Below are 57,671 nucleotides of genomic sequence, written 5' to 3'. Positions count from 1 at the left end.
CTCGTTAAGGCTTTGGAAGAGTACGATATTGGGCGGCCTTCCACCTATGCCACGATCATTCATACTTTACAACAACGTGAATACGTCATTGTGGATAAAAAACGCTTCATTCCAACCGATGTGGGACGAATCGTTAATCGTTTTCTCACCGGTCATTTCACGCGCTATGTTGATTATAAATTCACCGCTGAACTTGAAGATACTTTGGATGCTATCTCGCGAGGGGAAAGGGAATGGGTTCCCGTATTAGACGAGTTTTGGCAACCTTTTATCAAACAAATTCATGTCACTGATGAACAGGTTCAACGTAAAGATGTCACCACTGAAACGCTAGATGAACAATGTCCCAAATGCGGAAAACCTCTAGCAATCCGCTTAGGAAAGCGAGGTCGTTTTATTGGCTGCACAGGTTATCCAGAATGTGATTACACCCAAGATCTCAATAGCAACGAGGGTGAAAAAGCTGAACCCGAAATTGTTGAGGGGCGTACTTGCCCAGATTGCGGAGGTTCATTGCATATTAAGACCGGACGTTACGGGCGTTTTATCGGTTGTAGTAATTACCCACAATGCAAGCACATCGAGCCGATTGAAAAACCAACTGACACAGGCGTAGAATGTCCCAAATGCCATAGTGCTAAAATCCTCAAGCGTAAATCCCGTAAAGGGAAAATATTCTATTCTTGTGGCAATTATCCCAAATGCGACTATGCTTTATGGAATGAACCCATTGATAAGCCTTGCCCTCAATGTGCTTGGCCTATATTAACTGTAAAAGAAACTAAGCGATCTGGCCGACAAATTATTTGCCCAAATGAGAGTTGTAACTATACTTCAAAGGAAGAAGAGTAGATCCTGGAGATATCAGTTAGCCATTAAGCTAAATGATTCTCACCCATACTAGTCTCAGTCTGTTCATGAGGAGCAGTGAGCCATGGGATAGTTAAGGAACTTCAGGCTAATAAAAGGAAATTTTAGCAATGCATTTACTATTCGATTTTGATGGCACTTTAGTTGATAGTTTTTATTGTGTAGTTGACAAAATAAATCAATTAGCTGAAGTGTTTCATTTTAAAAAAATTGAAGAGCATGAAGTAGAATATATCCGCGAGATGTCCACCAAAGAACTTCTTAATTTTTTAAGGATTCCTTTTTATAAAACGCCAATACTGATTCGACAAATAAGAAAACTTTTGCATAATGAAATGCCTACAATAAATCCGGTTGCTGATATTCATCCCACTCTTGAAAAGCTTCATTATGCTGAATTTTGTCTTGGGATTTTAACATCCAATTCTATTGAAAATGTCATTACGTGGCTTGAGAGCCACGACATGCGCCATTTATTCAAATTTATTCATAATGAATCAAATTTTGTTTCTAAAAGATATTTGCTAAAAAGAACATTAAAAAAATACGATATTGACAAAAAAGAAGTATTTTACATTTGCGATGAAACTCGAGATATTGAAGCTGCTATGAAAAACAACATACAGTCAGTCGCTGTTACATGGGGCTATAACTCAGAAAAAATTCTTTCCCAATATCAACCCACCTTTCTTGCTCAAAAGCCTGAAGATCTATTAATGATATGCGGTTTATAACGGCTCATTTTCCTTCTGTAAAATCATTCCCAAAATAACGACCTTTTATTTTAAAAAGTATATGGTAAATACATCTTTTCTTAGTTGGAATACAAATAGAAATAATTTAATTTTACAAACGAAAAATTTCGTTTTTTTTCAATTGGTACACATTTGCACCCAAGAGTATTTTTTTATGTGCCTTCCTTAAATGATCAATAAAAACCTGCATCGACTCTTGGTTCAAGTATAGGACTCGATCCTCTCCTTCCAGATAGCAATTAAATGTGGAGTAGCCGTTATTAGGTATACCGATCTTTTTTAAGAAATTAACAATTAGGTTAAGATTTCCGTAGCATGAACAAATTACATTTGAATCATGCCGCCTCTCATCACTCCAAATTGCATAAAATTGATTAGTTACAAAGAGATCCACTAAAGTATCCGGATTTTCAAACTTATAAATAGTTTTATCATCGATGTTTAAATCAGCATCTTCAAAATTCTCGAAGACAAAAAATTTATGACCAAATAATTCAAATAGCGTCCTCTCAATTTGAATTTTTCTCATGATCTAACTCTCAAATTTTTAAATCATAACCAGTTTATAAAATCGGCATTGAAAATGAAAGAAATTAAATATGGTAAAATTGTAAATAAATATTACTTAAATTTTCTTAAATTTATTTAAGATATTTTTGTGAAAAACTGTTGAGCACTAAGATTTATTACAGCCAAATAAAATTTGATTTTTAAATAAATAAGGTAAATTTGCTTGTAAAAAATACTTATTATTAGAAAATAAAACAATGAATTTTAGCAAGCTTCCTACAAGAATTTTGGCTTCCTTTAAGATGGCGTGATAGTGAATCACCTTACTATTCGATTAATCTCATCTATCACTTTATGTGATGCAGGAGAATAGCAAGAGAACACTACTTATCTGCTCATATAAAACGATTTAATTTGCCTGATGACTTGAGCTAAGTCTTCTCGAGATACATCAAGATGCGTTACACATCGTACCTTCCCTGCCTTATTAGGTTGCTTAGCAAACAATATGCCTTGTTCGCGCAGATAGGTAGTGTTTAAATAACTGTGTCATCTCTTTTAACTTGTTATAATTTCAACACTTAAAAGAGGTGCCCATGAGTAAGAATAAAAAGATAGATTTATCCAATTTTGATTTCAATGATTTTAAGTCTGAAGCCTTAACGCAATTAAAGTCTGGCCAGTCCCTTACTGGTAAAGACGGTATCTTAACTCCTCTGATCAAAGAGCTTCTTGAAGCAGCCTTAGAAGGTGAAATGGAGGCTCACATTTCTGATTGTCATGATTCAGGCCTAACCAATCGTCGCAATGGCAAAACATCCAAGTTAATGAAATCTACAACTGGTATTTTTGAATTAGACACTCCACGGGACAGAGAAGGACTTTTTGAGCCTGAAATTGTTAAGAAGCGCCAAACAGTATTGAATGAGTCATTAGATAATAAAGTGCTGGCCTTATATGCCCTAGGTATGAGCTATGAAGCCATTAGTGAGCACCTGGCTGAAATGTATGGTCTAGACGTATCCTCAGCTAAAATAAGCCTCATCACGGATAAATTGTTGCCTATGATTACCGAATGGCGCAATAGGTCTTTAGAGTCTATATATCCTATTGCCTTTTTAGACGCGATGCATTTTAAAGTACGTGTTGAGGGCAAAGTCACAAGTAAGGCATTTTACACGGTCCTTGCCGTTACTCCTGAGGGCAAGAAAGATATTTTAGGGCTTTATTTGTCAGAAACTGAAGGCGCGCGGTTTTGGCTTGGTGTCTTAAATGACCTTAAAGCACGAGGGGTAGAAGATATTCTTATTGCGAGTATCGATGGACTTAAGGGTTTTCCCGAAGCTATTGCTGAAGTCTTTCCTAAAACAGAAATCCAACTATGTGTAGTTCACCAAATACGAAACTCCCTGAAGTATGTTGTTAGTAAAGACCAAAAGGCATTCATGGCTGATTTAAAGCTTGTGTATAAGGCCTCTAGCAAAGATTTAGCTGAGCATCATTTGCTTGAACTAGAGGAGAAATGGGGCAAGAAATACCCAGCAGTTATGAAGTCATGGAATAATAACTGGGAGGCTTTGTCTCAATACTTCAAATACCCCGAAGAGCTAAGACGTATCATTTACACCACGAACATCGTAGAGGGGTTCCATCGCCAAATTCGCAAGTACACCAAAAACAAAGGCGCTTTCACTAGTGAAAACGCACTGATAAAGCTTATTTATTGTGCCTGCCAAAAAGTACTGGAAAAATGGAGTCAGCCCATGCACAATTGGGCGCTTATCGCGTCTCAGCTTCATATTTATTTTGAAGACCGTATGAACCTGAGACTTAGATAATCAATGAGGTGACACAGTTAGATGAACACTCTCCGCAGATAAGCCCGTAACTCAAAATAATCTTTCTTAACTTGGATGAATAAGATATTAGTTTGTAAAGCGGTAAGATCGACTTCTATTTCATCAAGCTCAGCTAGCGCTTTGGCAAAAAAATCTGCGTTCTCATGATCTTCGCGCAACCGTTCAACATTATGTTGTAAAGCGTAAATCCCTGCAGCAGCTAAAATACCTGCTTGACGCATTCCACCACCAAGTACCTTGCGCCAACGCCTGGCTTTCTGAATGAGCTCCTCTGAACCACATAACACAGAGCCAATTGGAGCCCCCAATCCTTTGGATAAACAAATTGAAATCGAATCAAAGTGGCTGCTGATGTCTTTCAGGCCGACACCCAGTTTAACAGCCGCATTGAAAACCCTTGCTCCATCTACATGGCTATTAAGCTTATTCGCTCGACAAAAGTTTTGCATTTCTCTTAAGTAATTAAGCGGCAAAACCTTACCTGCCGTGGTATTTTCTAAGCAAAGCAATTTTGTTCTCGGATGATGGTTGTCGATCGCTTTAATGGCCATGGCGACCTTCTCCAGCGGCAAACTTCCATCTGGCGCAAAATCTAAGGGCTGAGGCTGGATGCTACCTAAAACTGCCGCGCCTCCGCCTTCCCACATGTAGGTATGCGCAGTTTGACCGACAATGTATTCGTCACCACGCTCACAATGTGCCATCAAAGCCATTAAATTGGATTGTGTGCCGGATGGTGCAAATACCGCGGCTTCTACTCCCGCTTTATCTGCGATCATTTTCTCTAGCTCGATAACAGTCAAATCTTCTCCATAAACATCATCACCAACTTCAGCGTTCATCATTACAGTGAGCATTTCTTTACTTGGTCTAGTTACCGTATCACTGCGTAAATCAATCCATTTCATAATCTATTCTCACTTCTCACATAGGGTCTGTTGACATTTCAACAGACCCTAGTATTTCCAAAAAAAGAGTAACAATCGGAATACAATTTATTCATTTCTGACAATTTTTTCTTTATGTCCACAATTACTTCCAGCGTTTGACAAGCCTCTTCCAGCCAATTTTGGCGCAGGCAGTAACTATACCAGAGAAGCCAACTATGAAAGCTGAGGCGCCATAATTTGGCGTCTACTTTTGGCAGTTTTCTAGCAAATTCCCCATAACCCATTAGGGTAGCAATAAAATTTTTCTCCTGAAAATCGCAATGTGCTAGCCCTGCACAATTTTCTGCTAGCCCTATTAATTCAATAGTCGGATGAATAAGTCCGGTGCTCTCCCAATCAAGCAAATGGGGCTTTTCTTTGCTACGCCAAATGATGTTTCCAGTATGGATATCGCGATGGCTGAGTACCCATTGATCCGCTTGATAACATGAATTTCCATTGCATTCTTGAGTTAACTCTTTTAACCATTCTGGAAGATCACATTTATCGTATAAAGTAACTGGTGGAAATGGTTTGCCATTGTCAGTAGGTAATTTGAGACAGTGTAATCGAGCTAAAACACCGCCTAATATAAACGCTTGTTGCTCAGTAAACGACGTTAAGAGTTGCCCTTCACAATAAGGAATAATAATCGCTCTTTTGTTTCGCACAGAAAATACTGATTTATCACCTTCTCGATAAGCAGCAAAGGTAATTCCAATTCGCTTAGCAACTGTTGCTGCTATCGATTCGGTGAATTGAAGTGTAGAATCCTCTATCTCCCCTAGCCAAGTTTGTGTGAAAAATTGTTTACATACCCATTTACTGTGGTTAGCGAGTTCAACTAATTCAAGCTGATGTTGGCTACCTTCGCCAAGAGAAGATACTGACAGGATTTCTTGCTTAAGAAATTTTTTAGACCAATGTTGGTTAAATCTCTCACGAATTTCTACGGCTGTCGGAATATGTCCCTGCGAAATGCTGCTGAAATCTTCATCTAGCCGTTTATTCTCTTCTGTTGTGCGCCTTGGTTCTTCATGCGCTTTCATCCTAGAAAATTTTGTAAATAGTTTACTATTCATGCATTAACTGTTCGATATAGCGTCTGCAAGTCAGTGGCTTGTCAAGGAAACCAATCATATGGCGAGTTCCGCCTGTCCCAGTTATCACTAGAGTACCGTAGCGTAAAATGCTACCTAAGACGGATTGCCTAATATCAATGGTTTCTATTTTCGATAGAGGAATGTCAATGGTATTTCTAACAAGCATCCCGGTGCGCAAAATAACCTGTTTTTTCTTAATTGTCAGCGAAGAAAAATGGTAATTAACCCATGTCAAACCACCCCAAACTAAAGCGAATAATAAAAACAAGAGCGCAACCTCTTTTAGTTGATGTATTTTTATGCCAACTAACATTGCAACACAGGCAAGTACAACTGGCCCTAAAAACAGAATCCAATGAAGTTTTGCTGTATATACCACATTGTTATCTGTCATAATTATCCTCTTGTTTAAAAGCCACTTCATTTTGGTTATGATATTGCAGATATCGGAAATTTGCTATGCTATGTTTTTTAAGCTTACAAATCGCTTACCATGATTCGTTCTATTAATCGCTGTCTTAATGATCAACTTCTCGGAATTTGTCAGCGTGTGATACAGCTAGACGAATTAAACCATAAAGTGAAGGCTATTCTCGACCAGCCTTTGCGCGATAACTGCCAAGTGGGTTCATTTAATAAAGGTTGCCTGCTTCTCGCGACATCAAATACTTGGGCTACGGAACTCCGCTACTGCCTTCCTGATTTGCGGGATAAGTTAAGAAAAGCAGGTTTGCCCCAACTGACTACCATTAAAATTGCCGTTATCGAAGATAATCAGAACATCACTTATAAAAAACAAAACAAGACCCTGCTTTCTCCTTCTGCTAGAGAGAGCATCCAAACTACCAGCGAAATTTGCTCTTATCCACCGCTCAAAGCAGCGCTTCGTCGTTTAGCAGAGGAAGGTTAGTACACACGAGCAGATACTGTCTTTAAAGCAAACAAAACAGCCTTTAAATGTTTGTTGCTTTTTAAGACAGTTTCTATAGGGAGCGTTATTCTTTACAAGAATGGATTAGGGCTAAGCCTCAGCAGGAAGAAGCTCGGTCGCGAGCGTAGGTTGATAAGTCTCAGCATCAAAATAAGTATATTCCCAGGCATCTTCGCGAACCATTAATGCGCGTAATAATCGATTATTGAGTTCATGACCTGATTTATATCCTTCGAAGGCGCCGATTAGCCCGCAACCCAAGAGATAAATATCACCAATTGCATCGAGTACTTTGTGAGTGACGAATTCACTCTCAAAGCGCAAACCATCTTCGTTCAGCACACGATAATTATCGACTACTATAGCATTATCTAGACTACCTCCTTTGGCGAGATCACATTCGCGCAATTTTTCGTAATCAGATAAGAAGCCAAACGTTCGAGCACGACAAACTTCTTTCACGTAGGAAGTCGTAGAAAAATCAAAGGTAGCCGTCTGAGGTTTATCGTTAAAGACTGGGTGATCGAAATCGATTGTAAATGAAACCCTGCAGCCATTGTAGGGTAGAAACTGCACGTATTTCTCGTTATCTTCAATACGAATAGGTTTTAAGATACGAAGGAATCGTTTCGCAGCACTTTGCTCTCGTATTCCTGCTGATTGAATAAGAAATACAAAAGGGGCAGCACTCCCATCCATAATCGGAAGCTCAGGACCATTAACATCGACATAGGCGTTATCAATTCCGAGTCCTGCAAACGCAGAAAGCAAATGCTCAACAGTAGCTACTTTCACACCATCCCGCTGAAGGGAAGTGCAAAGCATCGTATCGCCAACCTGATCATATAGAGCGGGAATCTCAACCACTGGGTTTAAATCAGTACGTCTAAAAACGATACCTGTATTAATGGGAGCAGGATGTAAAGTAAGAAGAACCTTTTCTCCAGAGTGCAACCCTACCCCTGTTGCTTGAATGACTTTCTTAGGAGTTCTTTGTTTTATCATTCAGTGATCACCTTTTCAGATATCCCATATTTTGAGCGCAATAAACCGCCGAATCATAACAGCAATTTATTGATCTGTCTAATTTTTTCATGCTGCTTAAGAACAGATTTTATACCGTTCTATAAGTTACTCTACTTGTTCTTCTTGTCGCCGCAAGAAAGCTGGGATATCCAGATAATCAACATCAGGAACTGAAAATTCATTTGTTGATTTTACTGGTGCAGCAGCTTGTTTACGCATCACAGCCGGTCTATCAAGCTGCTGATAATCAAGAGAACCATCGCTGCGTGTTGAATCCACTAGGCGAGCTTTAGCTATTCCCGCTTGCTGTTGACCACGGGCACGTGTGTCACCTAAACCGGTAACAATAACAGTAACCCGCATTTCATCAGTCATCTCTGGATCAATAACTGTACCAACAACGACAGTTGCATCATCAGAAATAAACTCTTTTACCACATCACCAACTTCTTCAAATTCACCAATTGACATATCCATGCCTGCAGTAATATTGACTAAAATACCGCGGGCACCAGAAAAATTGACATCTTCTAATAAAGGCGAAGCAATTGCAGCCTCTGCGGCTTGGCGCGCCCTCTGTTCACCAGTGGCACTCCCTGTTCCCATCATGGCCATACCCATTTCGGACATCACTGTACGAACGTCGGCAAAGTCCACATTAATTAAACCAGGACGTGTTATCAGGTCAGCAATCCCTTTCACCGCACCTAAGAGGACATTATTTGCTGCTTTAAACGCATTAATCAAACTTATATTTTTTCCTAGCACACTCAGCAACTTATTATTAGGAATGGTAATCAGGGAGTCCACATGTTCTGCCAAACGACGAATTCCTTCCTCTGCAGCCAAAGCGCGTTGCCGGCCTTCAAATGAGAAGGGTTTAGTGACCACAGCTACAGTAAGAATACCTAGTTCTTTTGCAACTTCTGCAAAGACAGGAGCTGCTCCTGTACCAGTACCCCCCCCCATACCTGCAGTGATAAACACCATATCTGCGCCAACCAGGACATCCCTTATTCTTTCTCGATCTTCTTCTGCGGCTTCACGGCCAATTTTAGGATTTGCCCCAGCACCTAAACCTTTTGTTAATTCTTCCCCGAGTTGAATGTGGATTTTCGCATTCGAATTTTTCAGTGCTTGAGCGTCTGTATTGGCGCAAATAAATTCGACAAAGTCGATTTTTTCCGCCACCATATGTTCAACAGCATTTCCACCGCCGCCACCAACACCAACGACCTTAATCACGGCATTGTCTTGCTGGCTTTCCGTTAATTCAAACATTTAGACCTCTCCCCACTAAAATTCTGCGATTAGGATAAACCCTTTACGAATAGTTTTTAAGTTCTATACTAGTGCTTTTTTGGTTAAAACTCATCCCGTAAAAGGTATACAACTAAAAATTACCGTGAAACCATTCTTTCATACGCTTCCACATCCCTTTGCCGCTATCGCTCAAGCTTGGGACATTATAACCACCTTCATACTGTTGTTGAAAGCCATGTAGCAATAAACCTACTCCAGTAGCTAATGAAGGGTTCGCTGTTGCTTCGACTAACCCCGAAACATGGTGTGCACAACCATGGCGTACAGGCATTTCAAAACACAGCTCGGCTAATTCGATAGCACCTTTGATGCATGAACCACCCCCCGTCATGACCATCCCCGCGGCAACCCTTTGCTCAAATCCACTGCGTCTTAATTCGTTGCGTACTAAAGAAAATAACTCCTCATAACGCGCGGAAACGACTTCAGAAAGCACTTTCGCCGAAATTTTGCGTCCGGGTCTTTCGCTGACACTTAAAACCTCAAGCATGTCATTTGAGCTGGCCAATTCTGGCATAGCAAAAGCATGGCTAATTTTTATAGCCTCTGCTGCATTGGTCGGGGTGCGAAGCGCCATAGCAATGTCGTTAGTCACTTGATCCCCGGCGATGGGAATTATTGCTGTATGTTGAATAGCCCCCTCAGAGAAAACAGCAATATCCGTGGTTCCACCACCGATATCAATTAAACAAACGCCGAGTTCTTTTTCATCTTCCGTAAGCACCGCATGGCTTGAAGCGAGAGGCTCAAGGATAATATCACTGACCTCCAAACCACAGCGGCGGATGCATTTAGCGATATTCTGTGCAGCACTTACTGCAGCAGTCACGATATGAACTCGTGCCTCCAGTCGAACGCCAGCCATACCAACAGGCTCTCGAATACTACCCTGATTATCGATAATAAATTCTTGGGGTAAAATATGGAGGATTTTTTGGTCTGCTGGAATTGCCACTGCTTTTGCTGCATCGATGACACGCTCGACATCCCCCTGGGAGACTTCAAGGTCACGAATTGCTACTATGCCGTGCGAATTCAAACTGCGTATATGACTGCCAGCGATGCCGGTATAAACTGTTCGCACCTCGCACCCGGCTTTGAGCTCAGCCTCTTGAACCGCTCGCTGAATTGTATTGACGGTTGCTTCAATATCGACAACCACACCACGTTTTAATCCTCGAGAAGGGTGACTTCCTATACCAATGACCTCAATTGCTCCATCTGCAGTCACTTCACCAATAAGCGCTACTACCTTAGAAGTACCTATATCTAAACCGGTGATGATATTTTTTTCTGATTTTTTTGCCATTATCTTCCCGTTCAGTAACTTTTTATCAAGCGTTACCTTGTTTATTTTTCCATTGTACCGCCATACCTCGCGGATACCGTAAATCAACACTTGCTAATTGATCGGCTCGCTCCGCAAACACGGCAGGATATGCCTTGCAAAACCGTGTTATTCGTATATCCAAATCTCGTTTCCCTAAGCGTAACTGCAAACCATTTGCTAAAGTAAGCTCCCAAGCATGATTATCACGCCACTCTAATGCAGCCGCATGCAAACCATAGATTGATAATATCTTACTCATTTTTTTAAAAACTTGTAAGACTTCTTTCTGTTGATTAGTAGGACCACTTAAATGAGGAAGTGAAGAATCGGTTAATGCACCGCCTTCGTTAAAAATTTCCCCTTCCTCAGTCATCATTGCCTTATTCCAAGTTGCGATAGGAATTTTCTCAACTAGGGTAATTTTTAGAGTATCTGGCCATACACGCTCAATCTGCACCTTATTGGTCCATTCTAAAGCAGCTAAATCCGCATACAATCGATGAACAGATAAGGTAAAAAAACTTGAGCTTAAGTAGTTCGACAAAATCGATTCAAGCTGTTTATGGGTAATATGCTGATAGCTTGCTACAATTTTAACGGTGTTAATTGGGAATCGGTGAGGATCAGCCACATACAAATAGAGAAGCCTTGCGGCCAAAACAAATGCCGCAGCAACTAATACCATTAAAAAACTTGCATAACGTAGGCGCCCAGTCTCAGCATCCATCCATTCTTTTCCCTATGTCTTTTTTTACTGATAACTAGTCACCAGCTGTCGTCGGCAACGATGATGCGTCATTGCCAAACTGACCAACTCATCTAAAAGTTCGGAATACGCTAAACCACTAGCCTGCCACAGTTTCGGATACATGCTAATCGAAGTAAAGCCTGGTAGCGTGTTAATTTCATTAAAATAAATATCACCCTCTTGCTCATTCACAAAAAAGTCAACACGCGCCATTCCTTTGCATTTTAAGCGAGTAAAAATTTCAGCAGCAATTCCTTGTAATTGCTTTGTTATTTTTTCATCCAGTTTCGCTGGAACATGTAACTCTGTCTGATGGCTTTCTAAGTATTTTGCTGTGTAAGAGTAGAATCCATCTGCATGATTCACGCAAATTTCACCTGCTATACTCACCCGCGGGGGTGCTGAGGGCACTTTACCTTCTAACACTGCCAATTCAATCTCCCTTCCTGGGATATACTCTTCAACTAAGATAGTCTCATCATAGCGCAACGCATCTTCAATAGCGCTAGAGAGTTCTTCACTATTTTTGACTTTGTGGGTACCAACGCTGGATCCCAATGAACAAGGTTTAACAAACAATGGCCAACCTAATTCAGCAGCCACTTGCTGGCAAAATTGTTGCTTTTCCTGGGCCGAGCTATGCCAAGATAATACTCGATACCGTGCTGAACGGATCTCATCATTGCAGGCAATACGTCGCGCGATATCTTTGTCCATACCAATAGCAGACGATAAAACATCACAACCAACGTAAGCAACACCGGCTAATTCCAATATACCTTGCAAACACCCATCTTCATAGAGGGGACCGTGCACAACGGGAAAAGCAATCTCAGCATCGACTGCAAAATGCCCGTCAACCAGTAAACTTGCCAATGGACGAGAGCGCGGAGTTATCACAGGCAAGCCCTCCTTGTAAGCTAACAATTCCTGGTAATCATTTTGGTAGAATCGCCCGTCTTTATCCATTCCGATAGGAATAATATTGTATTTATTTGTATCCAGATGCGCTAACACTGAGGCTGCTGAGATGAGGGAAATTTCATGTTCGCCGGATTTGCCACCGTAGAGCAGCGCTAGATTTATTTTTGACATTAAAGATCTCCAATGATGTGCACTTCGCGAATTAATTCAATATTCGTCGACTTATGCACCGTATCACGTACCAATTCGATGAGAGACTCAATATCACTCGCCGAAGCGCTACCTTGTTGATTAATTATGAAATTGGCATGTTTCGTTGAAACGATGGCACCACCTAATTGCTTACCTTTCAATCCGCAAGATTCAATAAGACGGGCGGCAAAATTACCAGGAGGGTTTCTAAACACAGAACCGCAATTGTATTCATTGGTCGGTTGCGTGTTAGCACGATGCGCCAATAGTTCTTTAATTAATTGGAGAGACTTTTCCTTCTCTCCTTTAGCCAGACGACAGGTTGCAGCAATAAACCATTCGTCGTTTAATCCAGCAACATGGCGATAAGCAATTTCAAATTCTTGTGGCTTACGTACTCTTACTTCACCATCGCGAGTCATCGTTTTAACTTCAACGACGGTTTGCCACGTTTCCCCGCCAAAACAGCCCGCATTCATGCGTAATGCGCCACCCATAGTACCAGGAATACCTGCCCAAAACTCGCCCCCAGCTAAATCAGCACGCGCACAAAAGCGGGCCATCGTTGCACAGGAGACACCTGCTTCAACATGGACTAAGCCATCACCAATTAGACTTATTTCTTTCAAACAGCCTTGCGTTATAATTACTGTTCCAGCAAACCCACTATCACGAATAAGCGAATTAGAACCTAAACCTAACCATAACAATGGTTCGTCTTTAGGAAGCTGTTTGATAAACAATGCCAAATCAGCAATGCCTGCAGGTTTATATAATTTTTTTGCCTGCCCCCCTACACGCCAGGTGGTATAGTCTGCCAAGGGCTCATTGAAAAGCAGCTGCCCTCGGTATGAAACTGAATTTCCTTTTATTTCGTCTGAGGTTTTCACGCTGATTCTCTCACTGTTTGCATCAAATTAAGTGCCATTTGCCCAATGCTACCAGCCCCTTGCATTAGAATAACATTTCCATCCCTGATTAACTCATTGAGGGTTTGCAAAAGATTTTGAGCGGTAACTAATCGAGCATTAGGACGCTGTTGATTAATTTCTTGCAACAGCGATTCACTTGTCAGACCTGGGATTGCTTGCTCTCCAGCTGAATAAATATCTAATAGAAGCAATTCGTCAGCTAAACTTAATGCATCAACAAACTGGGAAAACAATGATTGCGTTCGACTATAGCGATGAGGCTGAAAAACATGAATTAAGCGTTTATCAGGCCATACACGGCGGAAAGCATCGATAGTCGTCATAATTTCTTGGGGATGATGCCCATAATCATCAATGATAATTGCCGAACCATGTTCAAATCGTCGCTCTCCCAGCATTTGGAAGCGTCTGCCTACACCTTGGAATTTAAATAAACTGCTTTCAATAGCCTCGTCACTTACTCCAAGCTCCGTGGCAATAGCTATGGCAGCTAAGGCATTGAGCACATTATGGCGTCCTGGCCACTTGAATTTTATCGTTAACGTAGCATGCGGCGCTGGGCGTTGTACCTTAAATTCGCTTAACAAGCCATTTTGCGTCCAGTCAAGAGCGCGGTAATGCGCTTCTTCACGGAACCCATAGGTTCGAATAGGTCGTTGAACAGCCGGCAAAATACGACGAATTTCTTCATCCTCGATACAAAGAACTGCTAATCCATAGAAAGGTAGATGATGTAGGAATTCGACAAATGTATTGCGCAATTTATCAAAATTATCATCGTAAGTGCCCATGTGATCGGCATCAATGTTGGTCACTACCGCCATCATTGGCTTCAGGAATAAAAATGAAGCATCACTTTCATCTGCTTCGGCCACAAAATAAGCCGATTTGCCTAATTGGGCGTTAGAACCGCAACTGTTCAGCTTTCCTCCGATCACGAAACTGGGATCGAGGCCCCCTTCAGCCAAAATACTGCTAACTAAACTGGTGGTGGTGGTTTTTCCATGGGTACCTGCAATAGCAATACCATGACGAAACCGCATTAATTCAGCAAGCATGGCAGCTCGAGGAATCACAGGGATGGATTGCGCTTGTGCTGCGATTATTTCGGGGTTATCTGCCCCTACTGCCGTTGATTTCACAACCACATCAGCACCTGTTATATTTTCAACCTGATGGCCGATGTATACTTTAATTCCTAAGGACTGTAGTCGCTGTACAGTCCGACTTTCACTTAAATCAGAGCCAGTGATGCGATAGCCTTGATTGTGTAGCACTTCGGCAATACCGCACATACCGGCACCACCTATACCAACAAAATGAATCTGTTCTACTCGCCCCATCCTTGGTGACAAGAACTGTTCTATGTTGTTCACAACATTCCCCTTTTTGTTTCACCTAGAAAAAGTAGCAGCATTTTTCGTACCTACTTTTTCTATAACCTATGACGTTGGCGTCCTCAATCCTAGAGCCTGCCAACGATTTTCATGATCAATGCGCAGTAGAAGAGCAATGACCACACAATTAACGACCATACTAGCGCCGCCATAACTTAACATTGGTAAGGTCAAGCCCTTTGTAGGTAAAAGACCTGAATTAACTCCCATATTGATCGCAGCTTGCAATCCTAACCAGAACGTTAACCCGTACGCAGTAAAAGCGGCAAATAATCGATCTTGGCTATGGGCAGTAAAGCCAATCATTAGTCCTCTTATCACCAGTATACTATACAAAATTATGACAAGAGAAACGCCAAGCAACCCTAACTCTTCTGCGAGTACAGCAAATAAAAAATCCGTATGGGCTTCAGGCAAATAGAATAATTTTTGGACGCTCTCACCCAATCCCACTCCCAACCAACCACCGCGGCCAAATGCTATGAGTGATTGAGTAAGTTGATATCCTGAATTAAATTGATCAGCCCAAGGATTAAGAAAAGCAGTTAAACGAGCTACTCGATAGGGAGAAGAAAATGCTAGAACTACTAGAGAACAGATAACAGCAATCACTAGCCCTATGTAGTATCGTAGTTTCACTCCAGCTAAAAAAAGCATGGCCATAATTGTGCCAGTAATAACCACAGTAGCACCAAAATCAGGCTCTAACAAAAGCAATATGGCAATTAATCCCAGAATAATCATTGGCCTAATAAATCCCAAAATGCTTTGCCGCACGCTCGCTTGCTGACGCACTAAATAGCCCGATACGTAAAAAATCATGGTCATTTTAGCCAACTCTGACACTTGGATCCCGATAGGGCCAAATGCGAGCCATCGCCTGCTACCGTTTACTGAACGGCCTATACCAGGCACTAGTACAATGAGCAACATGAGTAAACAAACTAACAGTAAGGGTTTACTCATCCTTTCCCACACGGCACTATCTACCCGCATGACAATAATTGCTGCCATAAATCCGGCAAATAAGTAACAAGATTGACGAATTAAAAAATGAAAGGGTTGATGATAGTATTTCGTCGATATCATGATCGAACTTGAAGCAACCATCATTAGACCTAGTATCAGTAAACCCAGCACAGCCCCCATGAGCCACTTATCATATAGCGCAATGGGCTTATTACTGGGTTTACCGCGTTGATTGTAATGACGGGGCAGCATTGTACTCACAATTTGGCCACCAAATTAGCGAACGATTCCCCGCGATGATTAAAATCCTGGAACATATCAAAGCTCGCACAAGCAGGCGATAATAAAACAACATCCCCCGCCCTGGCCTGTGATTTAGCTAGAGTAACTGCGGCATCGAGTGAGGGCGCGCGCAGCACAGGTACGACATCGGTTAAAGCATCTTGAATTTTATCTGCATCTTCGCCTATTAAAACCACTGAGCGAACATAATCAGCTACTGGATTACGCAGCTCTGTAAAATCTGCCCCTTTTCCCAGTCCGCCCGCGATTAAGACGATTTTTCCTTGCATAGAGCTCCCTATTCCGGAAATAGCCGAGATAGCCGCCCCTATGTTTGTCCCTTTAGAATCATTGATCCAATCAACACCGTCTATGCTTCTCACCCACTGACATCGATGTGGTAAACCGGAAAACGTTTCTAGCACTTTAATCATAGATTCAGTTTTTATACCGGCAGCAGTAGCGAGAGCACATGCAGCTAACGCATTTTGCCAATTATGCTTACCCTTAAGGCGAAGTTGCTCAACAGGCAATAAAAGCTTGCCTCCCTGGGCTAGATAACGATTCCCGCACTTCTCAACGATACCCCATTGGCCTTCTTCCGGAGCATCCAATCCGTAACTCGTTACTACGGCCGTCTTATTTTGGGGATAGGTTGCTTTGTCTTCGCGATTATACAAAAGTAACTCCGCCCGCTGATAAATACGTTGTTTAGCTTTAATATAAGCGTCCAAGGTATGATGCCTATCAAGATGATCGGGTGAAATATTAAGAATGGTCGAAGCAATCGGCTTTAGCGAATGCGTTAAGTCCAACTGGAAACTTGATAACTCCAACACCCACAAATCATAATGAGTTCCATCATCTAACAAATCAAGAACAGGCGACCCAATATTTCCCGCAACAGCTGCTGCCAGCCCTGCTGCTTTAGCCATCTCACCAACTAGCGTCGTCACTGTGGATTTGCCGTTTGTTCCAGTAATGGCGATGACAGGTGCATTTATTTCTTGTGCCAAGCACTCGATATCGCCATAGACAGGGATATTTAGCTGGAAAGCCCGTTGTAAGAAAGGCTCATCAAGAGGAACGCCAGGGCTTGTAATAATGCCGGCTAATTGCTCATAAAGCGTTGTAGGAAATGCACCTAGAAAGACATCCACCCCAGGAAATTGGCGGGTAAACTCTGATAAACCGGCAACTTCACATCGTGTATCGAATACCACAAACGGTTTATTGCGCCGACGCAAGTAACCTGCGATAGAGTGACCTGTTTTGCCTAAACCTGCGACTAAATAGAGTGGTTGGTTCATGATTTGCACCTATCGTAATTTTAAAGTTGCTAATCCGCAAAGCACGAAGACGACTGTCATAATCCAAAAACGTACAATTACTTTGGGCTCTGACCATCCCTTTAGCTCAAAATGATGGTGGAGAGGAGCCATGCGAAATAAACGCTTACCACCGGTGTATTTAAAATACCCTACCTGTAAAATAACGGACAATGTTTCGATAACGAATAAACCGCCCATGATTAACAGCACCAGCTCTTGTCTTACGATAATCGCCACCATTCCAAGGGCAGCCCCGAGAGACAAGGAACCAACATCCCCCATAAACACTTGAGCAGGATAACTGTTATACCAAAGGAAACCAAGGCCAGCACCCACTAAAGCAGAACAGAAAATTGTCAACTCTCCTGTATTGGGCACATAAGGAATGGCTAAATAATGCGCGTATACCGCATTAGAACTAGCATAAGCAAAAACACCCAAAGCTCCCGCAACCATCACGATGGGGACAATTGCCAACCCATCAAGCCCATCGGTTAAATTAACCGCATTACTACTGCCTACAATGACAAAGTAAGCCAGCAAAGGGAATAAAGGTCCGAGATTAATGAGTAAATTTTTAAAAAAAGGGACAGTTAATTGCGAAGTCACTGGAATACTTGGGCTCAGATAAAGATAAGCCACTGCAACCAGGGCAATAACCGACTGCCAAAAATATTTCCATCTCCCCGGCAGCCCTTTCGAATTTTTTCTTACTACTTTACGGTAATCATCGACCCAACCCACTATACCGAATCCTGTTGTCACAAGCATGACCAACCACAGGGCAGGCTGACGCAGATCTCCCCAAAGCAGACTACTCACCAGTACAGCGAGCAAGATTAACACCCCCCCCATAGTGGGTGTTCCTGCTTTTGATAAATGCGATTTAGGGCCATCATCACGAACCATTTGGCCAATTTGCAAATTCTTAAGCCAATTTATCATCATGGGGCCACAGAGAAGACCAACAAGAAGAGCGGTTAAAGCAGCTAAAATAGAGCGAAATGTCAAATATTGGAACACCCTAAATGCATGATACTGCCCTTGGAGTAGCTGTGTTAACCAATAAAGCATGTTTTATCCCTCAAAGTTATTGTGCGATCAGCATCTGTTTAGCAAAAGGCCGCAATCATAACACACTCTTAAGTTTCAACGCAGCAACTGCTGTACCACTTTTTCCATCGCTGAGGAGCGCGAACCTTTCACTAAAACAGTAGTATCTTTGTCTAGTTTGGGGAGCAAATCTTGCGCCAATTCTTCTTGGTTTTTATAGTGTTGTGCTGTCGGACCAAATGCTTTTGCACTGTGTTCGCTGTGCACACCGCAAGTCATTAAGAGATCAATACCTCGTTCACGGGCAACATGGCCAATCTCTTCATGATGCTGTTTCGTCCATGCGCCAAGCTCTCCCATATCACCTAGAGCAAGAATTCGACGCCCCTGCCGTTTTGCCAGCACTTCAATTGCCGCCAACACGGAGCGCAAATTCGCATTATAGGTATCGTCAATAATGACAGCGTCATTTTTGCCATCTAAGAATGTCATTCGACCTGCTACACCGCGAAAGTGCTTTAACCCTTCTAGAATATCGGCCAAAGAAATTCCTATCGCGTAACAGCAAGTCGCTGCCGCTAAAGCATTGCGCACGGAATGCTCACCTGGAACTTGTAAGCTAACCTGGGCTTCTCCAATTGGCAATACGAGTGTAAAAGTCGCGCAACCTGTATCATTAAAAGCAATTTCTCGGGCGTAGACATCAACTGGTTTTGTTAAAGAGAATCGCAATACCTTCTTATCAGTTAACCATTCATCCCAAAAATGTGCATAGGAATCATCATCGTTGACAACCGCAGTGCCACCTTCGCTTAAGCCCTGATATATCTCCCCTTTAGTTCGAGCCACCCCATCGATTGAACCGAACTCTCCGATGTGGGCAGGAGCGATATTGTTAACTAATGCGACTTGTGGTTTTACTATAGCCACTGTGTAAGCAATTTCTCTGAGATGATTGGCACCAAGCTCAAATACTGCATAACGATGTTCAGGACGCAATTGCAATACACTTAATGGTGCGCCAATATGATTATTTAAATTTCCTGGGGTAGCGTGAGATGGTTTTGGTAAAATAGAGGAGATCATCTCCTTCACTGTGGTTTTGCCATTGCTTCCTGTTAAGGCAATGACCGGACAGTGAATCGCTAATCGGTAATGCGTTGCTAATTTTGCCAAAGCTTGCTGGGTATCGGCCACTACAATTTGAGGAACAGTGACTTGATTGTCAGCTCGGTTGCAAATAACTGCAACAGCGCCTTGTGCAACCGCATCTTTAATAAAATCATGGCCGTCAAAATTTTCTCCATTCAAAGCAATAAATAAATCACCAGGGGTTACCTCACGGCTATCAATGGAAACACCAGTGATGAATGGATTCTCCGTAAAAGAGCTGTTAAACAACTCAGCAATATTATTTAGATTTAGATTCATGATTTGCTTTGAGTGGTTAAAAGATTTAGTTTACTGATAATTCGCGAAACTCACCAGCGTAGCTTAAAAATCCAAGGGATAGTGCATCTATATTTTCTCATTTATATGAAGCTGTGCGTGCCCCCATGAAGAACAAGCCGTTTAAATCAGCAAGTAACAATCCTTAATAACAAAACACAAGGTAGTATTCCACGCAATTTTTCGCGCAGATATGCCCCTCACGTAAATCAACGCCCGGTCATTTGAATTATGACGATCTTGCCCTGATTAAAATCAAGTAGTCAGCTCACTTCGCACAAATTTTACTTAGTTATCCCTTACATCAATTGTACGTCGATTTTAGCTATTTTTATAATCAGCATGGCGGTTTGATCCAAAATCGACATACTCCATCATATCAGAGCAAGCTCTTGCTCACGGATATTGAGCTGGTTTCGATAGCGAGCTAAACTTGCTTCTGATAAAGGTCGTTTTTGCTCGTCGAGTAGATGAGTATCCAAACCATCCCTAAGTTGTTTTGCGGTTTCATACAAGACTGTGAATCGTTCAGCATCGATTGCCGAATTGCCGGAAGAATGCATGAATAAACAAAGTCCGCGCACGCTAAACGCACCGATATTCTGTAAGTCAAAAACACCACTTGGTGTAGCCGCCGCTAAGCTGCAAAGCACAGGGCCTTGGCCATTGGCATGCTGATGCCTGTGAAATAAATTTCCCTCACCAAAGCGCAAACCTGCAGCAAGAACAGTTTGCAGCAGTTCATAACCTGCTAATTGGCGATTTTCTTTGGCCAATAAAAACATCATAATCGACTTACCTTTTTCTGCGGGGACAGACCGATCAATTTTCTCTGCAAGCTCTGTTTCCACTGTTTTGCTAGGGGTGATTTTTACCATGGTATCATGATGAGTAACTTCACTTTGAGGTTCACAGTTAACTTTTCTTACAGCGATAATATCGTCAAAATGTTTGTTTTCAACTGCTCCTAAAGAAGGCTGGCTGGCAGGCGTTAAACTTCGGCGTCTTGCTTTCATTAAACGAGCAATAGTAATCACAACCCCAATGAGCAATAGAACATTAAGGATAAGACTCCAGTTTGCCTGCATGGTTTACTCCTATACTAGTTTGTTTTTACTGCCTTGTAGGAAGCTTCGCTCCCTGGTTCCTAATTTATTTTCAAGTCTCAGTCATTGCCAACGCTTGTTCCACATCTACGGCGACAATTCGTGAGACTCCTGGTTCACGCATGGTTACACCAATCAAATGTTCGGCCAATTCCATTGTCACTTTGTTGTGAGTAATAAATAGGAACTGTACGAATTGTGACATTTCTTTTACCAAATCACAAAAACGCCTAACGTTTGCGTCATCCAAGGGTGCATCCACTTCGTCTAACATACAAAACGGAGAGGGATTTAGCTGGAAAATCGCAAAGACTAGGGCAACTGCTGTCATCGCTTTTTCCCCTCCCGAGAGTAAATGAATGGTGCTGTTACGCTTACCAGGAGGTTGTGCCATGACTAAAATACCCGCTTCCAACAGATTATCACACGTTAACTCCAGCATGGCACGTCCTCCACCAAAAAGACGGGGGAAAAGTGCTTGAAACGCAGTATTTACTTCATCAAAAGTTGTCTTTAGCCGTTGATGTGTCTCTTTATCCATTTTTTCAATGGCAGCATCAAGCGTTGCTAAAGCCTCTGTTAAATCGTTGTACTGTTCGTCCAAATGCTGTTTTCGCTGAGACTCTGTTTCATACTCTTCTATTGCAGCTAAATTTATTGCACCTAATCGTTTAATTTTCTCAACAATATCTTGTAATTGCTGTTCACGCAAATTTTGATTAACTTCAGCAGGAATTGCAGCAAGCAAGGCATCTATATTTGCATCAAACTCGGCCAAAGATTCAAGAATTCCACCCGCACGGACAGCTAAAGCCTGCTCTTCCATTTGTTCATGCTGGATTTTTTCCTGAATTGCTCTTGCCTGCTTTTCTTCTGTTCTTACTTCTGCCTCTAACGACTCTAATTCTTTAGTTAAATTTGATAACCCATCTCGCTTCAAACCCAATTCTGCTTCTAATTCCCGATGTTGAGCCAGTTTCTCATTTAAAGATTCACTGAGTGAGGCATCAGGTATTTCAAGTTCGAGTAAGCGATTCGCCAGGATCTCCATGCGATCATGCAACGTTTCTATGCGTGACTGTTCTCGTCTGAGATTTTCCCTAAGTTGCTGGCTCTTTAATTTTTCCCGGTCGGCTGCCAGTTGGTTCTGATGCAGAGCAGCCCTTACTTCTTCCACCGCTAAGCGACAACTCTGCAGCGCATTTTCAAGATCGGCTTTTTCGCTATTCGATTGATGCTGTTCTTGCTCATAAGCCTCTACCTCTTGCTTTTTTATTAGCAACAATTGTTCAGTAGCGGCTTGTTGGCTAATCAATTCTTCCAAATTAATGTGTAGATCTTCGCTCTCTTCCACCAAAGCGTTCTTTCTTATTTGTACCTGCTCCAAGCTGCGTTCTTTATGTGCAATTTCTGCCTGACATGCACGCAAATTATCTTTATTAGCGGATAGGTTCTGGCGCATACTCTCAAGTTGCTGTTCATTTTCTTTAACTTGGTCATGGAGAAGATTACGTAGATCTTTCAGTGCGGTTAATTCGTCTTGAGCAATGACAAGCGTCTCATTTAACCGGGTTATTTCCTCCTGGCGAAGCAATAAACTAGGCTCATCCTTGATTTCTTTGCCACAAACTTTTATCCATCCTTTTCCTAGCCAATATCCCTCAGCGGTTATCACCGATTCATCCAGATCGAGATGATTAAGGTAATCGAGCGCCTCTTGCAACGAAGAGGCTGTGAAAATTGTATCAAGTTTATGCATCCAATTCGGCTTACAACCCCTGACTTTATCGGATAACCGGGGATAATTGACTTTCTTTTCCGCCGCTTGATTGGGAGTAAGAAACAGCACGGAACCGCCATCTAATTGGCTCATCTCCGACCACACGTCATCTAGAGAATCAACAACAATAGCTTGCAAGCTTTCCCCCAACACCATCTCACAAGCAAATTGCCAGTCCTTATCGACTTTGATTATTTCAACCAAGCGTGGTTTATCCATCCACTGGGTCAATTTTTCTGAAGCGGTTGCTTGCCGACCCAAAGCAGTTTGCTGTGCAGCGAGTAAACTTGCTTGTTGGGTGTTTATTCGATGAACTTTATCTTGAGCTTGATGCAGTAACTTTTCAGTTTCTGTTAGCTTTTCGCGGAGCTTTAAACTGGAGTCAAGCACTTGCCGATGTTTATCTTCCTCAAGACGAATAGTTGTCTGTAGAGTTGATAATGTATTTTGCTGAACCGTAATATCTTGAACACTGTGATCCAGTTCGATCACTTTTAATTCATCATTGATTTTTTCCAACCGTGACAACGCTTGTTGCCGACGTTCATTCAGATGCTGTAACCGAACCTGCTCGACTTGCATTTCCCGCATCGCATTTGCCAGAAAAGCCTGGTTTTGCTGAGTTTTAGTACTCCAATTGCTTTGCTCAATCTGCTTTTCTTGTAATGCCTGTTGCTTACAATTGAATTCTTCCTGCGCAGTTTGTAAATTATTCTGTAAAACAATAAGCAGGTCTTCACTGGCTTTTAAGGCTTCTTGATCTTGCTTAAGCTGATGATTAGCCTGTTGCCAATCGACTTGCATTTGTTGTTGATCAAGCTTTAATCGTTGTTTTTCACGTTGGTGCTGCTGAATGCTTTCTTCAAGACGGGCAATGTCAGTCGCGAGCTGGTAAAAGTGGGCTTGGTGTTGTTGGAATGCCTCATTCTCTCCATGAAATTTCTCTCGCATTTCTATGCTTTGTTTATATGCTTCAGCGGCATTGGCTTGATGTTTTTCATAATCCAATAATAGCGAGTTTAATTCGGTTTGCTTTTTTTGCTGCTCTTCCGTTAGGGATCGCCATCTTAACGCTAAAATTTCCGCTTTACATAAACGCTCTTCTGTCTTAAGTATTTTATAGCGTTCTGCAGCTTTCGCTTGACGCTCAAGCCGCTGCAGCTGCTTATCCAGCTCGTCACGTATGTCTGCGATACGGGCTAAATTTTCACGCGTATGTTCAATGCGCAATACCGTTTCTCGGCGACGCTCCTTATACTTAGATACACCTGCGGCTTCCTCAAGATAAGCCCTCAACTCTTCAGGCCGTGCTTCGATAATGCGTGAAATCGTTCCCTGGCCGATGATGGAATAGCCGCGGGCGCCCGCACCGGTTCCAAGAAAAATATCAGTAATATCGCGGCGGCGGCAACGGCTGCCATTAAGATAATATACCGAGTCCCCGTCCCGGGTTACCACACGTCTGACCGCTATTTCCTGATAACTACCGTACTGTCCCGCTAAACGCCCCATGCTGTTATCAAACACTAATTCCACTGAAGCCTGACCAACCGCTTTGCGTTGTGACGACCCATTGAAAATGACATCAGTCATCGACTCACCACGCAGATTCTTGGCAGAACTCTCTCCCATCACCCAGCGGACTGCATCAATGATATTTGATTTGCCACATCCATTCGGACCTACCACAGCAACTAATTGGCTTGGGAAAGGCACAATAGTCGGATCGACAAAGGATTTAAACCCAGCCAGTTTTAACTGTTTTAAATGCATTAGAGACTAAGAATATAAAAGGTAAAGGATTATAACTTGGAAAAAAGATAAAGGAGAAGTTTTTGCGTCCCTGCAAATGCATTTCACCCTTTCAAAATGCAAACTTTGACCCACTTTGATTAATGCTTTCAGTTAAAGCAGGATTAAAGCCAATTGATTTTGCCAAATCATCAATCAGGCTAATTGTAGTTGTGCGCAAACCAAAAAATCTTGTGGTGATATTTTGTCCCTTATTTAAAATATCATAGTCGGATTCGCCCCAAGTCTTTTCTCCATCATGACTTATTGCATGATTTTTCGAACTATAAAAATTTTGCAATACATTTTTGATTCCCTCAACAGTGGATTGGCTTTCCAAAGCCATAATAAGCCTTTCAAGCGGTGCAATTTTATTTACGCTTAAATTGATTAGTCCACACAAATAAGAATGGCTGCGATCATCATGCCGTAATGTTCTTTCCAAATACTCTTTTAATTTACCAAACTCTTGGCTGTCTAAGAAATCTCCAACATCTTGTTCTTGCAAAATTTCTTCTTCATCCGAGCCAATTGATATCAATTGTTTGGCTTTCTGTTTTATCGTTTTTTTTGGTTGGTGTGCTTGAAGCTCCCGCTTCACTGTCGCTTCGTGTGCTAGCTCACTAAAACCTTTTGCACCGCCTGAAAAATGGTGTTCCACTGGCTTTCTAATCGGGTTAGGGGGATATAAGGGTTTTTGCGGATAAAGGGACTTATAGGCAACATTCAATTCATCGACCCAACGAACAATTTCATCCATTCTCTCTTTTTGGACTTGAATATTTTTATCGATAAGGTATTGCGCGCTATATTCCACTGCCCTTGCATAAGCCGCTAACGCAGTCTTAGAGGCTGATTGCTCTTGGAAAATTTGGCGGTGACGCCTCACTTGCTCAAGATGATCTCCCCAATGCACCTTCATTTCCACAGGCTGCTGCTTCTTATCCTGAAACACAGGATGAAACTCAGCGTAAAGTTCATCAGCCATGCCTTTCGCATATTTCACTACGCTTCTTAACCTATACGCCATAATTACTTGCTCCATAAGGTCAACCGGCATCGATTATAATCTAAACTAAATAAAATTAACTAAAGTTTATAAATAAAACTGTAAAATTTGTTTTCATTTTAGAAAAAACCTATACTTCAGTAGTTATCCCTTTTAAAAATCCAGGGGAAAACAAAAACAGAATTGACGAACCCTCAGAAAACACATGACAATAGAACAACTATGGCCTTCAGGAGCTCGGATGACCCAGGACACAGAACTCAGTGAAATCATGCGCTCGGTTGCTGAAAAAAGCATGCGGATTTTGCAAGGATTTAGACGACAACCTGCGCAGTTATCAAAACTTGTAAAGCAATACATGGATTTGACTAAAGATTTTCAATCCTTAGTTTCTGTTATCCTAAAAAACCCCGAGCAAGTCTGGAAAATGCAAATTGCCTACTGGCAAGATGCACTGAGCTTAGCACACGAGCAATTCAATTGCTGGCTCGAAGGTAAACCGATGCCGATTGCTGATCGTCGGTTTAGCAGCGATGAATGGGTAAACAATCCCTTTTTTAATTTCATGAGTCAACACTATTTACTCGCCAGCGAGCATATGAATTCATTGCTTGAACACATTGAATATGGCGATAAGCAACTTGCCAGAAGGGTACAGTTTTTCGCAAGACAATATTTAGATGCGCTCTCACCCGCTAATTTCCTGCACACGAACCCGCAACTGATGGCAGAAACCATCCAAAGCCATGGAAAAAACCTTTTACGAGGATTGCAAAATCTACTTACCGACATTGAAGCTGGTTCTTCTCGTTTGATCATCAAGATGACGGATACGGATGCCTTCAAAGTTGGTCAAAACCTTGCAACGACTCCCGGAAAAGTCATTTTCCGTAATGACATGATGGAGTTGATCCAGTACACCGCACAAACTGAAAAAGTGAGGGCAGTTCCTTTATTGATGATTCCGCCATGGATCAATAAATATTACATTTTAGATTTGAGTGAAAACAATTCGTTCGTCGGTTGGCTAGTTAAACAAGGAATCACTGTCTTTATCATCTCTTGGGTCAACCCTGATGCAAGCTATGCCAAGAAAGGATTGTTTGACTACCTTAATGATGGACCAATGGCTGCTATTAAAGTCATCCAAGAGCAGCTTAAGGTGAAGCAAGTGAATACCCTTGGTTTTTGTATCGGCGGAACATTACAGGCCTGTATGCTCGCTTACCAGAAAGCACATAATGAAAAACCAGTGCGTTCAGCTACTTTTCTTGCCTCAATGATTGATTTTAGCGATCCGGGCGATATCTCCGTGTTTATTGATGAGCAACAAATTGTACATATTGAAGAAGAAATGCATTCCAAAGGCTTTCTAGACGGGCGTTTTATGGCAAGCACTTTTAACTCTTTGCGCGCCAACGACTTAGTATGGTCTTTTTTCATTAAGAATTATCTTCAAGGGCAAAATCCAGTACCCTTTGATATTTTATTTTGGAACGCAGACGTCACTAATATGCCCGCCAAAATGCATTCTCAATACTTACGTTGGATGTACTTGCACAATGATTTAATTAAACCGGGTAAAATTCGTCTTAATCATATTCCGCTTGATGTAAGCAAAATCGACATCCCAACGTTTTTTGTTTCGACCAAAAAAGATCACATCGCTCCCTGGCAAACAACCTACCTTGGCTTCCAGCATATTGGCGGGAAAAAACGCTTTTTACTCGGTGGATCAGGGCATATTGCCGGCATTATAAATCCACCCGGCAGTGATAAGTATGGCTTTTATCGTAATACGAGCACGTCACAAACCGCAGAAGAATGGTTAGAAAAAGCGAAACATATTCCTGGTTCATGGTGGCCTGAATGGCTAAAATGGCTAGAGAACCAATCTGGACAACTTATTGATGCGCCTAACTTTGCGCAATTGCCTTTTAAAGGCTTAATTGACGCACCAGGTGAATATGTGCATAAGACTTACAAAACTCACCCTGAGCAAATTGAGCCTCCACCGCTGAGTAAACCTGAAGAAGCGTCAAGTGTACCGAATGATCAGAGCGAGGTAATTTTACAAGGAAAAGGAAGCCCGGAACCTCTTGAGCGTACAAACACAGACACCGATGCCGCGGCTTAACCTTGGAATTTAATGAGAGGCAGGATAAATCTGGAATAAAAAAGACTACCGGGCGGTAGTCTTTCTTTCAATCGAAAATACGATTAATGCAAAGGATTATTTTTTCTTGTTTCTTGCATTAACGAAAGCATGGCTTTTTCAATGATCTCATATGTTTTTTGCATGTAATTTAATGCATTGTGACCATTTTCTACAGCCAAATTGATTTGCTTTTCCCAGAGTTCTTCTGGTTTTCTTATCGTGGTTAGTTCTTCAGGTTTTAGATAATTAACTGCTTGAAGAGTCCTCACATTAAGTTCAGCAATTTCTTGAAAAGGTGCTTGCAATTTTTTTGCTATCTCATTTAACTTTTCAAATGGTTGGTTCATTATATTCTCCTCAAAATGTTGCAGCGCACAATAATAGATTAGTATTTGAACAACCATATGTCAAGGCATTTCCTTTTTATTTTTTTGCAATGCAACATAATTAAAGATTTTATTTCTTAATTTGCCAAAATCATCAATAGGGAATTTAACCAATGGAATTTATTTTATTCATGAGGTAACTATTGCCACGTCTAAAACGTGGCAATTGGTGAGGATGAATTAGAGCGTGCCTGAACAGGGTCAGAAAGCTCACCCACTATCAGTCATCTAATTTTTTTCTTTGCCCAGAGAATTAATGCTTAGATTCGCTTTTGTTTTTGACTTCTTGTACAAAAGAAAGCATTGCTTTTTCCATAATTTCAAAAGACTTTTGCATATAGTCTAATGCCTTATGGCCGTTCTCAACTGCTAAACTAATTTGCTTTTCAAACAATTCTTCTGGTTTTTTTAGATTAGCCAACTCATCTGGTTTGATGTAATTAAAACCTTGTAGAGTTTTTACATTGAGTTCAGCAATTTCTTGAAAAGGAGCTTGCAATTTTTTTGCTAACTCACTCCATCTTTCGAAAGGTTGATTCATCATTATCTCCTCAAAATGTTGCAGCGCACAATATTAGATTAGTACTCTCTCCATCCATCTGTCAAGCATTTAGATTGATTTTTTTGCGTTGCAGCATAGTCGTTCGTTCAAGGCTTAAAAAAACCTTGCCATTGCTTCATGAACTCTTGCATTTGTTGATTCCAGGTGTCCGTTGCCTTCTGGTAATCATTCAGATAATGATTTCTTCCTAACGAATTTTCCAACCCAGAAAACATCTGCTCCAACATGTCTTTAAATGACTTGCTCATCGGATGATGAGCAAGAATGATTAATTGACGCAACATCTCCTGAGTTAGAAACTGAGTAGGTCCGCTTTCCATTTCCACAAAAATTTGCAGAAGGGTAGCGGTGGTTATATCCTTGCCCGTGGTCGAATCTTCCACGCGAAAAGGGATACCATCTATGACATAAGATTGAAGCTCCTCGACTGTAATATATTGACTTTTTTCTGTATCGTAAAGTCTACGGTTTTTATATTTCTTTATTAATCTTGCCATTTTAATCTCACACGAAGATAAGGCTTTTCCATGATGGATAGATGCAAATATCATGACAACTAAATGTTCATGCTCTGTTTACCTTGATTTATTAGCATTTTACTAGTACATGTGTAATCCACCATTAATACTTAAATTAGCTCCGGTGATATAACGGCTGTTATCATTAACCAAGAACTCCACTACCCACGCAATTTCTTCAGGCTCCGCGAGCCGTTTTGCAGGAATTAATTCAATAATCGACTTCAATATATCTGGGCGAATCCCTTGCATTAACCGTGTGTTCACATAACCTGGAGAAATACTATTAACAGTTATATTTTTTGCCATTAATTCCTGGGCAAGACTTTTAGTAAAACCATAAATACCCGCTTTAGAAGCAGCATAATTGGCCTGTGAATATTGCCCTTTCTGCGCATTCACAGAAGAAATATTGATAATCCGCCCGCTTTCTTGCCTGCGCATGCAATCCACTACATGCCTAGTTACGTTAAACATGCCATCAAGGTTAACCCGTAATACGTCATCCCATTGCTCCTTCGTCATTTTATTGAATACTGCATCGCGAGTGATGCCCGCATTGTTTACCAGCACATCAATACGACCAAACTCTTGAATAATGCTGTCAATGACTACTTTGCACTGATCGAAATCCGTTACATCCATACGTCGGAACAACGATTGCTGAAAACCGTGTTGATGCAGTTCAGACTGCCACAAGGCAGCCTTATCCCCAGGAACAACATCAAGCGCAATCACTTTACCGTAGAGAGGATTCAACTGCTTAACAATAGCTGTACCAATATCACCCGTACCACCAGTGATCAGTGCAATTTTATCCTTTTGCATACCATTCCTCTCCCTGAGGTTACATATACTGTCCGCCGTTAATATCCAGATTAGCACCTGTTATAAAACCTGCTCCAGGAGCTGCAAGAAACGCAACTGCCTCTGCAATTTCTTCAGGTTTTCCTAAGCGGCCAACAGGTATATTAGCAATAATACTTTGTAGAACCTCTTCCTTCATTCCAGCCAGCATTGGTGTTTCAATATAACCGGGAGAAATAGTATTTACTGTAATTCCTTTGCAAGCGACTTCTAGAGCCAAACTTTTGCTAAAACCAAAGAGTGCCGCCTTACTGGATGCATAATTGCATTGACCGAATTGACCTTTGCGGCCATTTATTGACGATATACTAATAATTCGCCCATACCCTTTATCCAACATGGCAGGCAACACATTTCGCGTCACATTAAAAACTGAATTTAAATTAGCATCAATGACTTGCTGCCACTGTTCTGGTGTCATTTTTTTCAAACTCACATCCGCAGTGATTCCTGCATTATTTACTAAAACATCAATGCGCCCATAACGCTCCATCACAAGAGAGGCGAGATTTTCACAATCAGCAAAATTCTCGATGTTGGCATAAATGATATCGATATCGTAGCCTGCTTCTTTTTGAATCTCTTGCCAATGCTTAGCTTCCTCATGCTTTCCATGCTTATAGTAACAAGCAACAACTTGGTATTCTGACGCAAGTCGTCTGCAAATAGCCGTGCCAATCCCACCGGTACCACCCGTTACAACAGCCGTCATCCGTTCCATAAATTGCTCTCCTCAATTGTGATTGGTATTACTACTTCAAAGCAAAAGTAATCTAATGTCAATCTTCATTGTTGGTTAATATTATTATTTTAGCAACAGATTATTCCCTATTTATGAATTTCCAGAATTGTTGGGGCGTTAATGCATATTAAACAGAATTTTGTTTTTAGAAACAGGACACCATGTATACCAATAATTGGCGTTTAAGTTATGTGTGCACACAGGGGATTTCAGAAAGATAGCTACCCCTCGAAATCAGGGAGCTATCTCTAAGGAGAGAAAGTTAGTGCAGGAGAGCAAAAAGGCACTAACTTAGTTTGGCTGGTTGCAGCACGTAACCTCTGATTTGCAGAGCGAACTGCCGCAAAACCTCTAAACCTGATTCTTCCGCTTGTTTACACCACTGCTGCAGTGCCTCTACTAGTTCCTTTTGTGAGCTAGCCGTCTTCAGCCAGATATTTTGCAATGATTGACGGTAGTTATAAACAACACGAATCTGTTCATATCTTTCTAACAACGTTTGTAGCCGTGTTTTTGCCCTTGGCGACAGTAAGGTATCTTGACGGCGCAATAGCTTTCCTGCACGCTGAAATAAACGCTTATCGGCTTTATTTATTGTGCTTAAGCGTTCGTGCTTTAAAATTGGGCGGACAACCCGATTATAGTAATGAGACATGATTTGAAAGCGATTACCTATTACAGCCTTAACTGTATCCAGATCGATATGCAGCTTTCCTGTATCGCGAGCCAATTTAGGCGGTAACTTTTTAACTTTGGCAAGACCCAAAAACGAGAGACAGCGTATGTAGAGCCAACCAATGTCAAACTCCCACCATTTCACAGAAAATTTAGCAGAAGAAGCAAAAGTGTGATGATTATTATGTAATTCTTCACCACCAATCCAAAATCCCCAAGGAATGATGTTGGTTGCAGCATCCGGGCATTCATAGTTACGATAGCCAAAATAATGACCGATGCCATTAATAACACCGGCAGCATGAATAGGTATCCACATCATTTGAATCGCCCATATCGTAATCCCAGGAAGACCAAAAAGTACAAGATCAAGGATAAGCATGAGGAGGATACCTTTGGAGGAAAATCGTTTATAAACGTTGCGCTCCATCCAATCATTTGGAGTACCATGAGAATATTTGGCGATCATTTCTTTGTCTTTAGCTGCATCCCTGTAAAGCTCAGCACCCTGCCAGAATACTTTCTTCAAACCTAAAACTTTAGGGCTGTGCGGATCGCCCTCTATATCACAGGTAGCATGATGTTTGCGGTGAATGGCTACCCACTCAGCAGTAATCATCCCGGTAGTGAGCCAGAGCCAGAAACGAAAAAAATGACTAACAAGCGGATGTAAAGTTAAAGCACGGTGAGTTTGATATCGATGTAGGTATATAGTAACTGCAGCAATGGTAATTTGTGTTAACACTATTGTTGCTATCACATAACCCCATAATGACAGGTTTAAGATACCATAGATCATAAGTTACTCCGACTACAATTAATGATTTGATGATGATAATAGACTAAAATCCGGTATAAAACACAAACAACGACCTGGATTTAGATAAACAATATCAGCAGTCTTTAGCTTATAATATCACAAAACACATAATTTCGTTGCAACAATTCACCTTGTGAACGATAATTTTAGATATAACTTGTTCAATAGGACTTAACGCAACTCCTCAGGATAGAGACATGAATGGTAAAGTAGAACGCATTTTTCAGAATTTAATTCCCTTTCTTATTTTAGGAATTGCCATTGCCCTCGTAATAGGGCTGTTTATTATGTTTTCCTATGTGTTGATGTGGGGGTTTTTGATCGGTTCCGTGATGTGGGCAATTTATTCAGTGAAAAATTTCCTTTTTCCCCGTCAGGTTAGCAAACCACCCGTTAAAACCAAAGGGCGAATTATAGAACATAATGATCGAGACTAATGCCTGAATTACCTGAAGTAGAAATCACGCGACTTGGCATCAGTCCATTTTTGCTTGATCAAACAATCACTGACCTCGTTGTAAGACACCAACAATTACGCCTGGCGATTCAACCAGACCTTCGCCAACTCTGTGTGGGCAAGCAAATTAAAGCCATTTCACGTCGAGCAAAATACCTACTATTCGATTTATCTGAAGGTTATCTGCTCAACCATTTAGGAATGTCTGGCCACTTACGCATTGTTAGGCAGGATGTAGCCGCAGGGAAACACGATCACGTGGATTTTATATTAAGTAATGGAAAAGTGCTTCGATACAATGACCCACGCCGTTTTGGCCTTTGGCTTTATATTGAGAAGAATCCCGAGCAACATCCTCTTCTAGCGCATTTGGGTCCCGAACCTTTCTCTAGAGAATTCAATCCAGAATACTTATCCGCTCGTGCTCATAGCAAAATTCAAACTATGAAAGCTTTTATTATGAGGAATGACATTGTGGTTGGGGTTGGTAACATCTATGCCACTGAAAGTTTATTTTATGCGGGTATCCACCCACTGACCCCTGCAAGCCAAACAACTTATGATGAGTTTGCTAAACTTGTTTCGTCAATTACACAAGTATTGCAACAGGCAATTAATGCTGGGGGTACAACTCTACGTGATTTTTACTCCGCAGAGGGTAAACCTGGTTATTTTACCAATAAATTGCAAGTTTATGGCCGCAAAAATCTGCCCTGTTATCAATGCGGAACTACAATCGAAACCCTTACCATCGCCGGCCGTAATTCTGCATATTGTCCTGTATGCCAACCTAAAAAAGTTAGGGGGTAAAGATTGACCGAACTGTTTTTATCTCTTTTTCAAGCCCATTATTCACCGAAATTCATAAGACTAAGCATTCTTTTCTCTTCGCAACCTTAAACAGTTGCAGTATCATCAAGCCATCTATTTATAATCCATCATTATTATGAAAATTAGCAAATTACACACCCAGTGGATAATGGTTCTTTCTGCTTTATACACAGCAGATGCTTGTATCCGGTCTATAGTAAGGGGTTTTACGGGTACAACAAACCGCGCATGGGTGGATAAAACAATCCATCACTGGGCGAATCGTATTCTTAATTTAGTGAAAGTGAAATGTGAGGTCATCAATCCACATCGTGTCAAACCGCAGCCCGGTAAAGCCACTATCATCATGTGTAACCATAGTAGCCTGTATGATATTCCTATTAGTTTTAAAGCATTTCCCGATTATTCGATCCGCATGCTCGCTAAAAAAGAATTATCAAAAATACCGCTCATGGGGAAAGGTATGGCTGCTGCAGAATTCCCTTTTATCGATCGGCATAATAGACACCAAGCAGTGAAAGATTTGGAACAGGCTCGCCAACTATTAGAAAGCGGGATCATCATGTGGATAGCACCCGAAGGAACACGCTCAAAAGATGGCAAACTTGCCCCTTTTAAAAAAGGGGCGTTCATTACGGCCATTGCCGCTCAAGCCACAATTATTCCCATTGGAATTCGCGGTGCTTATGATATTCTTCCGGCACGGACTACGCAATTTAACCTCAATCAAACCGCAGAGATACATGTTGGCAAAGCTATCGATGCTTCTCAATATACCTACGAAACGCGAGATCAATTGGTTGAGAGAGTACACCAAGCCATTAAGCAACTCGTGGGTGAATAATTGCTTGTCACTTAGAAGGGACTACTTGAGCAGGTTGGTCTTATTTACCCAAGGTCGATCTCCGACTCATTTTAATATTTAAAACCATAACCCGCTTGCTGCTTTTGAGTCATAACTACAGCTAAACCCATATCTCTTGGATCAGAGGCAGCAGTAACCACGTTATTTGCTTTATCCCAAGTAATTGCTTGCATGTCGCCATAGTACTGTTTTAGTAACATCAAGTTATAGCCCATTGCCTTTAAGTCTGCCTGGAGTGCAGGAGAAAAAGTTTCTGGTTCAACTTGTATCCAATCAGGCAAATATTGATGGTGAAAGCGCATAGCAGCAACCATAGTAATTGCCCCCTGAAAATCATTAAATGCTAAGGAAGCCAACAACACCATCGTGGGGATACGACTGCCGCCAGGTGTGCCAAAGATAGCTAAGCGACCTGGCATTTCAAGAAAAGTCGGAGCCATACTTGATAATGGCCTTTTACCAGGCTGGATAGCGTTGACATCGCTTCCCACTATACCATATACATTTCTTGTGCCTGGCTTAATGGAAAAATCATCCATCTCGTCATTAAGCAATACTCCAGTCCCGGCAGGTACAACACTCGAACCGAAGATGTAATTAACGGTCATGGTTGCAGATACACGGTTACCTTCTTTGTCTAAAACAACCATTTGAGTGGTGCTTTGACTTTCTACATTCGATTTTTCTCCTTGTAACGCTTCGCTAGGTAACGCTTTATCGGCAGGAATCAGTTGACGCAACTGCTTTGCATTCTCAGCAGACAAAAGCATATCCAACGGGATTCGAACAAAATCAGGGTCGGCCAAAAATCTTGCACGTTGCCAATAAGCAAGTCGCATGGCTTCGACAAGATAATGAACCCATTGGACTTTAGTTAGAGACTGTAACGGGTAATCGGCCAGAATGTTTAGCATGGTTAATAAAGCCACCCCTCCAGCCGAAGGTGGAGGGGCTGTAATAATTAACATGTTATGAAAGGCCCCCTGCAAAGGTTCACGGACTTTAATCTGGTAGCGAGCTAAATCTTCTAAAGACCAGATTCCTCCTGCCGCCCTCACCCCTTTCACTAACCGGTTAGCAATTTCTCCGCGGTAAAAACCATCATGACCTTTCTCTGCTAATGTTTTTAGCGTGTTAGCTAAATCCGGTTGCTTAAGTCGTTCACCAATTCGATAAGGATTTCCATGATTCAAAAAAACGGCAGCACTATCGGGGTAACGCTGTAACATTTGCAAGCGATCTTGTAGTGTAAGGAAATAATTGAATTGATGATCAACCGGAAAACCCAGCTCAGCAAGACGAATGGCAGGTGCCAATGATTTTGCTAAAGGAAGGCGTCCATAATGTTGGGCAACATAAACAAGGGTAGCTGGCTCACCAGGAATCGCTGCAGCTAATCCGCCATTAAGTGACAATCCCGGGACCGGATTACCGTCTTTTCCCAAGAACATGTCTTTGTGGGCGGCAAGCGGCGCGGTTTCCCGCCCATCGATAAAAACATTTTTTTTATCCTTTTCGATATGCAATAACCAAAAACCGCCCCCCCCTAAACCAGAATGATAAGGTGCTACTACCGAGAGCGTTGCGGCAACAGCCACCGCCGCATCAAACGCATTTCCACCTGCAGCTAATACTTCCAATCCAGCATTGGTTGCCAGGGGGTGGGCTGAAGCCACAGCATAAGCTGGAGGGGTAGAAGGAAAATCTGCCCTACAAATTCCATTTATCCCTATGAGCATGACGAGTAGCAATGTTGCTTGAAATTGCTTCATGGATTTTGATTTCTCCTTTGCTCAAGAGCTCTAACCACTGAAGTTGGTACGAATTGAGAAACATCGCCGCCTAACGACGAAATTTCTCGAACTAAGGTTGATGAGATAAACATCAAGTGTTCAGACGGGGTTAAGAATAAAGTCTCAATTTCCTTAGATAACTTTCGATTCATACCCGCTAGCTGAAATTCATATTCAAAATCATTGACGGCGCGTAAGCCACGCAAAATAATCCCTGCTTTTTGCTCATGGACAAAATCAATCAACAAGGTATCAAACCCAATAACCGAGACCCCTGGTAAATCTCTCACTGCTTCTTGAATTAGCTCGATTCGCGTTGATAAGGAAAGATAAGGCCGCTTGGCACTATTACTTGCGACTCCAACGATAAGCTCGGGAAATAGTTTGGACGCGCGAGTAATAATATCCACATGACCATTAGTCACTGGATCGAAAGTTCCTGGATAAATTGCTTTGTGTTTCATGATAACAAGCTTTAATTGCAAGTTTTGGCAGTCTAGCGTATTGTGATAAGAAAAACTATTGCCTTAACAAGGATGGAACGGAGGATTGCAAATGATTGCCATTCGCAGTATTTGTATTATTTCTTTCTTGCTACTTTCGGCCTGCGCACACCGCTCACCTATTGAAACTCATCTTAGCCCTGAACCCTCCCAGGTTCCACAAGTTTCTGTTGAAACAGAAACGCCAAGCAACAATAAGGAGTCTGTCTCCAAGACAACCGATCAACCTGAATCCACTGCAAATGAACCAGAAGCATTATCGGTTCATAGCAAAACACTCGCCGAAAATAAAAAAGGATCAAAAGACATAGCGGCTAAATCTGCTGAAAAAGAGAAAAAAGTCGCCAAATCGTCAACCTCAGCAGCCTCCAGAGTATCATCCTGGGATATTTCAGGAGCACTGGCCGCGCGAAGTAAAAATAAGGGATGGAGTGCTTCTGTGAATTGGATGCAACGAGGAGCCAGTCAATATCAAATTCGCTTATCAGGCCCTTTAGGAAGTGGGGCAGTGATGATTAGCAGAAGCGGAGGGGCAGTAACCCTGCGTGATGGCCCTAAAACGGTGACGTCTTCAAGTGCGGAATCTCTGTTAAAAAAACAAACGGGGGTTAGCCTTCCTGTTACTAATCTGTATTATTGGATTAGAGGGGTTCCGGCTCCTGCTGCCATTCAAGGGGAGAAACGTGATCCTGCAGGCCACTTAACGCAATTAAAGCAAGCAGGCTATACCATTCAATACCTGCAGTATACCTCTGCTGGAGGCACCCTCCTTCCTACTCATGTAAGGCTCCAGGGTAATGGCATTTTCATCAAGTTCATTATCAGAAACTGGAGGCTTTAAAGTTGGGGAGCACTCGATAGCCATCAATTACGGGGTGTATGAATATAATTGTTGGCTATTGCTTAAATGTGCTTCCCGAACTTAAGAAATGTAAAAATAAACTGACATCCCGTTGACAAGACCTTAAATACTTTGCAAAATACGCAGCACGTTGCAGTAGTGCACAACATTCATGGAAGAATAGATAAGAATCTACAAAACATATTGGGGTGTCGCCAAGTGGTAAGGCACAGGGTTTTGATCCCTGCATTCCTAGGTTCGAATCCTAGCACCCCAGCCACAATCTTGTTGATTCAAGTAAACAGACGGCAGAAGATACCCGGGAAGGATGCGTTCACCGGATCGCTCAAATAATAACTATATCTTTCTGGCTGTCTTCTGCTATGTGTTTAAGATACCTGGCTAAACTCACGAAGGCTTTTTACACATGTCGACAATGATGATCTTCACCGGCAATGCTAACCCAGAGCTGGCTCTTAAAATAGCTTCCCATCTGCAGATTCCAATCGGTCAAGCGACAGTAGGGACATTCAGCGACGGCGAAACCATGGTTGAAATACTTGAGAACGTCCGTGGCCGTGATGTATTTGTTGTACAGTCGACTTGTGCCCCCGCAAATGATAATTTAATGGAATTGCTCATTATGGCGGATGCTTTGCGTCGCTCTTCTGCAGGACGAATTACCGCCGTTGTTCCTTATTTTGGCTACGCCCGCCAGGACCGACGAGTCCGTTCAGCGCGAGTCCCTATTACCGCGAAAGTTGTCGCGGATATGATGGCATCAGTTGGAATATGCCGAGTGCTTACAGTGGATTTACATGCCGACCAGATCCAGGGCTTTTTCTACATGCCTGTTGATAACGTTTACTCCACACCTGTCTTGCTTGAGGACATCAAACATCAGAATCTTCCTAATCTTATGGTGGTTTCTCCTGATGTAGGGGGCGTGGTTCGGGCACGAGCCATGGCAAAATTATTAAATGATGCCGAATTATCAATCATTGATAAACGACGTAGTGGACCGAACAAATCAGAGGTTATGCACATTATTGGTGAGCCGGCTGGAAGGCATTGCCTTATTATTGACGATATCGTTGATACAGCAGGAACTTTGTGCTCAGCCGCTTACCAATTGAAACGTAATGGCGCTACCAGTGTTAGGGCATACATTACTCATCCTGTTTTATCAGGACCAGCCGTAGAAAATATCAAACATTCTTCTTTGGACGAAGTCGTTGTTACTGATACCATCCCCCTTAGCGAATCTGCCAAACGTTGCGAAAAAATCAGGGTAGTCAGCCTAGCTGATATGCTTGCGCAGGCAATAAAGCGGGTGAACGTCGAGGAATCGGTAAGCTCTATGTTTACAGAATAAACTAGCCCAAAAAAGTTTGCTAATTCCTACTCAACACGTTTTTAATATTATAGATCGCCATCAATTAGATTAGTTGAAGATAAAAAGGCAAAGGAAGCATAATGCTTCCTTTTTACCACTGCTGGCGGTAACAAAATTTAATCTCTCGTACCAACGTATTTGTCATCAAAATACTTGCGCAGTTTAGTTCTTAAAGTACCTCTGCTTATGCCTAGCATAATCGCTGCGCGCGATTGGTTATATTTGCAATGTTCCATGACAGCGCGGAATAGCGGTGTCTCAATTTCCTCAAGAACAAACTGGTACAGATCAACAGGATCAGTTCCCTTCAGCTCAGCGAAATATTTTTGTACTGATTGAGTGACACTCGCGGCCAGTGATGCAGTTGAATCCCCGGCTTCACTACTGATTGTTGTCATTATTATTCACTCCTCCTTTAAAAATCAGCATCTTACCTAATAGAATAATTCCTGACAAGCCTACATTCAGAAAATTGGCTTAAAAACCAGGAAATATCGAGTGAATCAAGCAATTTTAACTCACTCTCTTAACCTCCGTTATTGGGGCTCATTTCCTACCAAACGGGGAATTGTATTGGGTGCTCTTGCGGTAAACCTTGGCACCCAAATCCGGACGGCTACTAAATAAACATTACACAGCCTGAGCCCTACCATCTATTTTCATTGTAATTTCAACATCGCAGGATTAAAGGGTTTCCCGTTCACTGTTAATTGGCCTTGGTTAAGGGTCATTTCGATAATATAGTCATTCCCTTGCGATACTAGAATTCCAGACTGTACCATTGATGCCAATTGGTTATCTGCAGCAGCTGCAGCCTGCTGGGCAATAACAGCTGGATTTGTAGGCGCAGTAGCGGCGGGCGTCTCGGGAGTCGCTGGTGCTGTACCACTGGTATTTCCAGTATTGGCTGGTTGGCCTGCTTGCTGTTGCATTTGCTGTGCAATGCCTTGCTGAACAGTCTGGGGTTGTGGCGGAGACATCATCCTCTGTCTGATCGACTCGGTGAGAAGGTCTTTAACCACTACAGCCGGAACTTTTATTTTCCCATTGCCTTGGATCTTTTGTATTAATTCAAAAGGATTGGCCGTTTCAGACTTGGGTAGAGAAACAAGCAAATTACCTTCAACCGTTCCTTGCGGCATCACAAAGGTCATTTCTGTTACTTCAAACTCAGCACCCTTACTCAGTAATTGTGGCAATTCAGGTAAAATAGCTAGCAATGCTTGTTGGCGCTGCGCATCGGATCCCTGTTGAATTTGGTTTGCTTGTTGATTGATTTTAGCTAGTGCATCAGCATCAAGATTTCTAATTGCTATTTCTAGATGACCAGGGCCATAAGTTTTATCATTGGCCATTATTTTGTCTACAGATGACTTAAAATGAGAGTTAAATAGGCCATCTTCAATGTTTGTATCCGAATGGACATCGAATTGGGAAAGTTCAAAAATCTTCTTATCATTGTTTGTAACAACGAGAGAAGGGAAGGATAAACTTGCATCACCGGTATACAATCCTATTTTTGTCCGATGCAAATTATATTCACTTGTCACGGATGACATGATGGTTTTTACCTGATCTTTAATAATACGCAAACCATCAACAGTAAGATTACCATCGATATTATCCATATCGGAGGAAAGGCTTGTAGAAGAAGTCATCCCTAGCCAATCCAGTTGCCCATTACCTTCTTTCGCAATTAGCTTAAAAGCAGGAACAGAAACATCAATGCCTGTATTGTTCAAGTAACTGACAAACAAACTTAAATCTAATTTAGGCTGAGTGGATTCAGCAGAGAATGTATTACTCAATTGCTCAGCGAATTTTTGGGGTAGTGATAACTCCGTATGGGCATAACCTAAACCAAATTTAACCGTTTTATTCGCAAATATAATTGGCCCATGATGGATAGTGAGGGGCATCTTCATACTATAATCTTGCGCAGGCACGGTTTCTGATTGGCCACTGGCTGTAGTCACTACATGTTCGGGTACATGCAAGCCCCAGTTGAGCATTGCTTTGGAGGTAAACCAGCCTCGCTTGTAGGATTCGATGTGTGCAGTAAGGCCATTGGATTGGTTCACTATGTTGAGGTCCTTTCTCACCGTCTTTTCAGTGAGATACCCCATACCGTAATATGAGAAGAGGACTAGGGCAGCTAGAATAATCACTAATCCTGTGAATTTTTTCATTATTATCTCCGAGTTAGTGTCTGACCTCTGCATGCAATTTTTTCTGCAGAGGCACAGCAGTAATTAAAGCACGAGTTCCATTAACTAGCAAAGAGATACATGAAAAAAATGATAACTGACAGCCACTTACTATGTCTTTCGGATAGGCTTACAGTATGTTTCTTTTACAGTAAATGCTAAGATCAAGGCAACTAACGAGCAAAGCGGTAATATTTGCAGTCCAGCCTGGAAATCAGAAAGTGATAACGTTTCTACATTGTAAGCACGCGCGCCGGATACAGAATCCACCAAGAAGCCAACAAGCGGTTGCATTAAGGCGCCAACAAAAATAGAAATCATGTTTGTGAACGCTATCGAAGTACCAATGACATTACTTTCATGTATCTCGGTAGAAACTGCGTAGGCGATTGCTACACCTGTATTAGTCAAACCAAATACAAAAAATAGGATGTACGCACTGGTTTTATCAAGACCCGGATAGAAAACATAAATCGAGGTCAAAATCACTCCGCATAAAGCTGAAAATATCATTAAAGGTTTACGACGCCCCATTTTATCAGATATCCAACCTGATAAAGGACCACTAATTCCCCATCCAATGAAAATTAAACCGGTTGCAAAAGCAGCTGCGTGAGCAGTTAAACCTCGGCCATACTGTAGATAAGCAGGGCCAATAGCTTCACCAATTACAGCCGTTGGGCCAAAGAGAAATCCTGCATAAAGGGCATTAAGCCAAGTTTGACGGTGAGACAAAATAATACGCAAGCTTGTAAGAATACTTAGGGTTTTCTCATATTTAATTTCACGCCGCTTGATTCCTGGGGCATCCTGTACAAATTGATATAAAAGACCCGCGAGGGCTATGAATAAAAACGCAATGATGAGCATGCTATGCCGCCAGCCGACATTTGCGACTAAAAAAGAGACAGGCGCTTCACCCGCAGCTGCCCCTAACATTCCTAAGGCTTGTGTTAAACCAGACAATAGGCCTAGCATAGCAGGGGGGAACCAGGAAGTGGCTAATCGTAATGAACTCACAAAAGCAAAGGCTGCACTAAAACCAATCAGCATTCGTCCTACAGATGCCATCATCAACCCATCTGCTAAACCAAAAACCCCGCATCCTAACGCCGTGATTAAAGACATAACCGTTAAGATAGCTCTAATACTCATACGATCGACAGTAAGCCCTACCGGAACTTGCATCAAAATATAGGGGAAGTAGAAAGAAGCTGTAAGAATACCAAACTGTGCTTCATTGATCCCGAAATCAATTTGTAAACTTCGATGCATGACCCCGGGAGCCACCCGAGCGAGGTAATCGGAAAAATAAAATGCCGCTGCCAATCCCCAAACAATCCACGCAAAGCCTATTCGACTCATACGACCTGACTTTTCACTCTGAGACATTGCTATCATATTCATAAATTCACTACTCAGTTACTATATTTCATCCTAATTGAAGCTGAAACTCACTTTCAGCATTTAATCCAAACGACTATTTGGTCAATAAATCAACAAAAGCTACTACATTATACTGCCAGCGATGATTATTTCAACACATTGAACGATCTGGAACTTACCATTTTTATCAATCCATGTATACTTTTTCAGCCATAATCCTTAATTTTTATAGGTAACGTCTTAATGAATAGTCTCGAATTAGCAATAAAAAATGCCTTTGAAGCAGCAGGAAACAATAAGGAAGCGAATAAAGCTTATCTCGAATTTATTAAAGCGAACTTTATTATCCCGATTGATAAAAACTCATCCCCAGAAATGCCTGAGGTACTCTATTTAGAGGAAGGAGGCGAATACTATCTCCCTGTGTTTTCTAGTATGCAATATTTTGATAATTGGGCTAAGGAAATTGCAGATGAAATCTTACTCCTCAAACTATCAGGTGTTGATTTGCTAAAAGGAATAGGTGAAAAAGTCAAAGTTTGTCTTAATATTGGGTCGGAAATTTATAAGGAATTTAACCCTAGTGAACTAGCACGAATGAAATCTATGGTAATGAAATTGTTTAAATAAAATCCATTTAAAAGGACGAGTTGGCTGATTCATCTATTCAGAACAATCAACCAACCTTCGTTCAAGTGAGTAAAACAATATACACCCCGTGTGTTTAAGTTTAAGCAACAAGTTCGATGACCTGATAACCCACTACAGCAGTTGCTGCAATTGCCCCTGTTATTTTGAGCACGTTAGCCAATATATGACTATTCACTAAGCTGGTGATAAAGGGATAATGGTTCTCATTAGCAGCTTCATATTCATTTACTGAGAGTAGCTCCTCAGCTTTTTCAGTGGGTTCGAACAACGGTTTCTCACCGTAAAACCCTGCCCACCATCCTTCTTGCCATTGCTCATATTCTTTGCTGCCTTCACGAAAAGGATTTTCTCCCTCTTCCACCTCGGCTTGAGCGCACTCATAACCAAACGAATAGCAATCTTCTAAACTCGGATGTTCTATATTAAAACGCAACCTAATGTGTGGTAACAATGTAGTCGTGTCAATCATTTCAATGCCCTCTTGTTAGCGTCCTAAAATGTCAGATACTTCTAACGAAGCATTTATCCTGCCAACAAATAAACGATTTAATTTTGCCTTATAAATACTTCATTTCTTCCCATTCTACGACCATATGACCTACTATGCCTCACACAGTTTTTTTTTTACTCTTTCTTGACAAAAGAAGTTCTGTTGGTTCCCTTTTTGCAACTCCATTTTGATGCTAATAAGCTGATTTTAAATAATATATTGACTTTAGCCCGTTTTAAATTATAGCCCCTTAAAGAAGGGCAAAAGGGAAGGCAAAATTTTGCTTCCGGCATTCAATAAAAGTACTTAAGGTGCTAAACGGCAAATACTCCATTTCCCTCTTTTTTTGTAGAAAAGGATTCGATCGTGCAAGCGGTTATCACGGCCTTGCCAAAATTCGATCTCATCCGGAATAACCATATATCCTCCCCAATGCTTTGGCCGCACAACAGCTTCTTGTCCATGCTTAGCAATTAATTCATTCAAGGCTTGCTCCAATACATTTCGATCAGCGATCTTTTGGCTCTGGGGGGAAGCGATCGCAGACAACTGACTTGAAATTGGCCTTGAGGCAAAGTAAGCGTCCGATTGTTTTCTCGATACTCGCTTAACCCGGCCGCGTATTCGCACCTGGCGCACCAATTGTGGCCAATAAAAATTTAATGCGGCATAAGGCATATGCTGAATTTGTAAAGATTTTGTACTATTGTAGTTAGTGTAGAAAACAAAAGCGCCCTCCTCCAATCCCTTGAGTAAAACTACACGAGAATCAGGTCGTCCTTTTTCATCAACTGTTGATAGCACCATCGCGGTAGGATCACTTTTTTCTGTAGCTAATCCTTCCTCAAACCAAAGCTTAAATTGAGCTATCGGATTTTCTTGTATTGACTCTTCATTCAAATTCAAATCGCCGTATTCGCGACGAATATCCGCTATCGTTTTCCAATTGCCCATAATTTTTATTTTAGAGAATGATCAGTGGATTGATTATAAAACCAATCGAGTATCATCCCCTAGCATTGATCGGAAAAATAATGTTGCACAGGAAAAAATAAAAAGGATAAACGATTCTTACCCGTTCTATCTCCTGTTACCTATTCGACGGCGAGCCAACTGTGGTGGGGGATTCCTGAATTCTGCAAAAAAACGTAGAATTGACTTTTTAGAGGCATATGCATTTTGTTTTTTGTCATGTCCACATGAAAAATTTGAAAAATATATTATGTTCCTTAAGGTTGTCTTAATAATAATCATATAGTATATCGCCATCTCTATGGCTAATTAAAAGTCCTTATGCTGGAATACTATTTAAAGCTGTTAGATTCTTTTAAAGAGCGGCAAACTTCTAAGCTACTGCGTAGTATTCGGCAACAAATTCTTGCCAAGATTCGAAGTCCCTATTTTAGCCCTGAAATCCAACCTTACTTCAAAAACATCAATAAATTCGGCGAGCCCTTCACCCAGTTTGAAACCGAGCCAAAGCAAGTCACTCAAATTAAAGAAGCTATCAATGGCATTTATCATGCCGAACTCGCATTTCGCGACCTAGAGACAGTCAATTTAAGAAATAAAAGCAACTGGCTAGCCGATTTTCATAAACTTTGGTTTCATACAGTTAAACATGGATATCATGCCAGCTATGTTCTAACCCACTTGGGTATTGATTTGACAAATATTTTTTCAGACGAAATAAAGCAAGCTATCAGCCTACTCCGTCGTTTTACCGATTTTTCAAACCAACATGCGGACGATGCTGCAGCATTTGCAGCGAAACTCAAAGAGTACCCAATCAGTTATAATGCAGGGCTATTAGCTGGGATTGCTGTCGATCAAATGAGCGCTGGAAGTGGGAAAGTCGATTATCATTTTCTAACTCAATTCAGTGCTGTTTTACCTGGATATATTCAACAAATGGCGAATTATATTCAGCAATATTCGCCCGAACTAACTTCGGTAAAGCCAACCTTAGATCAAAAAAAATTAGACAAACTACGGAATGAAAGTTACAAGTTACTATTCTCTTTGGAGAGCTTACAAAAGGATAATGACTTTTTCTTACCCGCCAAAGTTGTCTATTACGTCGACATCCTCCGGCATGTGATTTACCTTTCGCAAAGCACATTAGAACAAATGAAGAATTTAGATGAATCTTCGCAAGAGGTAATTCGCAATAATTTAGCTGAATTAAAATACAAATGGCTAGTCCCTTTATTTGGTCTCGTTGATCGTATTGAAGATGAGGCTTTGCTTGCTCCAGGAACTCTCTCTCAACCTCTCATGGTTCAATTAAAGCCATTCTACCAATTATTAATTCATTACACTTCAAATGTAGTGAAATTTTCCCAGAAGGGAAGAGAGCTGGTGACAATCGAAGATGACAAATTTATCGATTTGCGCCTCGAAGCAACTAGACAACGTGTGAATAAAGCAAAACGCCGTTTAGTTGAGCTGGAAGAAGCACAAAAAGCATTTAAAATTTTTTTTACAATACTAGAAAAACCCAAGTACAAAAATCATGCTTTAATCGGCTTACCCAAACCCACCAAAACTGCCTTAGCAAAATACTATAAGTACTTACAACCCTATGTTAAACAGCTCGACAGAGATTTAAATAACGACATTATCCGTGCGCTTACCGAAGAAAGTAAATGGCTAGGTTCAATTCATCCACGGCATTGGTTGCCACATTCATACGAAAAAATAAAAATTGCGAAGCTACTCGAACTAAAAGAAAAAATAAAAACCAACTTGACAGGCGATCAAGCAACACAGAGCTTTCATGTCAAACTTAACGAAGATATTATCAAATCTATCCAGGATCGTTCTGAGCTGCATCTAATCCCTTACGAAAGTGAAGGAAACCAATTTTCTGCCAGTGAGTACGAAGCCCTAAGTGCTAAGGTAGATTTACAAGATGCGCTTCAGTTCGCTGTAGACCCCATGGGAAATTCCCAGTTAGTTAACCTCGAAGATTTAGATTCCAACCAAGCTTTTATTTTACATGAATATTATGCGGAAAAAATTGATAAGCTAGAAAAAGCGCAAAAGGCGTATGAAGACTTCTTTGAAGAGATTCGATTACACCATCCCAACCTGCTCGTTGAAATTGATGATGAAATTAAAATGAAACTCTATCGCTTATATAGAGTCTTTCATTCGTATTCAGTTGACTCTCTTACTCATAACCTTGGGCTACCGAATCGGGATGCGGAAATTATAGAAGTTTTGGCCAATGGGGCTGAAATTTCCGAGAAAGCCGCAAGCCTCTCAACCCATCACTTTATGAGGCGAAATCGTTATCTGCAAGCTTATTTTACAGATACCCTTGTTTCTTGGCGTAACCGAGCTGAGTTGCTGCAAACACTAGCCCACACAAAACTTAAACAAGCAATAGAATCATCTTGTCTAGTACCCGACACCACTCCAGTAGAAAGACCAGATCATGTCATTAAACATAGGGAATTTTCAACGGCAATTGGTGAATTCAAAAACACGTTATTTAAGCTCACGGGCTTGTTTAATAACGCGGTCAGGAAAGAACTTGAAACAACACATAGCCCAACGATTTTTTCAGAATCAATATCGCCATTCCCTGAATTAAAAGATCGAAATCAAGCACTTGCACAGGCCAAGCAGGTAGCAGGAATCAAGCGCTTGTTGAATTGTGTATATCATCTAGAAAAAACGTGTGAAGAGTTAGAAAATTTAAATGAGAAAAGTTTTCAAAGTTTCTATGTTTATCATTTGGTTAAAGCGTATAACCATGTCAGTGATATTATCGAACTAGCAACAGATTTACATCAAGATCCTCATTTTAAATTATTGGCTGATGATTTAGTGAGTCAAGCGAAAAGAATTTCTCACGCACTTGTAAGCGGCAGTGAACCCTATAGAAAAGATCCTACTTCTGTAACAATTCCCGGGAACGATAAAAAAGTTCAATACGGCTCTATCTGGTATAGTCTCAATGCTTTCATGCTTGTTCCGGCACACATTGCAACTTTATTAAAACAAACTGACTTAACACAAAATGAATTAAGCAACATCACCTCACATACTAAGGAAATTGTCCTTAACATTGAATCTGTCATTGAAAGCTCAGACTCCTATTTCAAGTTATTTCTTAAAACGCCGCTTATGTATCGCCTGTTTAAGGAACTAAAATACAAGCTTAAGCAATTTAGCATGCTGACTCATGACTCCGTCATGAATCACCTAGAAGAAATTAATACCAATGTGTTTGCCCAAATTTTACTTGAAACCGATCAGTGGGAAGACAAAGTCGGGCTAAAACCTGGTCAACTATCAGGACCAATGAAAACCTTGCTTGATGAGCTTTATAGAGGCCTACTTGAACCGTTAGGCTGTATTTCCCAAAAACACATTGCGTTACTCACTAACGATAAACCCCTCATTGAACGTATTAATGAGACTAGAAAAAGACGGCTCGAAGCTAAGGCTGAGCAAGAATCTTATCGGCCTAACTATCTTCTAATGAAGCAGCTCGTCGAATGTATCGATTCTTATGAAAACTTTACTACCCCTGGCTTTGGACCTCCACAATCCGCCGATCTCATCGCACTTGCAAAACGAGATTTACTGGATGCATTTGAAAAAGCATTACCAGTTCTTCAAAAAGAGAGTGCTCTTATTGCTTCCCTTTCAGGAGAAATTAGACCAAGCCCAGGAATTGATGCGTTATTAGGACCAGAAATTCCTGTCGACCCATCGCCACTACAAGGCAAACAGCCTAGCATCAAAGAAATTGAAACCAGGCAAACAAACCAAGAGCACTATGCTAAATTGAAAACCCTCATGAAGCGGATTGAGAATTATAACCGCCTTAATAACCCTGGCTTTGGTCCTCTTCCGTCCCCCTTTATTCTTGAAATATCAAAACAAAGCATAATCAGCGCCTTTGAAGAAGTTATTCCTATTTTTAGCCAACATAAAGCGCTTATTGATTCGCTTTCCGGTGAAGTTGAACCCAGCCCTTATATTGATAAGGTATTGGCTCCTTGCATCATGAAAGCATCATCACAAGAAGGAGGAAGTGATCAGCGCCTGGTGCAAATTATGGAACCAACCCATATACTTGCTCAATGTCAGCTGGTTTATGATTATTACCATGATTTGGTCAAATCCCCGTCTAATGAGAAATCAGCTGAAAGGAAGAGAAGCAATGTCGCTGCTCAATGCCGACTGGTTTTCGGCTACTATAAAGGTCTAATTAAGACTTGCAAGTTAAAAGAAAAAACCGCCGAAGAGAAAGAGAGCTATCTAATCACCCTTAAGAATCAACAGGCTATCATGAAAGAAAAAATTACTGTTGACTATATTAACAAGACTTTCAAGAAGCAGGTTGACTCCGCGCTTATCAGAAAAATCAATTTGCATCATATGCAGGAAGAATATAATAAAAATCTTAAAAATTACCTGGCAAGCTGGAAACCAACAATCTTACGAATTGCTAAAGATTCCCCTGATATTGAAAAGTTTGTCAGGGAAACTGTTGAGGGGAGAGTTAGGGCATTTGATAAAGAACATTATCGGAGATACACCCATCTTGAAGAGATTATGATTGGCGTTAAGCAGTTCGAATTGTATTTTGATGAAGCTGATTCGAGCCTTAAAAATCACAATTCGTCTTTTGAAACTTCAGCGACTCTACAACGAAAACGGCAAATCATGACCCGTTTAAAAAATGTCGCTGCAAATCCTTACTTGTCCACTGAGGCCCGAATAGAGGAAATGAGAACCCTCATAACGAGCCGCTTTCAGGTTAACCGAAAGCTCTATACTTTTGAAGAAGTAATGCTCGATCACGTAAGACCCCATCCGTTTACCTATGCCTGGCTTGCTCAACTGGTCAACTCTTTCTTACAATTTTTTGGTTTATCTGCAAAACCTGCATGCCATAGCCTTTATGAGCAATTAAACGACAGGATTATTAACCCCCCTGACCAACATCGTTTAAATCGCTATAGGATTTTTAATATTGTTTCCCCAAATCGCCGCTATGAACTACCACAGCCAGCAATCACTGGTAATGATCCTTTACCCGCGGAAGAAACCCCCGTTGCTATTCCTGGTTAATGGGCACCAACGAGAGTACAATTGCACTGACATCGGTTGCATAATCTTGCTATTTTCATGAAACTCTTTTCCTTACTACTCCTAGGACTTATGATGACGGCACAACAAACCCATGCCTTAAAAATTGTCACAACCGATGATTCGGATAAAGCTCAAATATTGCGCAAACCAGCGCACAAAATCCATTTCCCGCTAAGCAAGGAAGACGTTGAGCTTATCGCAGCTATGAAGCAAAAACTTTACGATTTAAAAGGGGTTGGCTTAGCAGCTCCACAAATCAATTATTCCAAACAAATTATAGCGATTTATATTCCTGAGGAATCAGCTATACTTCGCAACAATGCTAAACCTTACCCTATGCATATCCTTATAAATCCCTCGTACGATGGGGTAGAAGCCGCTGGCATAAATCCCGACTTCGAAGCGTGCTATTCTGTCTCAAATAAAGCCGGAAAGGTGCCACGTTACAATCAAATTTCACTCCATTTTTATGATGAGCATGGCAAAAAACACAATACAATTGAAAATGGATTTTATGCTCGGGTTTTACAACACGAAATTGACCATATCAATGGCATTTTAATTCTTGATAGGCTAACTCCAGATTGCATCCAAGGCAGTATAGAAGAGATGATGGCCTTGCGTCGTAAAGAATTTTCTCCTCAACAAAGAGAAATTTTTGATAACTTAATGAAAGAAAAAGAAATAAAATCAAAGCAATAAAAATATCGTATACTGGCAATTGTGTCGCTTTTCTCTTTTGCTATAATCGGCTCTCCTATTCTTAACAAAAATAACAATAATCATGAAAAAAATTGCCTTAGTTTTATTTACCAGCTTCTTTGCTTTTAATGCTCAAGCCAAAGAAACATTTTCCTGTGGTTATAAGGATTATTTTCATCTTGATGATGAAATCCATCCCGGAGTATATATTGTTAGCGCCAACTCTAATGAGGAGATGGATTTGCGGGTCATTAGCCCGAGAAGTTTTGAAATAAGGGACACTGAGCGCTGCACTACCGGTTACGGACATGTCACTGTTGCTTACGACCTATACAACTGGTGTGTCTTAGACATTAAGGATGGTCCTTATTTGATGCACCCGAGCATCAACGCTTCATGTAATGGGATGCGCTATCAAGGCATAACTTACGATGGATTTAACTCCTATTCTTACACAATTCACCTTGATTAAAGTTCACTTCTGAAATCTAACCCAGTTTAGTATACTAACTTTCTAAACTGGGTTTCTCTTCTTCGTAGGTCATCCATGCAACAAAAATCAATCTTTATTACAGGTTGTTCTACCGGCATCGGCCATGACGCAGCCCTCAGCTTATCTCGTCGTGGACATCGTGTGATTGCCTCCTGTCGTAAGCTAGAGGATGTTAAAAAACTTATCGACCTAGGACTTGAGACAGTACTGATGGACGTGAATGACGAACATTCAATTACGACTGCTTTTACCGAAGTATTATCAAAGACATCCGGCCGCCTTGATGTACTCATCAATAATGCGGGCTACGGCCAAGCAGGTGCTCTAGAAGATATATCGCGGCAAACGTTGCGTGAACAATTTGAAACGAACGTTTTTGGTTTGATGGATCTCACTCGCCTTGCCATACCCGTAATGCGCAAACAAGGGGAAGGGCGGATCATCAACATCAGCTCCGTTCTAGGCATCATTTCAATGCCTTTTCGCGGCGCTTATAATGCTTCAAAATATGCAGTCGAAGGACTAAGCGACACTTTGCGCATTGAACTTCAATCCTCAGGCATCGAAGTCATTTGTATCGAGCCTGGCCCAATTGCTAGCCGTTTTCGCGACAATGCTGTTGATAATTCTCTGAAAAAAATTGATATGGGCAACAGTTTCTTTAGGCAACAATATCAAAAAATGCTTAACGGATATCGCGAGCAGAAAGAGGAATCTATCTTTACCCGAGGTACCGATGCGGTCATAACTAAATTAATTCATGCCATTGAAGTTAGAAAACCCAAGCCCAAGTATCCCGTCACTTTTCCCACTCATTTGTTTGTTGTACTGAAACGAATTCTTAGCGTAAGAACGTTAGATCGCTTTATTGCTTATTTGTCTAGAAAAGAGTTAGGTTAAAGCTAGGATAACGATTTTAATATCCCTGCTTAAACACGTTGTTTTTAGCTAATAGGCTTAGAAAACCGCCATCTTAATTCGATGACGGTTTGTTAAGTTTTCAAACTATTTCAATATCAAGAAATCAAGGGGTTACTTCCAACCCGAAACCTCGGCAACGGCATCACCTAAATCTGCTGGCGAGCGAACTGTTCTCACTCCAGCAGCTTCTAGCGCCGCAAATTTTTCAGCTGCAGTTCCTTTACCACCAGAAATGATTGCACCTGCATGCCCCATGCGCTTACCTGGAGGCGCTGTAACACCAGCAATGTAGGAAACCACTGGTTTACTCACGTTAGATTTGATGTATTCTGCTGCTTCCTCCTCTGCAGAACCACCAATTTCACCTACCATAATGATTGCTTCTGTTTGTTCGTCTTTTTCAAACAGTTCTAGCGCGTCGATAAAACTTGTACCAGGAATGGGATCACCACCAATACCTATACAAGTACTTTGACCAAAGCCTTTATCTGTCGTTTGTTTAACCGCTTCATAGGTTAGCGTACCTGAACGTGAAACGATTCCAACTTTTCCAGGCATATGAATAGAACCAGGCATAATACCGATTTTACACTCACCGGGTGTGATGATTCCTGGACAATTTGGACCGATTAACCGTGCCTTGGTATTGTTTTCTAAATATACTTTTACTTTTAGCATATCAAGCACTGGTACACCTTCAGTAATACATACGATCAATTCAATACCGGCATCTGCAGCTTCCAATATTGAATCCATGCAAAAAGGAGCAGGAACATAGATCACTGACGCTTGAGCTCCTGTTTCTTCGACTGCTTCACGAACTGTGTTGAAAACAGGCAAACTTAAGTGCTGCTGCCCCCCTTTTCCTGGTGTAACTCCCCCAACCATTCGTGTGCCGTAGGCAATTGCCTGTTCAGAATGAAAAGTCCCTTGTTTACCAGTAAAACCCTGGCAAATAACCTTTGTGTTTTTATTTACTAATACGCTCATTGCTAGCCTCAAAATGAAGTTCTGGCTACCTACCTAAATCAAGCAGGCAGCACAATAGTAATAATTAGGGCTTAGGCGATAGCCGCCACGATTTTTTTCGCTGCGTCAGTCAAACTATCTGCGGCGATTACGTTCAAACCACTCTTATTTAGAATGTCTGCGCCTAATTTTGCGTTGTTACCTTCAAGACGCACTACCACGGGAACCGTCACATCTACCTCCCTAACCGCAGCAAGAATTCCATCAGCAATTAAGTCGCAGCGAACGATTCCACCAAAAATATTGACTAAAATGCCTCTCACTTTTTCGTCAGAGAGGATAATTTTAAATGCCTCTGTAACACGCTCTTTTGTTGCCCCGCCACCGACGTCTAAGAAATTCGCAGGCTCGCCCCCATGTAATTTGATAACGTCCATCGTTGCCATTGCAAGGCCAGCGCCATTCACTAAGCACCCAATAGAACCATCGAGAGGGATGTAGTTTAATTCCCAGTCGGTTGCACGATTTTCACGCTCATCTTCTTGAGTAGTATCACGCAATACTTTCAGTTTAGGCTGTCTATAGAGCGCATTGCCATCGATGTTTACCTTGCCATCAAGGCACAATAACTGCCCTTTTTTGGTCACCACAAGGGGATTAATCTCTAACAAACTCAGATCACATTCAACAAACATTTTCCCTAATGCCATCATTAAATGGGTAAACTGTTTAATCTGATCTTCGCTCAAGTCAAGTTTGAAACCAACCTCACGACATTGATAAGGCATAACACCAACTAAAGGATCGACCACGACTTGAAAGATTTTCTCCGGTGTTTCATGGGCAACTTTTTCAATTTCCACACCACCTTCAGTAGAAGCCATAATCACGACTCGGCGGCTTGAACGGTCAACCACGGCCCCGAGGTACAATTCACGGCCGATGTCACAAGTTTCTTCGATTAACACTTCATTAATGGGTTGCCCTTTCGCGTCAGTTTGATAAGTCACTAAACGCGTTCCTAATAAGGATTTGACTGTGTTTGCTAATTCATCTTTCGTTGAAACCAGCTTCACACCACCTGCTTTACCACGCCCGCCAGCGTGAACCTGAGCTTTTACTACCCATTTAGAAGTGTTCAGTTGCGAAGCAACTTGCAAGGCATCTTCAACGCTTTGAGCTACCTGGCCGCGTGGAATTGGCATGCCGTAGCTAGCAAATAACTCCTTAGCTTGATATTCATGTAAGTTCATTCTTTTACCCTTTAAAATAGCAAAACCCTGCGGGTACTTTCTCATACCCTCAAGACGGGTCGTGCGGTTAATCGTGATTAGTTAACGTCACCAAAGTTATTGCTGGATTGTAAAAGCCATAAAATTGACTAAACATCTTGTTTGATCTTGTAAAAGGTTCTTCCCCTCGATCGAACGCAGTTTTTCTCTTCTTTTTGCGCTTTTCGCCCCAAGCACACCTCTAGAACATTGCCTAAACGTTTAATAATAAGCGCGCAGGGTCTTCAAGTAACTCTTTGACACTTACTAAAAATTGTACTGATTCTTTACCATCGATTAAACGGTGATCATAGGACAAAGCAACATACATCATCGGACGGATAACGATTTGGCCTTTCTCTACGATGGGCCTATCCTCGATTTTATGCATACCTAAAATACCAGTTTGCGGTGGATTAATGATCGGTGTTGCCAACAATGAACCAAATACACCGCCATTAGTAATTGTAAATGTTCCACCTTGCATTTCTTCTATGGCTAATTTGCCTTGCCTTGCTCGAGTTGCAGTATCCTGGATGGCTTTTTCAATATCAGCAAGGCTCAATTGATCCGCATCTCTTACTACCGGTACAACTAAACCGCGTTCAGTAGATACTGCAATTCCAACATCATAGTACCCATGGTAAACAATATCCTGGCCATCAATGGAAGCATTCACTGCAGGGAAGCGTTTCAATGATTCAACAACCGCCTTAGTGAAAAAAGACATAAAGCCCAGCTTAACACCGTGTTTTTTCTCGAAAGTATCTTTGTATTGAGTGCGTAAATCCATAACAGCTTTTAGATTCACTTCATTAAACGTCGTTAGCATAGCTGCATTATGCTGTGCTTGAACAAGGCGTTCTGCAATTTTGGCGCGCAATCGAGACATTGGTACACGGCGTTCTTCGCGCGCTCCCAAAGCAACCGGCTCTTGTTTAAGTGCAGGCTTAGCAGATTTTTCCCGGCCGGATTCGATGAAAGTAATCACATCTTCCTTGGTGATGCGACCATCCTTACCTGAACCAGAAATCTGGCTTGCTTGCAACTCATTCTCTGCCAACATTCTTCTAACTGCTGGCCCCGTTGCTTTTTCTCCGGCTGCACTAATTTTCTCTTTGGTATCTTCTTTAGGTTCCGCTGCTTTTTCCTCTTTAGCTGCTGGTTGTTTTTCTTCTTTAACCGCCGCACCTTCCTCTATTCGGGCGAGTACTTCACTAGCCTGAACGGTATCACCTTCTTTAAACAAAATTTCCTTTAAGATCCCATCAGCTGGGGCTGGGACTTCCAAAACCACTTTATCTGTTTCTAAATCTAAAAGATTTTCATCACGTGTTACCTTATCACCAACTTTCTTATGCCAGCTGGCAATGGTAGCATCAGCGACTGACTCCGGTAGGACAGGTACTTTAACTTCAATAGACATAGTTATACCTTCTTCTTCTGTTATATGATTTAATCGTTAATCCAATAAAGCCTGCTCGACTAATGCCTGCTGTTGTTGCGCATGAAAGAGAGGACTTCCCACTGCAGGTGCAGCAGCAAACTCTCTTCCAGCATAACTTAAGGTCTGATCATCGCGTAAACATTCAATGATATTGTGCTGTGAAGAGAACCAAACGCCTTGGTTTTGCGGCTCTTCCTGACACCAAACGATTTGTTTAGCACGCGGATACTTCGCAATCTCCTGAGTCAGCATCTTTATCGGGAAAGGATACAGTTGCTCGATTCGTATAATAGCGACATGATTCAGTTTTTCGTCTTCACGGCGTCTTTGCAAAAGATCATAGTAAACTTTGCCGCAGCATAATACTATTTTTGTCACTTTGTCTGCATCCAAATTATCTATTTCCGGCAGAACAGTATGGAACTTTCCTTTAGTCAAAGTTTCAATGGGTGACACTGCTAGTTTATGACGCAGTAGACTTTTAGGTGTCATCACAATAAGCGGTTTGCGGAATTTACGTAGCATCTGTCGGCGCAGCAAGTGAAACATTTGCGCAGGGGTTGTTGGCGTACATACTTGAATATTATGTTGCGCACATAACTGCATGTATCGCTCAAGCCTTGCAGAGGAATGTTCCGGCCCCTGGCCTTCGTAACCATGAGGAAGGAGCATGACCAACCCGCATAAACGCCCCCACTTTTGTTCGCCTGAGCTAATAAATTGATCAATAACAACTTGCGCACCATTCGCAAAATCACCAAATTGTGCTTCCCATAACACTAATGAAGTTGGTTCTGAAGCAGCATAACCATACTCAAAAGCCAGCACAGCTTCTTCTGAAAGGACTGAGTCGATCACTGCAAAAGGCTTATACGGATCAGATACTGTCTTTTCCAGAGGGACATAAGTCTCTCCAGTGCTGTAATCGTGCAAAACAGCATGCCGGTGAGCAAAAGTACCACGACCAGAATCCTGGCCTGACAAGCGTACTCCGTAGCCCTCATCCAGCAAGCTTGCATATGCCATGATTTCCGCATAACCCCAATTCATAGGGACTTCACCCGCTGACATCTTTTCTCGTTCGGCGAGAACACGCTTTACTACTGGATGTGGTTCAAAACCATCTGGCAACATACTAAGCATCTTAGATAGCTTTTGTATGGTGCTCTTAGAGATCGTAGTATCGACTTTATCTGTCCATTTCGCATTAATGTAGGGTGTCCAATCAACAGAAATTTTACCTTCATAACCTCCATGAACAACATCAACTACTGCTTGTCCCTTATCTAATTTTTCTCGATAACCGTCAGTAAGTTTATCAACTTCTTCATTGTTAATGATGCCTTTTTCTATTAACTGTTTGGCATAGATTTCCCGAAGAGTCGGCATTGATTTAATTTTTTGATACATCGTTGGTTGAGTCACTGCAGGCTCATCAGCCTCATTATGGCCATGGCGGCGATAGCAAACCAGATCAATCACGATATCGCGTTTAAATTTCATTCTGAATTCAAACGCAATCTGAGTCGCAAAAACGACTGCTTCTGGATCGTCCCCGTTCACATGTAATACTGGCGCCTGCACCATTTTCGCAACATCAGTACAATACAAAGTTGATCGGGCATCAAGAGGATTTGATGTAGTAAAACCAATTTGGTTATTAATAACGATATGGATTGTACCACCTGTGCAATAGCCTCTCGCTTGAGAAAAATTGAAAGTCTCCATGACCACACCTTGACCCGCAAATGCAGCATCTCCATGGACAACTACAGGCACAACCTTATTTTTTTTCTCTAAATCGTGTTGGCGTCTAAGACGAGAACGAGCCGAACCCTCAACCACGGGACCTATAATCTCTAAGTGTGAAGGGTTAAACGCTAAGGCTAGATGGACGATTTCACCGTTCTCAGTGCGTAAATCTGAAGAAAAACCCATGTGATATTTCACGTCGCCTGTTCGATCGGATTTCACTTTGCCTTCAAATTCTTGGAATAATTCATC

At 41.5% G+C, this 57,671-nt stretch carries 50 protein-coding genes and 1 tRNA gene (2 of these 51 cut by a window edge); 16 read left to right on the top strand and 35 right to left on the bottom strand.

Features of this window, described 5'->3' with window-relative positions; genetic code table 11:
* Positions 1–852, top strand: the 3' portion of a protein-coding gene (gene topA / locus LMI_RS01580) for a type I DNA topoisomerase (RefSeq protein ID WP_045098244.1). The gene continues 1,428 nt to the left of window position 1, outside the view; only the last 852 of its 2,280 coding nucleotides appear in the window; its start codon lies off the left edge, out of view; its stop codon occupies positions 850–852.
* A 128-nt stretch (positions 853–980) separates the two neighbouring features.
* The gene (locus tag LMI_RS01575; RefSeq protein WP_045098243.1) at positions 981–1,604 is read left to right on the top strand and encodes an HAD hydrolase-like protein; all 624 of its coding nucleotides are present in this window, start codon (positions 981–983) and stop codon (positions 1,602–1,604) included.
* Between the two features lie 112 nt (positions 1,605–1,716).
* Here the strand turns inward: LMI_RS01575 and LMI_RS01570 are convergent, their stop codons facing one another.
* Positions 1,717–2,154 carry a hypothetical protein gene (locus LMI_RS01570; protein WP_045098242.1) on the bottom strand — a complete coding sequence of 146 codons (438 nt, stop codon included), beginning with the start codon at positions 2,152–2,154 and terminating at the stop codon, positions 1,717–1,719.
* A gap of 577 nt (positions 2,155–2,731) precedes the next feature.
* Between LMI_RS01570 and LMI_RS01565 the strand changes: the two genes are divergently transcribed.
* On the top strand, positions 2,732–3,973 hold the full coding sequence (locus LMI_RS01565) for an IS256 family transposase (RefSeq protein WP_045098241.1): 1,242 nt from the start codon (positions 2,732–2,734) through the stop codon (positions 3,971–3,973).
* Positions 3,974–3,990: 17 nt separating this feature from the next.
* Here the strand turns inward: LMI_RS01565 and ltaE are convergent, their stop codons facing one another.
* Genes ltaE through LMI_RS01550 form a run of 3 tightly spaced genes read right to left on the bottom strand, consistent with a single transcriptional unit; the run spans position 3,991 to position 6,420 of the window.
* On the bottom strand, positions 3,991–4,902 hold the full coding sequence (gene ltaE, locus LMI_RS01560) for a low-specificity L-threonine aldolase (protein WP_045098240.1): 912 nt from the start codon (positions 4,900–4,902) through the stop codon (positions 3,991–3,993).
* A gap of 38 nt (positions 4,903–4,940) precedes the next feature.
* Complete coding sequence (locus tag LMI_RS01555; RefSeq protein WP_082050684.1) at positions 4,941–6,005, bottom strand: phosphotransferase; 1,065 nt, start codon at positions 6,003–6,005, stop codon at positions 4,941–4,943.
* The gene (locus tag LMI_RS01550; RefSeq protein WP_045098238.1) at positions 5,998–6,420 is read right to left on the bottom strand and encodes a PH domain-containing protein; all 423 of its coding nucleotides are present in this window, start codon (positions 6,418–6,420) and stop codon (positions 5,998–6,000) included. Before LMI_RS01550 ends, LMI_RS01555 begins: the two co-directional genes overlap by 8 nt.
* A 99-nt stretch (positions 6,421–6,519) precedes the next feature.
* Between LMI_RS01550 and LMI_RS01545 the strand changes: the two genes are divergently transcribed.
* Positions 6,520–6,936: a DciA family protein gene (locus LMI_RS01545; RefSeq protein WP_349267098.1), complete on the top strand. Its 417-nt coding sequence runs from the start codon at positions 6,520–6,522 to the stop codon at positions 6,934–6,936.
* Positions 6,937–7,047: 111 nt separating this feature from the next.
* On the opposite strand, the gene lpxC is transcribed toward LMI_RS01545, so the two are convergent.
* The 14 genes from lpxC to LMI_RS01475 all read right to left on the bottom strand — a co-directional run bounded on the left by lpxC (position 7,048) and on the right by LMI_RS01475 (position 25,620).
* Positions 7,048–7,962 carry a UDP-3-O-acyl-N-acetylglucosamine deacetylase gene (lpxC, locus tag LMI_RS01540; RefSeq protein ID WP_045098237.1) on the bottom strand — a complete coding sequence of 305 codons (915 nt, stop codon included), beginning with the start codon at positions 7,960–7,962 and terminating at the stop codon, positions 7,048–7,050.
* A gap of 126 nt (positions 7,963–8,088) precedes the next feature.
* A complete protein-coding gene (ftsZ, locus tag LMI_RS01535; protein WP_045098236.1) occupies positions 8,089–9,264 on the bottom strand; it encodes a cell division protein FtsZ in 1,176 nt (391 codons plus the stop codon).
* Positions 9,265–9,376: 112 nt separating this feature from the next.
* Complete coding sequence (gene ftsA / locus LMI_RS01530; RefSeq protein WP_045098235.1) at positions 9,377–10,615, bottom strand: cell division protein FtsA; 1,239 nt, start codon at positions 10,613–10,615, stop codon at positions 9,377–9,379.
* A 25-nt stretch (positions 10,616–10,640) separates the two neighbouring features.
* Positions 10,641–11,363 carry a cell division protein FtsQ/DivIB gene (locus LMI_RS01525; RefSeq protein ID WP_045098234.1) on the bottom strand — a complete coding sequence of 241 codons (723 nt, stop codon included), beginning with the start codon at positions 11,361–11,363 and terminating at the stop codon, positions 10,641–10,643.
* A gap of 24 nt (positions 11,364–11,387) precedes the next feature.
* Positions 11,388–12,479 carry a D-alanine--D-alanine ligase family protein gene (locus LMI_RS01520; RefSeq protein WP_045098233.1) on the bottom strand — a complete coding sequence of 364 codons (1,092 nt, stop codon included), beginning with the start codon at positions 12,477–12,479 and terminating at the stop codon, positions 11,388–11,390.
* Positions 12,479–13,390 carry a UDP-N-acetylmuramate dehydrogenase gene (murB, locus tag LMI_RS01515; RefSeq protein WP_045098232.1) on the bottom strand — a complete coding sequence of 304 codons (912 nt, stop codon included), beginning with the start codon at positions 13,388–13,390 and terminating at the stop codon, positions 12,479–12,481. The genes LMI_RS01520 and murB overlap by 1 nt, the downstream gene beginning before the upstream one ends.
* Positions 13,387–14,808, bottom strand: a complete 1,422-nt coding sequence (murC, locus tag LMI_RS01510) for a UDP-N-acetylmuramate--L-alanine ligase (protein ID WP_045098231.1) — start codon at positions 14,806–14,808, stop codon at positions 13,387–13,389. Before murC ends, murB begins: the two co-directional genes overlap by 4 nt.
* 66 nt (positions 14,809–14,874) lie before the next feature.
* A complete protein-coding gene (ftsW, locus tag LMI_RS01505; RefSeq protein WP_045098230.1) occupies positions 14,875–16,050 on the bottom strand; it encodes a putative lipid II flippase FtsW in 1,176 nt (391 codons plus the stop codon).
* A gap of 5 nt (positions 16,051–16,055) precedes the next feature.
* Positions 16,056–17,390, bottom strand: a complete 1,335-nt coding sequence (murD, locus tag LMI_RS01500) for a UDP-N-acetylmuramoyl-L-alanine--D-glutamate ligase (protein ID WP_045098229.1) — start codon at positions 17,388–17,390, stop codon at positions 16,056–16,058.
* Positions 17,391–17,399: 9 nt separating this feature from the next.
* Positions 17,400–18,485 carry a phospho-N-acetylmuramoyl-pentapeptide-transferase gene (gene mraY, locus LMI_RS01495; protein ID WP_045098228.1) on the bottom strand — a complete coding sequence of 362 codons (1,086 nt, stop codon included), beginning with the start codon at positions 18,483–18,485 and terminating at the stop codon, positions 17,400–17,402.
* A gap of 75 nt (positions 18,486–18,560) precedes the next feature.
* On the bottom strand, positions 18,561–19,895 hold the full coding sequence (locus LMI_RS01490) for a UDP-N-acetylmuramoyl-tripeptide--D-alanyl-D-alanine ligase (protein ID WP_045098227.1): 1,335 nt from the start codon (positions 19,893–19,895) through the stop codon (positions 18,561–18,563).
* Between the two features lie 392 nt (positions 19,896–20,287).
* The gene (locus LMI_RS01485) at positions 20,288–21,001 is read right to left on the bottom strand and encodes a cell division protein ZipA C-terminal FtsZ-binding domain-containing protein (RefSeq protein WP_045098226.1); all 714 of its coding nucleotides are present in this window, start codon (positions 20,999–21,001) and stop codon (positions 20,288–20,290) included.
* Positions 21,002–21,071: 70 nt separating this feature from the next.
* Positions 21,072–24,572, bottom strand: a complete 3,501-nt coding sequence (smc, locus tag LMI_RS01480) for a chromosome segregation protein SMC (protein WP_045098225.1) — start codon at positions 24,570–24,572, stop codon at positions 21,072–21,074.
* Positions 24,573–24,663: 91 nt separating this feature from the next.
* A complete protein-coding gene (locus LMI_RS01475) occupies positions 24,664–25,620 on the bottom strand; it encodes a hypothetical protein (RefSeq protein ID WP_058393232.1) in 957 nt (318 codons plus the stop codon).
* Positions 25,621–25,840: 220 nt separating this feature from the next.
* Between LMI_RS01475 and LMI_RS01470 the strand changes: the two genes are divergently transcribed.
* On the top strand, positions 25,841–27,736 hold the full coding sequence (locus LMI_RS01470; protein WP_082050683.1) for a PHA/PHB synthase family protein: 1,896 nt from the start codon (positions 25,841–25,843) through the stop codon (positions 27,734–27,736).
* An 83-nt stretch (positions 27,737–27,819) separates the two neighbouring features.
* Here LMI_RS01470 and LMI_RS01465 read toward each other — a convergent pair whose 3' ends face one another.
* The 6 genes from LMI_RS01465 to LMI_RS01440 form a co-directional block, all read right to left on the bottom strand.
* Positions 27,820–28,104, bottom strand: coding sequence for a phasin family protein (locus LMI_RS01465; RefSeq protein ID WP_045098223.1), 285 nt, complete (start codon positions 28,102–28,104; stop codon positions 27,820–27,822).
* A 292-nt stretch (positions 28,105–28,396) separates the two neighbouring features.
* A complete protein-coding gene (locus LMI_RS01460; protein WP_045098222.1) occupies positions 28,397–28,687 on the bottom strand; it encodes a phasin family protein in 291 nt (96 codons plus the stop codon).
* A 104-nt stretch (positions 28,688–28,791) separates the two neighbouring features.
* Positions 28,792–29,202, bottom strand: a complete 411-nt coding sequence (locus LMI_RS01455) for a polyhydroxyalkanoate synthesis regulator DNA-binding domain-containing protein (RefSeq protein ID WP_045098221.1) — start codon at positions 29,200–29,202, stop codon at positions 28,792–28,794.
* A 102-nt stretch (positions 29,203–29,304) separates the two neighbouring features.
* Positions 29,305–30,051, bottom strand: coding sequence for an acetoacetyl-CoA reductase (gene phbB, locus LMI_RS01450; protein WP_045098220.1), 747 nt, complete (start codon positions 30,049–30,051; stop codon positions 29,305–29,307).
* Between the two features lie 19 nt (positions 30,052–30,070).
* Positions 30,071–30,811, bottom strand: a complete 741-nt coding sequence (gene phbB / locus LMI_RS01445) for an acetoacetyl-CoA reductase (protein ID WP_045098219.1) — start codon at positions 30,809–30,811, stop codon at positions 30,071–30,073.
* 307 nt (positions 30,812–31,118) lie between these two features.
* The gene (locus LMI_RS01440; RefSeq protein ID WP_045098218.1) at positions 31,119–32,306 is read right to left on the bottom strand and encodes a DesA family fatty acid desaturase; all 1,188 of its coding nucleotides are present in this window, start codon (positions 32,304–32,306) and stop codon (positions 31,119–31,121) included.
* A gap of 218 nt (positions 32,307–32,524) precedes the next feature.
* Here LMI_RS01440 and LMI_RS01435 point away from each other — a divergent pair, with 218 nt between their 5' ends.
* From LMI_RS01435 to LMI_RS01425, 3 genes are all read left to right on the top strand, one after another.
* Positions 32,525–32,764, top strand: coding sequence for a hypothetical protein (locus tag LMI_RS01435; RefSeq protein ID WP_045098217.1), 240 nt, complete (start codon positions 32,525–32,527; stop codon positions 32,762–32,764).
* Positions 32,764–33,594, top strand: coding sequence for a bifunctional DNA-formamidopyrimidine glycosylase/DNA-(apurinic or apyrimidinic site) lyase (mutM, locus tag LMI_RS01430; RefSeq protein WP_045098216.1), 831 nt, complete (start codon positions 32,764–32,766; stop codon positions 33,592–33,594). Before LMI_RS01435 ends, mutM begins: the two co-directional genes overlap by 1 nt.
* A 136-nt stretch (positions 33,595–33,730) precedes the next feature.
* Entirely contained in the window at positions 33,731–34,459 is a 729-nt protein-coding gene (locus LMI_RS01425; protein ID WP_045098215.1) for a lysophospholipid acyltransferase family protein, read from the top strand.
* Positions 34,460–34,530: 71 nt separating this feature from the next.
* On the opposite strand, the gene ggt is transcribed toward LMI_RS01425, so the two are convergent.
* Positions 34,531–36,219, bottom strand: coding sequence for a gamma-glutamyltransferase (ggt, locus tag LMI_RS01420; RefSeq protein ID WP_045100495.1), 1,689 nt, complete (start codon positions 36,217–36,219; stop codon positions 34,531–34,533).
* 29 nt (positions 36,220–36,248) lie between these two features.
* A complete protein-coding gene (gene coaD / locus LMI_RS01415; protein ID WP_274518769.1) occupies positions 36,249–36,737 on the bottom strand; it encodes a pantetheine-phosphate adenylyltransferase in 489 nt (162 codons plus the stop codon).
* Positions 36,738–36,828: 91 nt separating this feature from the next.
* Here coaD and lolB point away from each other — a divergent pair, with 91 nt between their 5' ends.
* The 3 genes from lolB to LMI_RS01400 all read left to right on the top strand — a co-directional run bounded on the left by lolB (position 36,829) and on the right by LMI_RS01400 (position 38,992).
* Positions 36,829–37,617: a lipoprotein insertase outer membrane protein LolB gene (gene lolB, locus LMI_RS15020; RefSeq protein WP_082050681.1), complete on the top strand. Its 789-nt coding sequence runs from the start codon at positions 36,829–36,831 to the stop codon at positions 37,615–37,617.
* A gap of 205 nt (positions 37,618–37,822) precedes the next feature.
* Positions 37,823–37,897 (top strand) — tRNA-Gln (locus tag LMI_RS01405).
* A gap of 147 nt (positions 37,898–38,044) precedes the next feature.
* The gene (locus LMI_RS01400; RefSeq protein ID WP_045098213.1) at positions 38,045–38,992 is read left to right on the top strand and encodes a ribose-phosphate pyrophosphokinase; all 948 of its coding nucleotides are present in this window, start codon (positions 38,045–38,047) and stop codon (positions 38,990–38,992) included.
* 137 nt (positions 38,993–39,129) lie between these two features.
* On the opposite strand, the gene LMI_RS01395 is transcribed toward LMI_RS01400, so the two are convergent.
* From LMI_RS01395 to LMI_RS01385, 3 genes are all read right to left on the bottom strand, one after another.
* The gene (locus tag LMI_RS01395; RefSeq protein WP_045098212.1) at positions 39,130–39,411 is read right to left on the bottom strand and encodes a helix-turn-helix domain-containing protein; all 282 of its coding nucleotides are present in this window, start codon (positions 39,409–39,411) and stop codon (positions 39,130–39,132) included.
* 261 nt (positions 39,412–39,672) lie between these two features.
* Entirely contained in the window at positions 39,673–41,202 is a 1,530-nt protein-coding gene (locus tag LMI_RS01390; protein ID WP_045098211.1) for a YdgA family protein, read from the bottom strand.
* Positions 41,203–41,331: 129 nt separating this feature from the next.
* On the bottom strand, positions 41,332–42,627 hold the full coding sequence (locus LMI_RS01385) for an MFS transporter (protein ID WP_045098210.1): 1,296 nt from the start codon (positions 42,625–42,627) through the stop codon (positions 41,332–41,334).
* Between the two features lie 222 nt (positions 42,628–42,849).
* Here LMI_RS01385 and LMI_RS01380 point away from each other — a divergent pair, with 222 nt between their 5' ends.
* Positions 42,850–43,236 (top strand): SseB family protein, encoded by a 387-nt coding sequence (locus tag LMI_RS01380; protein WP_045098209.1) that lies wholly within the window; start codon positions 42,850–42,852, stop codon positions 43,234–43,236.
* Between the two features lie 100 nt (positions 43,237–43,336).
* Here the strand turns inward: LMI_RS01380 and LMI_RS01375 are convergent, their stop codons facing one another.
* Both LMI_RS01375 and pdxH read right to left on the bottom strand, forming a co-directional pair.
* The gene (locus tag LMI_RS01375) at positions 43,337–43,726 is read right to left on the bottom strand and encodes a hypothetical protein (protein ID WP_045098208.1); all 390 of its coding nucleotides are present in this window, start codon (positions 43,724–43,726) and stop codon (positions 43,337–43,339) included.
* A gap of 327 nt (positions 43,727–44,053) precedes the next feature.
* Positions 44,054–44,701: a pyridoxamine 5'-phosphate oxidase gene (pdxH, locus tag LMI_RS01370; protein ID WP_045098207.1), complete on the bottom strand. Its 648-nt coding sequence runs from the start codon at positions 44,699–44,701 to the stop codon at positions 44,054–44,056.
* A gap of 339 nt (positions 44,702–45,040) precedes the next feature.
* Between pdxH and LMI_RS01365 the strand changes: the two genes are divergently transcribed.
* The 4 genes from LMI_RS01365 to LMI_RS01350 all read left to right on the top strand — a co-directional run bounded on the left by LMI_RS01365 (position 45,041) and on the right by LMI_RS01350 (position 51,959).
* Entirely contained in the window at positions 45,041–49,843 is a 4,803-nt protein-coding gene (locus LMI_RS01365; protein WP_052679409.1) for a hypothetical protein, read from the top strand.
* Between the two features lie 90 nt (positions 49,844–49,933).
* The gene (locus LMI_RS01360) at positions 49,934–50,566 is read left to right on the top strand and encodes a peptide deformylase (protein WP_156875028.1); all 633 of its coding nucleotides are present in this window, start codon (positions 49,934–49,936) and stop codon (positions 50,564–50,566) included.
* Positions 50,567–50,648: 82 nt separating this feature from the next.
* Positions 50,649–51,038 (top strand): hypothetical protein, encoded by a 390-nt coding sequence (locus LMI_RS01355; protein ID WP_045098205.1) that lies wholly within the window; start codon positions 50,649–50,651, stop codon positions 51,036–51,038.
* Positions 51,039–51,113: 75 nt separating this feature from the next.
* Positions 51,114–51,959 carry an SDR family NAD(P)-dependent oxidoreductase gene (locus LMI_RS01350; RefSeq protein WP_045098204.1) on the top strand — a complete coding sequence of 282 codons (846 nt, stop codon included), beginning with the start codon at positions 51,114–51,116 and terminating at the stop codon, positions 51,957–51,959.
* Positions 51,960–52,091: 132 nt separating this feature from the next.
* Here the strand turns inward: LMI_RS01350 and sucD are convergent, their stop codons facing one another.
* The 4 genes from sucD to LMI_RS01330 all read right to left on the bottom strand — a co-directional run.
* The gene (gene sucD / locus LMI_RS01345; protein WP_045098203.1) at positions 52,092–52,970 is read right to left on the bottom strand and encodes a succinate--CoA ligase subunit alpha; all 879 of its coding nucleotides are present in this window, start codon (positions 52,968–52,970) and stop codon (positions 52,092–52,094) included.
* Between the two features lie 71 nt (positions 52,971–53,041).
* A complete protein-coding gene (sucC, locus tag LMI_RS01340) occupies positions 53,042–54,247 on the bottom strand; it encodes an ADP-forming succinate--CoA ligase subunit beta (protein WP_256324284.1) in 1,206 nt (401 codons plus the stop codon).
* 187 nt (positions 54,248–54,434) lie between these two features.
* Positions 54,435–55,646: a 2-oxoglutarate dehydrogenase complex dihydrolipoyllysine-residue succinyltransferase gene (gene odhB / locus LMI_RS01335; RefSeq protein ID WP_045098201.1), complete on the bottom strand. Its 1,212-nt coding sequence runs from the start codon at positions 55,644–55,646 to the stop codon at positions 54,435–54,437.
* Positions 55,647–55,682: 36 nt separating this feature from the next.
* Positions 55,683–57,671 carry the 3' portion of a 2-oxoglutarate dehydrogenase E1 component gene (locus LMI_RS01330; RefSeq protein ID WP_045098200.1) on the bottom strand. The gene runs 819 nt beyond the window's last position, so 1,989 of the gene's 2,808 nt are visible here — the last part of the coding sequence; the start codon falls outside the window, past its right edge; it ends in the stop codon at positions 55,683–55,685.

Origin of the sequence: Legionella micdadei (assembly GCF_000953635.1) — a bacterium.
GTDB lineage: Bacteria > Pseudomonadota > Gammaproteobacteria > Legionellales > Legionellaceae > Tatlockia > Tatlockia micdadei.
Note: the sequence above shows the minus strand (reverse complement) of the source record. Positions and strands in the feature narration are given on the sequence as shown.

Coding starts and splice junctions, on each gene's coding strand:
- LMI_RS01355 (WP_045098205.1), top strand. CDS start 50,649: ATGAAAAAAATTGCCTTAGTTTTATTTACCAGCTTCTTTGCTTTTAAT.
- ggt (WP_045100495.1), bottom strand. CDS start 36,219: ATGCTCATAGGGATAAATGGAATTTGTAGGGCAGATTTTCCTTCTACC.
- LMI_RS01545 (WP_349267098.1), top strand. CDS start 6,520: ATGATTCGTTCTATTAATCGCTGTCTTAATGATCAACTTCTCGGAATT.
- LMI_RS01570 (WP_045098242.1), bottom strand. CDS start 2,154: ATGAGAAAAATTCAAATTGAGAGGACGCTATTTGAATTATTTGGTCAT.
- LMI_RS01390 (WP_045098211.1), bottom strand. CDS start 41,202: ATGAAAAAATTCACAGGATTAGTGATTATTCTAGCTGCCCTAGTCCTC.
- smc (WP_045098225.1), bottom strand. CDS start 24,572: ATGCATTTAAAACAGTTAAAACTGGCTGGGTTTAAATCCTTTGTCGAT.
- LMI_RS01490 (WP_045098227.1), bottom strand. CDS start 19,895: ATGAATCTAAATCTAAATAATATTGCTGAGTTGTTTAACAGCTCTTTT.
- LMI_RS01455 (WP_045098221.1), bottom strand. CDS start 29,202: ATGGCAAGATTAATAAAGAAATATAAAAACCGTAGACTTTACGATACA.
- LMI_RS01380 (WP_045098209.1), top strand. CDS start 42,850: ATGAATAGTCTCGAATTAGCAATAAAAAATGCCTTTGAAGCAGCAGGA.
- phbB (WP_045098220.1), bottom strand. CDS start 30,051: ATGCAAAAGGATAAAATTGCACTGATCACTGGTGGTACGGGTGATATT.
- LMI_RS01465 (WP_045098223.1), bottom strand. CDS start 28,104: ATGAACCAACCATTTGAAAAGTTAAATGAGATAGCAAAAAAATTGCAA.
- phbB (WP_045098219.1), bottom strand. CDS start 30,811: ATGGAACGGATGACGGCTGTTGTAACGGGTGGTACCGGTGGGATTGGC.
- LMI_RS01550 (WP_045098238.1), bottom strand. CDS start 6,420: ATGACAGATAACAATGTGGTATATACAGCAAAACTTCATTGGATTCTG.
- LMI_RS01575 (WP_045098243.1), top strand. CDS start 981: ATGCATTTACTATTCGATTTTGATGGCACTTTAGTTGATAGTTTTTAT.
- LMI_RS01375 (WP_045098208.1), bottom strand. CDS start 43,726: ATGATTGACACGACTACATTGTTACCACACATTAGGTTGCGTTTTAAT.
- LMI_RS01460 (WP_045098222.1), bottom strand. CDS start 28,687: ATGATGAATCAACCTTTCGAAAGATGGAGTGAGTTAGCAAAAAAATTG.
- LMI_RS01565 (WP_045098241.1), top strand. CDS start 2,732: ATGAGTAAGAATAAAAAGATAGATTTATCCAATTTTGATTTCAATGAT.
- LMI_RS01365 (WP_052679409.1), top strand. CDS start 45,041: ATGCTGGAATACTATTTAAAGCTGTTAGATTCTTTTAAAGAGCGGCAA.
- LMI_RS01400 (WP_045098213.1), top strand. CDS start 38,045: ATGTCGACAATGATGATCTTCACCGGCAATGCTAACCCAGAGCTGGCT.
- sucC (WP_256324284.1), bottom strand. CDS start 54,247: ATGAGAAAGTACCCGCAGGGTTTTGCTATTTTAAAGGGTAAAAGAATG.
- mraY (WP_045098228.1), bottom strand. CDS start 18,485: ATGCTTTATTGGTTAACACAGCTACTCCAAGGGCAGTATCATGCATTT.
- LMI_RS01435 (WP_045098217.1), top strand. CDS start 32,525: ATGAATGGTAAAGTAGAACGCATTTTTCAGAATTTAATTCCCTTTCTT.
- odhB (WP_045098201.1), bottom strand. CDS start 55,646: ATGTCTATTGAAGTTAAAGTACCTGTCCTACCGGAGTCAGTCGCTGAT.
- ftsA (WP_045098235.1), bottom strand. CDS start 10,615: ATGGCAAAAAAATCAGAAAAAAATATCATCACCGGTTTAGATATAGGT.
- LMI_RS01470 (WP_082050683.1), top strand. CDS start 25,841: ATGACCCAGGACACAGAACTCAGTGAAATCATGCGCTCGGTTGCTGAA.
- LMI_RS01385 (WP_045098210.1), bottom strand. CDS start 42,627: ATGAATATGATAGCAATGTCTCAGAGTGAAAAGTCAGGTCGTATGAGT.
- LMI_RS01475 (WP_058393232.1), bottom strand. CDS start 25,620: ATGGCGTATAGGTTAAGAAGCGTAGTGAAATATGCGAAAGGCATGGCT.
- LMI_RS01555 (WP_082050684.1), bottom strand. CDS start 6,005: ATGAATAGTAAACTATTTACAAAATTTTCTAGGATGAAAGCGCATGAA.
- LMI_RS01425 (WP_045098215.1), top strand. CDS start 33,731: ATGAAAATTAGCAAATTACACACCCAGTGGATAATGGTTCTTTCTGCT.
- LMI_RS01395 (WP_045098212.1), bottom strand. CDS start 39,411: ATGACAACAATCAGTAGTGAAGCCGGGGATTCAACTGCATCACTGGCC.
- murD (WP_045098229.1), bottom strand. CDS start 17,390: ATGAACCAACCACTCTATTTAGTCGCAGGTTTAGGCAAAACAGGTCAC.
- LMI_RS01520 (WP_045098233.1), bottom strand. CDS start 12,479: ATGTCAAAAATAAATCTAGCGCTGCTCTACGGTGGCAAATCCGGCGAA.
- lolB (WP_082050681.1), top strand. CDS start 36,829: ATGATTGCCATTCGCAGTATTTGTATTATTTCTTTCTTGCTACTTTCG.
- coaD (WP_274518769.1), bottom strand. CDS start 36,737: ATGAAACACAAAGCAATTTATCCAGGAACTTTCGATCCAGTGACTAAT.
- LMI_RS01485 (WP_045098226.1), bottom strand. CDS start 21,001: ATGCAGGCAAACTGGAGTCTTATCCTTAATGTTCTATTGCTCATTGGG.
- LMI_RS01360 (WP_156875028.1), top strand. CDS start 49,934: ATGATGACGGCACAACAAACCCATGCCTTAAAAATTGTCACAACCGAT.
- ftsZ (WP_045098236.1), bottom strand. CDS start 9,264: ATGTTTGAATTAACGGAAAGCCAGCAAGACAATGCCGTGATTAAGGTC.
- LMI_RS01440 (WP_045098218.1), bottom strand. CDS start 32,306: ATGATCTATGGTATCTTAAACCTGTCATTATGGGGTTATGTGATAGCA.
- mutM (WP_045098216.1), top strand. CDS start 32,764: ATGCCTGAATTACCTGAAGTAGAAATCACGCGACTTGGCATCAGTCCA.
- ltaE (WP_045098240.1), bottom strand. CDS start 4,902: ATGAAATGGATTGATTTACGCAGTGATACGGTAACTAGACCAAGTAAA.
- ftsW (WP_045098230.1), bottom strand. CDS start 16,050: ATGCTGCCCCGTCATTACAATCAACGCGGTAAACCCAGTAATAAGCCC.
- LMI_RS01525 (WP_045098234.1), bottom strand. CDS start 11,363: ATGGATGCTGAGACTGGGCGCCTACGTTATGCAAGTTTTTTAATGGTA.
- sucD (WP_045098203.1), bottom strand. CDS start 52,970: ATGAGCGTATTAGTAAATAAAAACACAAAGGTTATTTGCCAGGGTTTT.
- LMI_RS01350 (WP_045098204.1), top strand. CDS start 51,114: ATGCAACAAAAATCAATCTTTATTACAGGTTGTTCTACCGGCATCGGC.
- lpxC (WP_045098237.1), bottom strand. CDS start 7,962: ATGATAAAACAAAGAACTCCTAAGAAAGTCATTCAAGCAACAGGGGTA.
- pdxH (WP_045098207.1), bottom strand. CDS start 44,701: ATGGGCAATTGGAAAACGATAGCGGATATTCGTCGCGAATACGGCGAT.